The sequence below is a fragment of the Allgaiera indica genome (genome assembly GCF_900106675.1).
In the GTDB taxonomy this organism is placed as follows: Bacteria; Pseudomonadota; Alphaproteobacteria; order Rhodobacterales; family Rhodobacteraceae; genus Acidimangrovimonas; species Acidimangrovimonas indica.
In genome coordinates this window covers 1-56089 of sequence record NZ_FNOB01000002.1, presented here as the reverse complement: position 1 = coordinate 56089, position 56089 = coordinate 1, and the positions used below count along the sequence as shown (strand labels likewise).

The window sequence follows — 56089 nt, the reverse complement described above, 5'->3', positions numbered from 1 at the left end:
CACAGCTCCGGCCCCGGCGGCAGCCCCAGCCGGGCGGGGCGGCGCAGGATCAGCCGAGCCGACCCGGCCGCCACGGTGATCAACAGATCCGCGCCCAGATATTCATGCGAGACCAGGCGCGCGGGCAGGCCGGTCTCGGCGATCTCGATATCCTCGGGGCGCAGGCCCGCGGAGGTGCCGGGCGGGGCCGCGATCCCCAGCGCCTCGGCCGGCACCAGGTTCATCGGCGGGCTGCCGATGAAGCGCGCGGCGAAGGGCGTCGCGGGGCGGGAATAGATCTGTTCGGGGGTGCCCGATTGCTCGATCCGGCCGGCGTTGAGCAGGATGATCCGGTCGGCCATGGTCATCGCCTCGACCTGATCATGGGTGACATAGATCAGCGTCAGCCCCAGGCGGCGCTGCAGCGCGCGGATCTCGGCCCGCATCTCGGCGCGCAGCTTGGCGTCGAGGTTCGACAGCGGCTCGTCCATCAGCAGGACGGGGCGGCCCGAGATCACCGCCCGCGCCAGCGCCACCCGCTGCTGCTGCCCGCCCGACAGCTGCGCGGGCTTGCGCCGCAGCAGCGCGTCAAGGCCCATCATCCGCGCGACCTCGTCCAGCCTTTGCCGTTGTTCGGCCCTCGGGACGCGGCGCACGTTCAGCCCGAAGGTGATGTTGCCGGCCACGTCGAGATGCGGAAAGAGCGCGTAGTTCTGGAACACCATCGCGATGTCGCGCTGGGACGAGGGCAGCGCGGTGATGTCGCGGCCGCCCAAGGTGATGCGCCCGCCCGTGGGCGTCTCGAAGCCCGCGATCATGCGCAAAAGCGTGGACTTGCCGCAGCCCGACGGCCCTAGCAACACGGTGAATTCCCCGCCGCGGATCTCGCAGCCAAGCGTTTCGATGGCGCGCTGGGTGCCATAATCCTTGCTCAGGTCATGCAGGATCAACCCGGGGGCATCCGGAAGCGATTGCGCCGCGACGCAGGTGGATTTGGCTCGTTTCATGAAAAGCGCATTTACCCGCGCTCCATGTCGCGAGGATCAATCTCTTGCAACACTTTGATGAATGCAGCCGTCCCCGGGGACGAACCCCACCGGGTGCCGGGCCCGGCTTGCCATCGTGCCGACCGCGCCAGGCCGCCTCCGCTCCGGTCGCGTGCCGCGACGCGTGCCAGCCTGAACATGACAGCGAAGTGCGGCGCCGAAGCCGCCCGGGCCCCGCCACACGGCCGCGAAGGTCGCGCGCGGACCTCGGGGCGCAAAGCGTTTCGTCCCGGCTGCAGCTAGTGTCGCGCGTTCGGCCCCCACGTTGTCATGGATCGGCACGGATCTCCGCATTTCGTGATCGCATGTCTTCGGACAATGTCTTTTTCGTGGTTGGGCATGCCACCATGCGCTGTCGCCTATCCGCCATCGTTGCCCGCCTGTTCGGGCTGCTTGCCGGCGCGGCCTTGGGCCAGACGGCGCCATCGGCGGCAGACATCCAGAAGGCGTGGCAGGAGCAAAGCGGTCGTGGAGATGCCGCGCGGATCGGCGATTTGCGCCGTCTGCCACCAGGGCCGCGCCTCGGGCACTACCGTCGAGGCGGCGCTAGACGGGCCGGCCGACGATCAGGTCTCTGCCGGCCTGTCGTTCATCAACATCCATTACGCGGCGGCGGTCGCGACGCAGCTTGGCGATGTGGCAGGGGGGGTACGAATTTCCCGGCCAAAGCTATGCAGGCCGCTTCAGACATGCCGAAGGATTTGACCGCTGTGTCAGCTGTCATGGCGCGCATCAGACACGGGTCGCGCTGAAGGAATGTACGGGTTGTCACCGGGGCGTGGCCGATTTCCGCGCCATCCGCACGACCCCGCTGGATATTCTTGGCAAGGGCGACACCCGCGCCGGGATCGCGGTCGTGATCGACGACCTGCGGGTGCGCCTTGGCGCGGAGATCATGGCCTATGCCTCCAAGGTCACCGGCAGGCCGATCGTCTGTTCGGCCACGGCCTACCCGTATTTCTTCAACTATCTCAACGCAAACGGCGTGGTTGATGAAAGCGAAATGGCATTCCCGAACCGGTATCGAAGCTGGACGCCGCGCCTGATGAGGGCCTCGTATAACTACCAATTCACCGGCAAGGACCCTGGCGCTTTTGCGCATAATTGCCGCTACGCGATCGAGCTGCTGATCGACAGCCTGAAGGACCTTGCCAGGGCCGCCCCCGTGGAGGTGACCGGCCTGGTCCGGCCTTGACGGGGCAATGCCGCGCGGCGTTGGCGCGTGCGGTTCAGGGGAAAGGAGTTCCGTGGAGGTCAGGTTTCGCAAGGGTCGCGATTTCGACCTGGGGCCGCCGCCCGTCGGCGGGTCGGCCGCCGTGTGCCGCGCGCGGGTGACGGGGCTGATGGCCCAAGACTACCCCGGCGTCACCTTTGATCTGCGGGTCGGCGAGGACGACAGCGTTCAGCGCGGCCAGGTCCTCTGTGTCGATCGTCGGCGTCCCGAGATCGCTTTCGTCGCAAGCGTGGCCGGGCGGGTCAGCCGGATCAGCTATGGCGCGCGCCGCCGGGTCGAGACGATCCAGGTCGCCGCCGCGGGAAATGACGCCACCCCGTTCGCCGTTGAACCGGTGTGGGGTGACGATGAAGCGCTGCGCGCCCTTCTTCTGAGAAGCGGGGCCTGGGCGGCGTTTCGCACCCGTCCGTTCGGGCGCATCCCCGATCCGTCAGCCCGGCCGTCGGCGATTTTCGTGACCGCCACCGACAGCAGGCCGCTTGCCCCGGATCCGGCCCATGTCCTGGCGCCGCAGCTGGACGATTTCCGGCGCGGGGTGGCGGTCTTGCCGCGGTTGACGGAAGGGCCGGTCTTCATCTGCCAGGCGCCGGCCCGGCCCTGGTGGCGCCGGCCGGAAGGCTTCGTGTCGCGCGGTTTTCCGGCCCGCATCCGGCGGGGCTGGCGGGCACCCATATCCATCATCTCTGGCCGGTCTCGGCCCGCCGACCGGTCTGGCAGATCGGCTATCAGGACGTCGCGGCGATCGGCGGCCTGCTGGCGACCGGCGCAATCCCCACGCTGCGGACGCTTTCGGTGGCGGGGCCCGGCCTTGGCGGGCCGACGCGGCTGTTCCGGGCCCCGCTTGGCGTCGAACTTGCGGACCTTATGGCCGCCGCGAACACTGCCGCGAACAGCAACGCAAACACCGCCGCGACGCGGCTGGTTTCGGGGTCCGTCCTGGCGGGTCGTGCGGCGCGGTTTCTCGGGCGTCATGATCTGCAGGTGACGGTCCCGAACCGGCACGGGCAAGCCCCGCAACCGCGCTCGGCGCTGGGCTGGATTCTGGACAGGCTGCCGCGCGCCGAGACCGGCGTGACCCAGCCGTCCGAGGCTTTCGAACAGGTCTTTCCGTTCGATATTCTGCCGGTGCCCCTGATGCGCGCGCTTGCCGCCGGGGACATTGAGACCGCCGAGCGCCTGGGCGGTCTGGAAATGCTGGAAGAGGATCTGGCGCTGCTGAGTTGGCGCTGTCCGTCGGGCTGCGATTACGGCGAATTGCTGCGGCAGTTTCTCGATATTCTGCATGAGGAGAGCGCGGCATGAACCGCTCCAGCCCCCTGCTGCCGCGCCCGTAAGATGCCAACCGGCTGACCGCCGTGAGCGCGGCCGCGATTTCCGCGCCGCTGATCGCCGCGATTGCCGAACGCGGGTGGCCGCTGCTGATCGCGCTGGTGCTTGCCCTTGGCCTTGCGGTCCTGCGGCAGGTGGCCTTCGCGCGGCCACGGGGCCGGCCGGCGGGGTGGGACGGCGCGGTGACGGCGGTGGTTTTCGTGACCTTGATGCCGGCCAGGGTATCGCTTTCGCAGTTGGGGCTTGCGATGTCCTTCAGGCTGGTGATGGGCGATCTGGTCTTCGGCGGACGCGGCCGGGGTTTCCTGAGCCCGGCCGCCGTCGGCCTGGCGTTCCTGCTGTACTCGTTTCCAACCAGTGACACGGCCGCCGGATTCGGCATGGGGACGGCCCTTGCCGCCGTGGCGGGCGGCGCGCTGTTGCTGGGCGCGCGCATCCTGTCCTGGCGGGTCGTCGCCGGCTGTTGCGCCGCGACGATCGCGCTACGCCTGGCCTGGCCGATGCCCGGCGACTGGCCCGTCTGGCCGGGTGCGACGCTGATCGTGGGGCTGATGTTCTTGATCGGCAACCCGGTTGCCGCCGCCTGCACCGATGCCGGACGCTGGGCTTACGGCCTTCTTGCCGGCGCATTGGTCGTCGTGCTCGGACATCAGGGTCATGCCGAGTTGCCGGCCGTCGTCTTTCCCGCCCTGCTGGCCACCATCTTTGCGCAGTCCGAGACGCCGGGTTTGGGCGCGCGCATCGCCGACCCCGCCTGGCAGGTCCTGTGGGCCGGCCGGCGCGCGGTGACGCCATCGGGAAAGATCGTCATCAGCGTGGTGCGGGGCAATGCCACCGGCCCGTCCGAAGTTGACGGGATTTCCGGCGCCACCCGGTCCGGAATCGGGGTCGCGCGCATGGTCCGGTTCTGGCTGGGCCCCGAGGGCTTTGGCCCGTTCCTGGCCAGGCTACGGTCGGGAGAGATCCGGTGAGCGAAAGCAAGCTTCATCACCTGACGGCGCCGCTGATCGACGATAATCCAGTCACCTTGCAGATCCTCGGGATCTGTTCGGCGCGTGCCGTGACCACCTCGATGGCCACCGCGCTGACGATGAGCCTTGCGTTGACGGTGGTGCTGACGGCGGCGAGCGCGGCGATCAGCCTGATCCGCCGCCATCTGCCCGGCTCGATCCGGCTGGTCGTGCAGATCACCATCATCGCCTCGCTCGTGATCGTGGCCGATCAGGTCCTGCGCGCCTACGCCTTCGCGATGAGTCAGGGGTTGTCGGTCTTCGTCGGGCTGATCGTGACCAATTGCATCGTGCTTGGCCGCGCCGAGGCCTTCGCGAGGCGCAATCCGGTCTGGCCGAGCGTTCTGGACGGCCTGGGCAACGGGCTGGGCTATGGCCTTGTGCTGATGATCGTGGCGGCGATCCGCGAAGGCCTGGGGTCGGGGTCGCTGTTTGGCCTGCGGGTGCTGCCGCCGGCGTCCGAAGGCGGCTGGGTGCAGCCGCTTGGGTTCATGCTGCTGGCGCCAAGCGCATTCTTCATCATCGGCGTCATGATCCGGGCGATCCGGATCAGGCACCCCGACCAGGTCGAGGCCGATGAATTTCCGGTTCGCGATCGGGCGGAAGCGGGGCGGTCGGGCGCGGCGCGGCCATGAGCGATCTGTTCTTGCGATCCGTGTTCCATGAGAACCTCGCGCTGTCGTTCTTTCTGGGCATGTGCACCTTCCTTGCGGTGTCCAGACGCGTCGATACCGCGGTCGGGCTTGGCCTGGCGATGATCGTGGTCCAGGGCATCACGGTTCCGATCAACCACCTGATCTTCAACGGCCTTCTGGTCGAAGGGGCCTGGGGCTGGGCGGGATTGCCCGAGGTGGATCTGCGCTATCTGAAACTGATCTGCTTCATCGGTGTGATCGCGGCCATGGTGCAGATCCTTGAAATGGCGCTTGATCGCCATGCGCCGCGCCTGCACCGCGCGCTGGGGATATATCTGGCGCTGATCACCGTGAACTGCGCCGTTCTGGGCGGCAGCCTGTTCGTGGTCGACCCCGCCGTTACGACCTGGCCCAAAGCGTCGTCTACGGGCTTGGCAGCGGCGCCGGCTGGGCGCTGGCGATCGTCGCCTTCGCGGCGATCCGCGAACGCCTGCGCTATGCCGATGTCCCCGAGGGCCTGCGCGGCCTGGGGATCGCGTTCATCGTGACCGGCCTGATGTCGTTGGGGTTCGCCGGGGTGGGCCAGCCATGACCAAGATCCTCCTGGGCCGCGTGGTCTTCGTCGTCCTGGTGCTGGCGCTGTCCGCCCTGGTCCTGAGGGCGGGGACGATCCTGCTGCCCTCGGGGCCGCTGCCGACCGAAGCTGCCATCCTGTCACGGGCCGAGCTTGCTTCCGGCCTGCGGCTTGCCTGCCAGACCAGGCTGCGAGCCGATCTGTCGATCACGCTTCCCGACAGCGTGCTGAGCGCCCGATCCTGGAATTGCACGGTGGTTTCAAGCCGCACCATCGCCCCGATCATCCGCGAAATCGTGCTGGCGCCGAGCGGCGACGCGCCGTTCTCCTTCACGCCCGGCGCCTTCCTGACCATCGAGGCCCCGGCCTATGCGCTGAACTTCGCGGATTACGAGATCGCCCCCGAACATCGCGCGGCCTGGGACCGGCAGGGTCTTGGCGCGCTGCGGGCACGGGGCGGCGGGGGTATCTCGCGCGCGTATTCGATCGCCAATCGGGCGGTCGAGGACGCCGGCCGCATCGTCCTTCTGGTGCGGCTGGCGCTGCCGCCTCCCGACCGCCCGGAGGCCGCCCCGGGGATCGTCTCGTCGTGGCTGTTCGGTCTGTGCGCGGGCGAAGGGCTGCGCCTTGCCGGGCCTTTCGGCAGTTTCGCCGCGCAAGACAGCGCGCGCGAGATGGTGTTCATCGGCGGAGGCGTCGGCATGGCACCCCTGCGCGCGATCATCCCCGATCAGCTGGAACGCGGAAAGACGACCCGGAAGATGAGCCTCTGGTACGGTGCGCGCAGCCGCGTGGATCTGTTCTACGAGGCAGAGTTCGAGCGGCTTCAGGCGACATACCCCAATTTCCGCTGGACCGCCCCGCTTTCCGATCCGGCGCCGGGCGACGATTGGCAGGGCGAAACCGGCTTCATCCACGAGGTCGCGTTGCGGGGCGGGCTGGCGTCGCATCCCGCCCCGCATGATTGCGAATACTACCTGTGCGGCCCGCCGATGATGATCAAGGCGGTGCTGGCGATGCTCGACGATCTGGGCGTCGGGCGCGACCGGATCTTCAACGACGATTTCGGAGGCTAGGCCATGACCCTGACACGGCGCGGATTTCTGGCAGGCTCGGGGGCCTTGCTTGCCGCACCGGCGCTGCGGGCGGCGGCGGATCTGTTGCAGATCGAAGGGCCGGCCTTTGGCGCGGGCTGGCGCGTGCGGCTTGGCGCGGGCGCCGACCGGACCCCGGCGCGGGCACGATCGTGCGCGCGATCGCCGGGGTCATCGAAACGACAGATGCCGCGATGTCCCCGTTTCGCAAATGGTCCGAGATCTCGGTTTTCAACCGCAGCCGGACCACGGATTGGCTGCCGCTTTCCTCCGTGGTCCTGCGCGCGATCGCCAAGGCGCAAAGCGTCGCTGCGCGGACGCGGGGTGCCTTCGATCCGACGCTGGGCGGATTGGTCGGGCGCTATGGTTTCGGCCCGATCACGGGCGCGCCGGCAGGGGCGTTTCGGGATCTGGAACTTCGCGCGGACGGCGCGCGCAAGGCGCATCCGCGGCAGACGCTGGACCTGTGCGGCATTGCCAAGGGTCAGGCGCTGAACCGATGCGCCGACGCGCTGCGCTCGATCGGGCTGGAGGCCTTCTTCATAGAGATGGGCGGCGAGGTCCTGGCACGCGGCACCAGGCCGGACGGATCGCCCTGGCGCGCGGCGGTGGAACGCCCGCTGCCCGGTCGGGCCGAGCCGCAACGGGTGGTGGCGCTGCGCGACGAGGCTTTGGCGACATCGGGCGATCTGATCAACAGCTATGTGCTGGCCGGGCACCGCTACGGCCACATCACCGACCCGCAGCGCATGGCGCCGGCCGACAGCGCGCTGGCCTCGGTATCGGTCTTTGCGCGACGGGCGATCACGGCGGATGCGCTGGCGACCGCGCTTTTCGCGCTGGGCCCCAAGCGCGGCCCGGCCCTGGCCGAGCACGCCGGAATGGATGCGCTGTTCCTGTCGCGCGACGGGGCGGGTCTGCGCGAAGTGATGACCGGTCGCTTCCGCGACCGGATCATATGGGGGTGAGGCGGCGATGGCGGTATTCATGTTAACCTTCGCATTGGTGCTTCTGGCCGTGGCCGGGCTTTCCGTGGGGGCGATCCTTGGCCGCGCGCCGATCAAGGGGTCTTGCGGGGGATTGTCCTGCATTCCGGGCGCGGATTGCGCCGCCTGCCCGAAACGCGACCGCAACGAGGGCTCGACCTGACCGACCGGCCACGCATCGCGGATTACATGGCGCGATCTGGTCCGGCTGGGGGCGCGGATGGAGATCCTCCATGCCATGCGGATCCTGCTGGAGCACCGGATGTCCGGGGCGCCCGTGGTCGATGCCGACGGTCGCCTCGTTGGGGTTCTGTCCAAGAAGGATTGCCTGCGCGCCGCCTTGCAGGGCGCCTATCATCAGGAATGGGGCGGCCAGGTCGCGACCTTCATGAGCACGGATCCCGAGACCCTCGATGCCGATCTAGATCTGGTCATCGCCGCCGAACGCGTCCTTGCCAGCCTGTATCGCCGGTTTCCGGTGCTGCGCGACGGCGCGGTTGTCGGACAGATCAGCCGCGCCGATATCCTGCGCGCGCTGCTGGAAAACTGGTCCCCCCCGACCGCGCCGCGGCGCGCGCGCGAACGCCCCCCGGCTTCGCATCCGCCGGGCATGGCGCGATCGCAGCAAGGGACGCTCATCGCCCCCTTCGCCGTCCTGCCCGGCGGGCCTGCTCACGGCGCGCGCGGTTTGCCCGCCCCGGACCGTCATCCTTAAGCCACGCGGCGTCCGTCCGGGCCGAAATGGTGAAGATGCATGGGGCGGGCAAGCAGGGGAAGGCGATCCCCCGGGCGCACGCCGTTGCCTGCGGGCAGGCGGATCGTAAGCTCTACCCCCTCGGCGGTCGTGGCCTGGACGAAGGTATCCGCGCCATGCAGCTCGATCCGCCGGGCGGTGGCCTCGACGCCGGCGCCGGGGGCAAGTTCCAGATGCTCGGGGCGGATGCCAAGCGTTTCGCCGCACGCGGGCGTTGTGGCGGCGAGCGCCCCCGCCGTGGCGCGCGGGATCAGGTTCATCGGCGGCGCGCCGATGAAACGGGCGACGAAGGTCGAGGCGGGGCAGCGGTAGATCTCTTCGGGCGGGCCGATCTGTTCCACCCGACCGGCGTTCAGCACCACCAGGATGTCGCCCATCGTCATCGCCTCGATCTGGTCGTGCGTGACATAGAGCGCGGTGGCGCCCAGGCGACCATGCAGGGCCTTGATCTCGGCGCGCATCTCGGCGCGCAGCTGCGCGTCGAGATTGGAAAGCGGTTCGTCGAACAGAAACACCTGCGGGTCGCGCACGATGGCGCGGCCCATCGCGACGCGCTGGCGCTGGCCGCCCGACAATTGGCGCGGCTTGCGGTCAAGCAGCGACTCGAGCCGAAGGATGCGGGCGGTGTCGGCCACGCGGGCGGTGATCTCGGCGCGCGGGGTGCCGCGGATCTCCATCCCGAAGGCGATGTTGCGCGCCACGCTGAGATGCGGCAGCAGCGCGTAGTACTGGAACACCATCGCCGCGCTGCGCGCCTTCGGCGGCTGCCGCGTCACGTCGCGCCCGCCGATCAGGATGTGACCGGCATCGGCCATCTCCAGGCCCGCCACCAGCCGCAGCAGCGTCGATTTTCCGCAGCCCGAGGGGCCGACGACGACGCAAAAGCCGCCATCGGGCACCGCCAGGTCCAGCGATTGCAGCACCGGCATGTCGCCAAAGGATTTCCGCACGCCGTCAAGGGTCAGGTCCGCCATTCGCGCCTCCATCATGGGGCGCTCATAGAGGATGAAGGCGACATTCGAATGACGGTTTGCCGACGCCACCGTCACCCGCCTGTCGGAAAAGCTTCACCAGATCTCGGCGTTTCTGTCACGGACGGCTGCTAGGCGATGTTGGTCAGGGGCGCGCCCGGATCGATCAGGGTCCGGGCCGGCGCCTTGAGGGGGACCGATGACCGACGTTCTGACGACGCATGACACGATCGTGCCGGTGCGGCGGCCCAAGGCCCGCGCGGCGCGCGGCAGGCTGTTTCCCGCGCTGGCGCTGCTGGCGCCATCGCTGGTTTTCCTGCTGCTCTTCACCTACTGGCCGATGCTGCAGTCGGTGATCCAGTCGCTGAGCATCCAAAGCTTTGGCTCGACGCAGACCACCTTTGGCCTTGGCAATTTCCAGCGCCTCTTCGCCGATCCGGCGTTCCGGCAGGCGGCGCTCAACAATGCCGTCTACGCGGCGGGCACGATCGTGCCGGCGGTGGCGCTGGCACTGGCGCTGGCGGTGGGGTTGCAGGAAGCCACCGGGCTGAACACCCTGTTGCGCGGGGTGGTGTTCTTTCCGGTGCTGATCCCGCTGGTGGCGGCGGCGGCGCTGTTCAGCTTCGTCTTCCTGCCCGGGGTCGGGCTGCTGGACTATTACCTCGCGAAGCTGGGCGCGTCGCAGACCAACTGGCTGGGGGATCCTTCGATCGCGCTGTGGTCGCTGATCGGGCTGACGGTGTGGAAGAACGCGGGCTATTACATGCTGTTCTTCCTGGCCGGGCTGCAGGCGATCCCCGAAGACCTGTACGAGGCCGCGCGGATGGAAGGCGCGGGGCCGCTGGCGCGGTTCCGGCGGATCACGCTGCCGCTTCTGGGGCCGACGCTGGCCTTCGTCTTCGTCATCGCGCTGATCAATTCGGTCACCCAGATCGACCATGTCGTGCTGCTGACCCAGGGCGGGCCGTCGAACAGCACCAATCTGCTGCTCTACTACATCTATCAGCAGGCGCATCAGAACTACGATTACGGGCTGGCCGCCGCCGCCACGGTGGTGACGCTGGCGATGCTGCTGGCGCTGTCGGTGATCTCGTTGAAATCGCTGGAACGGGGCGCGCATTATGAAAGCTGATCCGCTGCAAGAGGGCCGCTATCTGGCCATCGCGCTGTTGGGCGGCGTGGCGCTGGTGTGGTCGACGCCGCTGTTGTGGATGATCATCGCGGCCTTCCGGCCCGACAGCGGCGACGCGCTGAACATGGCCGCGCTCTGGCCCGATTTCCGCCCGACGCTGGCGAATTTCCGCGACGCGCTGCAAAGCGCCGATTTCGCGCGGCTTTACCTGAACACGGTGATCGTCTGCGTCGGCATTCTGGCGGTGCAGCTGGTCACCGTCACGCTGGCCGGCTTTGCCTTCGCGCGGCTGAAATTCCCGGGGCAGGGGGTGCTGTTCTACGCCTTCCTGTTGCAGCTTATGATCGTGCCCGTGGTGCTGATCGTGCCGAACCTCGTCACCATCACCCATCTTGGCCTTTACGACACGCTGCCCGGCGTCATGGCGCCCTATTTCGCCTCGGCCTTCGGCACCTTCCTGATGCGCCAGTGCTTCCGCACCATCCCACGCGACTTCGAAGAGGCCGCGCTGGTCGAGGGCGCGAACTGGCGCCAGGTGATCTGGCGGGTGCTGATCCCGCTGGCCCGGCCCGGCATGGTGGCCTTCGCCATCGTCTCGGTCAGTGCCCATTGGAACGAATTCCTGTGGCCGCTGATGGTGATCTCGAAGCCGTCGCACCAGACGCTGACGGTGGGGCTGGCAAGCTTCACCCAGGGCGCCGAGGGCGGCAGCCAATGGGGCGTGATCGCCGCCGGCACCTTCCTGGTCGCCGCGCCGCTGATGATCGCCTTCGCGCTGTTCCAGCGCCAGTTCGTGAATTCCTTCCTTTTCTCAGGCGTCAAATAGGAGCGACGACATGATCCATTGGAAATCCCTGGCCGCGGCGGGCGCGCTTGCGCTGGGCGTCGGGCAGATGGCCCAGGCGGCCGCGACCAATATCGAGCTGTATTTCCCGGTGCCCGTGCAGGGCAAGCTGGCCAACAAGATGAAGTCGCTGATGGAGGCCTTCAACAAGGCCCATCCCGACATCGATGCGACCGCAGTCTACACCGGCAGCTATGACGAGACCAACCTCAAGACCCGCGCCGCGATCCGCGCCGGCAACCCGCCGGCTGCGGTCATCATGTCGGCGAACTTCATCCTCGAATACCAGATCAACAATGAAATCCAGCCGCTTGATCCGATGATCAAGGCCGACGGCATGACCGACGCGCGTTTCATGAACCAGTTCTGGCCGGCGCTGCACGGCAATGCCCAGTTCGCGGGCCATGTCTGGGCGGTACCGTTCCAGAACTCGACGCCGCTGCTGTACCTCAACGTCAAGGCGTTCAAGGAGGCCGGGCTGAACCCCGACAACCCGCCGCAGACCTGGGCCGAATGGGCCGCCGATGCGAAGAAGCTGACCAAGCGCGACGGCAACAGCGTCAGCCGCTACGGCCTGATGATGCCGGGCAATTACGACTATCTGGGCTGGATCGTCTCGGCGCTGGATATGTCGAACGGCGGCCAATACTACAACACCGATTTCGGCGGCGAGGTCTATTACGATCAGCCCTCGATGCTGGGTGCGGTGCGCTTCATGCACAACCTGGTGTTCAAGGACAAGGTGATGCCCCAGGGCGTGACCAACGCCAAGGACGTCTCGACCTCTTTCTTCGCCGGCAAGGCGGCGATGGTGGTGCTGTCGACCGGGGCGCTGTCCTTCGTGCGCGACAACATGAAGGACAATTTCCGCGTCGCCTTCCTGCCGGGGCACCTGCGTCACGCGGTGGCGATCGGCGGGGCCTCGTTGATGATGCCGAAAGGGTTGAGCCCGGCCAAGCAAGAGGCCGCCTGGACCCTGATCAAATGGCTGACCAGCCCCAAGGTCGCGGGCGAATGGAGCCGCTTCACAGGCTATTTCGCGCCCAACAAGGGGGCCTATGACCTGCCCGAGATGAAGGATTTCATGGCCCAGCACCCCAATGCGCAGGTGGCGCTGAAGCAGTTGGCCTATGCCCATCCGTGGTTTGCGACCTACAACACCGTGGCCGTGCGCAAGGCGCTGGAGGATCAGGTGCAGGCGGTGCTGTCGGGCAATGAAACGCCCGAAAAGGCGGTGAAGGCCGCGCAGGCCAAGGCCGATCAGCTGATGGCGCCCTATGTCGCGCAGACCGCGCTGAAGCTGCCGAACTGAGGCTTGAACCAAAACCTTCGGCCCGCCCCCGATCCGGGGCGGGCCGTTTTCTTCCGGAGTTTGCCATGATCATCGCCCAGATCACCGACCTGCACCTGCGCCCCGCCGGGAAGCCGGCCTATCGCGTCTCGGAAACCAACACCCTGGCCGCCCGCGCGGTCGAGGCGTTGCGCGCGCTCGATCCCCCGCCCGACCTTGTGGTCATTTCCGGCGACCTGACCGATTGCGGCCTGCCCGAGGAATATGAAGAGCTGACCCGACTGCTGGCCCGCCTGCCGATCCCCTGCGCGCTGATCCCCGGCAATCATGACCGGCGCGAGGCGCTGCTTGCCGCCTTTCCCGAGGCCCCCGATGGCGACGGCTTCATCGGCTTCACCCGTGATCTGGGGCCGCTGCGGATCATCGGCCTCGACACCGTCGTGCCCGGCGCCTCGCACGGGGCGCTTTGCGACACCCGGCTTGACGCGCTAGAGGCCGCTCTGTCGGCACGGCCCGACGCGCCGACGTTGATCTTCATGCACCATCCGCCCTTCGATTGCGGCATCCGCCACATGGACCGCATCGCCCTGCGCGACGGGCGCGAGCGCCTGGCCCAGATCGTCGCGGCCAACCCCCAGGTGGCGCGGATCTGCTGCGGTCACCATCACCGTCCGGTTCAGGCGCTGTTCGCCGGCACGCTGGCGCAGATCGCGCCCTCGGTCGCGCATCAGGTGCAGTTCGACCTGACCGAGGAAAGCCCCGCGCTTTTCGCGATGGAGCCACCCGCCTTTCTGGTGCACGCGCTGGTCGAGGGCCAGATCGTCAGCCATCAGGTCTATGTCGAGCGGTACGAGGGACCCTATCCATTCGTTCTGGATGCCGATTATCCGGGCAAGGCCTGACGGTCGGTCCTGAACCGCCCCCAGGCGCGGGGCCACGCGGGGGCGGGGCCCGGCGCCGGGGCAGGGCCACCATGCGCAGCTGCCGCCGGGGCCAAGGGTTGTTTGCCCTGATGTCGGTTGAGAGCAGGCCACCGCGCCCGCCATGACCATTATCTATCCCTAGGCGGGGCTTGCCGCACCCCTGGGGCATGCCATCGAATCGGCCGTCGAATCCCCCGAAGGAGCCCCCGGCCCATGTCCGCCGCGTCCCCGCCGCCAACGTGTTTTCGCAATCCTTCTTGCATGGAACCCGGGCCGATCTGAAACCCGGAGACCTGATCCTCATCGGCCACCGATCCAACTTCACCGGGGCAGGGCCGCTGTCGTGGGTGTGTTGCACGGGCACCCTGGACGCCGCGATCTGGGGCGCCGAGCTGGCCGTCGGCAATCGCCGGGAACGGATCAATGTTGTCGAGCCGACCGGGCCGATCGTGGACCAACCGAATGTGACGGACGGGAAAATCCCAGGTAATCCAACTCTGTCCTTCCGGTCTCGCGATCCGCTGCGTGTCATTGCCGAGGTCGTGCATTGGTGCGGGTACAGGCCCGGGCGGCTGCGCCAGATGAAGGACAACGTCGCCCGCTTGAAGGCGGCAGGCGGCAATATCATCGACTGACCCGTCCGGATACGCCCCGTCCCGGGCTTGATCGGCATGGCGCGGGCTTTGCGTCATCCGTTCGCCCCGCGGCAAGGTTCGGATGCCCGCCCGCCCCCGCGCGACCAGCCGGGGGCGAGACCCCGAAAGCCGAAGCGATCGGCCCGCGGGCCTGACCCCGGACAGATCATGAATTCGTGTTGTGGTTGTGGGCGAATTCCACCGCTGATGCTGTAGAATGAAGGCGGGCGTGTTCGATGCCCCCTTCGGTGGGCTTGCCCGATATGAGTGTTCAAGGTCGCGGAAACCGCCCTGGGCGGCTTCCAGGTCCGAATTTCCAAGACTTGTGCCTCAAGTACGAGTGAACCCGGCGCGCCGGGCGATGGCGCGCCGGGGCCTTGCAACGCCGCGGTCCGGTGGCGGATATCCGTACCGGGGCCCGCGCGGGGCGTTCAGCCCGCGCGGGCGGCGCGTTTGCGCTCGTGCGGATCGAGATGGCGCTTGCGCAGGCGGATCGCCTTGGGCGTCACCTCGACCAGCTCGTCATCGTCGATATAGGCGATCGCCTCTTCCAGGCTCATCCGCGTGGCGGGGGTCAGGCGCACGGCTTCATCCGTGCCCGAGGCGCGCACGTTGGTCAGCTTCTTGCCCTTCAGCGGGTTCACCTCAAGGTCATTGTCGCGGCTGTGCTCGCCGATGACCATGCCCTCGTAGATCGGTTCCTGCGGGCCAATGAACAGCTTGCCGCGTTCCTCGAGGTTCCACAGCGCATAGGCCACCGAGGTGCCGTTCTCCATCGAGATCAGCACGCCCTGGCGGCGGCCCTGGATCGGGCCCTTGTGCGGCGCCCAGCCGTGGAAGATGCGGTTCAGAACGCCCGAGCCGCGGGTGTCGGTCAGGAATTCGCCGTGATAGCCGATCAGCCCGCGCGACGGTACATGCGCCACGATCCGGGTCTTGCCGACACCGGCGGGGCGCATGTCGACCATGTCGCCCTTGCGCGGGCCGGTCAGCTTTTCGATCACCGCGCCGGTGAACTCGTCGTCGACGTCGATGGTGACCTCTTCGATCGGCTCCAGCCGCTCGCCGTTTTCCTCGCGCATGATGACGCGGGGGCGGGAGATCGACAATTCGAACCCCTCGCGGCGCATGTTCTCGATCAGCACGCCCATCTGCAATTCGCCGCGGCCCGAAACCTCGAAGGCCTCGCCGCCGGGGGTGTCGGCGATCTTGATCGCCACGTTCTGTTCGGCCTCTTTCATCAGGCGCTCGCGGATCACGCGCGACTGCACCTTGGATCCGTCGCGGCCCGCCAGCGGGCTGTCGTTGATGCCGAAGGTCACGGTGATGGTGGGCGGGTCGATCGGCTGAGCGGGGATCGCCTCGTCGACCTCCAGCGCGCACAGGGTGTCGGCCACGGTGGCCTTGGCCATGCCTGCGATGGTGACGATGTCGCCGGCTTCGGCCATCTCGATCGGCTGCTGGCCAAGGCCGCGAAAGGCCAGGATCTTCGAGACCCGGAACTGTTCGATCCGCTCGCCCTTGCGCGAAAGCGCCTTGATCGTCTCGCCCGCCTTCAGCGTGCCGGATTCGACCCGGCCCGTCAGGATCCGCCCGAGGAACGGATCGGCCGACAGCGTAGTCGCCAGCATCCGGAAGGGCTCATCGCGCTGCGCCAGCTGCTTCGGCGCGGGGACGTGGTGCCGGACCAGTTCGAACAGAGCCGTCAGATCCTTTCGCGGCCCGTCCAGTTCGGTATCGGCCCAGCCGGCCCGGCCCGAGGCGTAGAGATGCGGAAAGTCCAGCTGCGCGTCGTCGGCGCCGAGATTGGCGAACAGATCGAACACCTCGTCCAGCGCGCGGTCGGGTTCGGCATCGGGCTTGTCGACCTTGTTGAGCACCACGATCGGACGCAGCCCCAGCGCCAGCGCCTTCGCGGTGACGAACTTGGTCTGCGGCATCGGGCCCTCGGCCGCGTCGACCAGCAGTACCACGCCATCGACCATCGACAGGATGCGCTCGACCTCACCGCCGAAATCGGCGTGGCCGGGGGTGTCGACGATGTTGATGCGGTGGCCCTGCCATTCGACCGAGGTCGCCTTGGCGAGGATGGTGATGCCGCGCTCGCGTTCGATATCGTTCGAATCCATCGCGCGCTCGGCCACCGCCTGGTTTTCGCGGTAGGTGCCCGATTGTTTCAGAAGCTCGTCCACCAGCGTCGTCTTGCCGTGGTCGACATGCGCGATGATCGCGATATTGCGAAGGTCCATAGATCCGTCCTGAATGCTGCGCCGCCGCGATACAGGCAAAAGCGCCGCTTGGCCAGAGGGCATCACTGCGTCTTTGCGCCCCGTGCCCGCGGCTGTGGCCCGGCGGCCTTGACACGGCCGCGTCGGGGCGCCCTTCATCGGCCGGTGAAACAGGAGGTGGCCCCATGGCGGAGACATTCGACGCGGAACTGCAAGATCGGCTGATGCGCTACGCGGCGGTCGAGACGCAAAGCGACGCCGACAGCCCCGGCGCGCCCTCGACCGAGGTGCAGCTCGACCTGCTGCGGATGCTGGAGCGCGAGTTGACGGCGATCGGCGCGGCCGAGGTGGAGTTGACCGATTACGGCGTTGTGCTGGCCACCATTCCCGGTACCGCGCCGGGGCCGACGATCGGCCTTCTGGCCCATGTCGACACCGCGCCGCAATTCACCGCCCGCGGTGTGCGTCCGCGTGTCATCCAGGGCTGGAACGGTGACGATATCACCTTCCCCGACGCCCCCGATCTGGTGCTGTCGCCCACCGATTTCCCCTATCTGGCGCAGAAGACGGGGCATGACATCATCACCGCCTCGGGCACCACGCTGCTGGGTGCCGACGACAAGGCCGGGGTCGCGATCATCATGACCGCCGCGCGCCATCTGATCCAGACCCCCGAAATCCCGCACGGCCCGATCCGCATCGCCTTCACCCCCGACGAAGAGATCGGCCGCGGCGTCGGCAAGGATCTGCCGCGCGACCTGAAGGCCGATTTCGCCTATACGTTCGATGGCGGCGCGGTCGGCGAGATCGAATACGAGACATTCTCGGCCGATGCGGCCGAGGTGACTATCGAGGGCGTGTCGATCCATCCGGGCTATGCCACGGGCAAGCTGGTGAACGCGATCCACCTTGCATCGAAAATCGTCCAGACCCTGCCGCAGGCGACGCTGACGCCGGAAACCACCGCGGGGCGCGCGGGCTTCCTGCATGCGACCGAGATGTTCGGCGATGCCGCCCGGATGACCCTGCGCCTCATCCTGCGCGATTTCGAACGCGCCGGGCTGGAGGCCAAGGGTCGGCTTCTGCGCGAAGTCTGCGCGGCGGTGCAGTCGACCGAACCGCGCGCCAAGATCACCTGCGAGATTCGTCCCCAGTACCGCAACATGCGCTATTGGCTGGAGCATGACATGACCCCGGTGACCCTGGCGCAGGGGGCCGCGCGCGAGATCGGGGTCGAGCCCGTCTCGAAGCCGATCCGTGGCGGCACCGACGGCTCTCGGCTGACCGAATTCGGCGTGCCCTGTCCGAATCTCTTCACCGGAATGCAGAACATCCACGGCCCGCTGGAATGGATCTCGGTCCAGGACATGGCGCGCGCCAGAGACCTGGCTCTGGCACTGGTGCGGCGCGCGGTGGGCTGAAGTCGCGGCGGGGGTTTCACACCCCCGCACCCCCGTGGAGTATTTTCGCCAAGATGAAGCAGCGACAGGGCCCGGTCTTGCCCTTCATCTTGGTCCAAATACTCCGGGGGTGCGGGGGCAGAGCCCCCGCGAAATTGAAAAAGGCGGGGATCATCCCCGCCTTTCCCGTTCGTGCCATCTTCGTCGGCTCAGGCCAGTGCCTTGTTCAGGTATTCATCGACCTTTTCCAGATAACCCATCGTGGTCAGCCACTTCTGGTCCGGCCCCACCAGCAGCGCCAGGTCCTTGGTCATGAAGCCGTCCTCGACGGTCTGGACGCAGACCTTTTCCAGCGTCTCGGCGAAGTTCAGCAGTGCCGCGTTGTCGTCGAGCTTGGCACGGTGCTTCAGCCCCCCGGTCCAGGCGAAGATCGATGCGATCGAGTTGGTCGAGGTCTCCTTGCCCAGCTGGTGCTGGCGGTAGTGGCGGGTGACGGTGCCGTGGGCGGCTTCGGCCTCGACGGTCTTGCCGTCCGGCGTCATCAGCACCGAGGTCATCAGCCCGAGCGAGCCGAAGCCCTGTGCCACGGTATCGGATTGCACGTCGCCGTCGTAGTTCTTGCACGCCCAGACATAGCCGCCCGACCATTTCAGCGCGCTTGCCACCATGTCGTCGATCAGCCGGTGCTCGTAATGGATGCCGGCGGCCTTGAACTTGTCGGCGAATTCTTCCTCGTAGACCTTCTGGAACAGGTCCTTGAAGCGGCCGTCATAGGCCTTGAGGATGGTGTTCTTGGTCGACAGGTACACCGGCCAACCCTTGACCAGGCCGTAATTCATGCTGGCGCGGGCGAAGTCGATGATCGACTGGTCGAGGTTGTACATCCCCATCGCGACACCGGACGAGGGCGCGTCGAAGACCTCGCGCTCGATCACCGTGCCGTCCTCGCCGACGAATTTCATCGTCAGCTTGCCCTTGCCGGGGAACAGGAAGTCGGTGGCGCGGTACTGGTCGCCGAAGGCGTGGCGGCCGACGACGATCGGCTGGGTCCAGCCCGGCACCAGGCGCGGCACGTTGCGGCAGATGATCGGCTCGCGGAAGATCACCCCGCCCAGGATATTGCGAATCGTGCCGTTGGGGCTGCGATACATGCGCTTGAGGCCGAATTCCTCGACCCGGGCCTCGTCGGGGGTGATGGTGGCGCATTTCACGCCGACGCCGTATTGCTTGATCGCCTCGGCCGCGTCCACGGTGATCTGGTCATCGGTCGCGTCGCGGGATTCGATGCCCAGATCGTAATATTTCAGATCGATGTCGAGATAGGGCAGGATCAACTTCTTCTTGATGAAGTCCCAGATGATCCGGGTCATCTCGTCGCCGTCAAGCTCGACGACCGGGTTGGCTACCTTGATCTTGGACATGGGGCCCTCTTGTTTGTGGATTCGCTTGCGCCGGGTCATAGCCTATTCCCCGCTTGAGGGGAAGGCGGTATGCGGTGGTATACCGTAATGGGCGCCGGTTCCCGACCCGGCCGCCGATCCAGGCGCGATTCGGCCCGCGATCAGGCGTCCGGGAAGAAGGCGCGCAGGCGGGTCTGCAGCCAGTCCCAGATTGCCGGGGCGCCGCGGGCGACCTTGTGGCCGACGCGCGATTGCAGCTGCGGCCAGGTGACCTGATATTCGGTCCAGCTGCCGCCGCCGGAGGCCAGGTTCATCAGCACCGGCTGCACCCGGTCGAGGGATTTGGCAAATACCGCGTCGGGGGTCTCGTTGGCTTCGAATTCGCGCCACAGCGCCAGCAGCGCCGCGCCCTGGTCGCCGGGCAGCAGGCCGAAGATGCGGCACGCGGCGGCGTCCTCGGCGGCCTGAACCTCGGCCGAGCCATGGGCGGCACCCTGCGCGGCATGGATCGGCACGTCGCCGACGTCGATCTCGACCAGATCGTGGATCAGCAGCATCCGGATCACCCGGTCGATGCGCACGCCGGGGCCCGCCTGATCGGCGAGCGCCAGCGCGTAAAGCGCCAGATGCCAGGAATGTTCGGCGGAATTCTCGCGCCGCGAGCCGTCGGAAATTGGCGTCGCGCGGGTGATGCGCTTCAGCCGGTCGGCCTCGTCCAGAAAGGCGAACTGGGCCTCCAGCCGGGTGCTCATTCGCGCGTGGACGCCTTGGCCAGTTCGGCCTCGATGAACTGGCGCGCGCGGCGTTCGGCCAGCCGCAGCCGCATCGAGGTGTTGAAGGCTTCTTCCAGCGTGGTCGAGGACGTGCCGATCACCTTGGCCACCTTTTCGTGGAAGCGGTCGTCGCCGGTGGCCTCGATCGCCTTGACCGCCTCGGCGGACAGCGCCTCGGCGATGTCGTCGATCAGCGCCATCGTCAGCGCGTCCCCTCGGTCAGGCGGCGCTTCACATAGGTGGTGACATGGTCGATCATCGGCTTCATGTGGGCTTCTTCGTCCTTGAAGAAGTGGTCCGCGCCCTCGATCTCGGTATGGGTGATGGTGATGCCCTTCTGCTCATGCAGCTTGGATACCAGCGTGCGGGTATCCTTTGGCGGCGCCACCCGGTCGTTCAGGCCGTTGATGATCAGGCCCGAAGCCGGGCAGGGGGCGAGGAAGGTGAAATCGTACATGTTCGCGGGCGGCGCGACCGAGATGAAGCCGGTGATCTCTGGTCGGCGCATGAGCAGTTGCATCCCGATCCAGGCGCCGAAGGAAAAACCCGCCACCCAGCAATGCTTGGCGTTCTGGTTCATCGACTGCAGATAATCGAGCGCCGAGGCGGCATCGGACAATTCGCCCACGCCCTGATCATATTCGCCCTGGCTGCGCCCGACGCCGCGGAAGTTGAATCGCAGCACGGTGAAGCCCATGTTGTAAAAGGCGTAATGGAGGTTGTAGACGACCTTGTTGTTCATCGTGCCGCCGAATTGCGGGTGCGGATGCAGCACGATGGCGATCGGGGCGTCTTTTTCCTTCTGGGGATGGTAGCGACCTTCGAGCCGGCCTTCGGGTCCGGGAAAAATCACTTCGGGCATGGGAGCAGCCTGCTTTCCTTACGCCGGGGCCGGGGCTTTCTTGACGCAATCCCGCGGTGACCCTAATAACCGTTGCACCCTGCGACCGGGGCCGAAGGGGTGGAACCCGAGTTAAGGTTGCGGGCGCCGTTCGTCAATGTCTTTGGCAGGGGAAGGCCGATGAAACTCTCGACCAAGGGGCGCTACGCGATGGTGGCGCTTGCGGATCTGGCGATCGCGAAGCCGGACGAGCTTGTCTCGCTGGCCGCGATCTCGAAGCGTCAGGACATATCGCTGCCCTATCTGGAGCAGCTTTTCGTCAAGCTGCGCCGCGCGGGTCTGGTAGAATCGGTGCGCGGGCCCGGCGGTGGCTATCGGCTGTCGCGGCCGGCCGCCGAGATCCGGGTGAGCGAGGTTCTGGAGGCCGTGGACGAGACGGTAAGCGCGATGCAGGCGGGCGCGGGGGCCTCGGGGGGGCTTTCGGGGACGCGGGCGCAATCGCTGACCAACCGGCTGTGGGAGGGGCTTTCGGCGCATGTCTATGTGTTCCTGCACCAGACCCGGCTGTCGGATGTGATCCGCAACGAGATGCGGCCCTGTCCGGCGGTGCCGGCGCTGTTCTCGGTGGTGGACGAGGATTGATCGGGCGAGGCCGGGGGGCCAGCCCCCCGGAGCCCCCCGGAGTATTTTCGCCAAGATGAAGGGATCAGGTTTGGCTTCGCGCGTCTATCTGGACTGGAACGCGACCACGCCGCTGCGGCCCGAGGCCAGGGCGGCGATGGCGGCGGCGATGGATGTGGTCGGCAACCCCTCTTCCGTGCATGCCGAGGGGCGTGCGGCCAAGGCGCTGGTCGAGCGCGCGCGGGCGCAGGTGGCCGCCGCGCTGGGAGCCGAGGGGGCGGATATCATCTTTACCTCCAGCGCGACGGAGGCGGCGGCTTTGGCGTTGGCGGGGCGCGGGATCGCCTGCGCGGGCATCGAGCATGACGCGGTGCGCGCCTGGTGCGCCGAGGATCTGGCGGTGGATGCTGAGGGCCGGGTAACGGTGCCAGAGCCCGGGCGCGCCACGCTGCAGATCGCCAATTCCGAGACCGGCGTGGTGCAGGATCTGCCGCAGGGGTTGGCGGTGTCGGACCTGACCCAGGGCTTCGGCAAGCTGCCGCTGGCCTTCAACTGGCTGGGGATCGAGATGGGGCTGGTGTCGGCGCACAAGCTGGGCGGACCCAAGGGGGTGGGCGCGCTGGTGGTGAAGCGCGGCCTTGACGTGGCCGCCCAGCTGCGCGGCGGCGGGCAGGAGATGGGGCGCCGGGCCGGGACCGAGAACATCATCGGCATCGCCGGTTTTGGCGCCGCGGCCGACGCGGCCGCGAAGGACCTTGCGAACGGCGTCTGGGACGAAGTCTCACAAATTAGAAAAATTCTAGAAGAGGTGATTGCCTCTGACGCAAAGACGACTATTATTGTCGGGAAATCTGGGCTACGTCTTCCCAATACCGCCTGCCTGGTGACGCCGGGTTGGAAGGGTGAGACCCAGGTGATGCAGATGGATCTGGCCGGCTTCGCCATATCGGCGGGTTCGGCCTGTTCCTCGGGCAAGGTGCGGGCCAGCCAGGTGCTGCGCGCCATGGGGCTGGAGGAGGGCGCGGCCGCGAGCGCCATCCGAGTCTCGCTCGGGCCCGGGGTGACCGAGGAAGAGGTGCTGCGCTTTGCCGAGGCGTGGCTGGCCCAGAACCGGAAGTTCCGGGCGCGGGCAGGTTGAGGTTCGGGGCCTGAAGCCCCCTGAAGGAATGGAAAAGGAATGAGCGTTTTGGACGAGACCCAGACCGAGGTGCGCGAGGGCGTAGACCGCGAGACGGTGGAAGCCGTCCAGGCAATGGCCGGCAAATACAAGCATGGCTGGGAAACCGAGATCGAGATGGATTTCGCCCCCAAGGGGCTGAACGAGGACATCGTGCGTCTGATCTCGGCCAAGAACGAAGAGCCGGAATGGATGACCGATTGGCGCCTTCAGGCCTTCCGGCGCTGGCAGCAGATGGAAGAGCCCGACTGGGCGATGCTGAAGATCCCGATGATCGACTATCAGGACCAGTATTACTACGCCAAACCCAAGAGCATGCAGGTCAAGCCCAAGAGCCTGGACGAAGTCGATCCCAAGCTGCTGGCGACTTACGAAAAGCTGGGCATCCCGCTGAAGGAGCAGATGATCCTGGCCGGCGTCGAGGGCGCCGACCAGATCCCCGCCGAAGGCCGCAAGGTGGCGGTGGATGCGGTGTTCGATTCGGTTTCGGTCGGCACCACATTCAAGGAAGAGCTGAAGAAGGCCGGCGTGATCTTCATGTCGATTTCGGAGGCGGTGCGCGAACATCCCGATCTGGTGAGGAAATACCTCGGCTCGGTCGTGCCGCAGTCGGACAATTACTTTGCCACGCTCAACAGCGCGGTCTTCTCGGACGGCTCTTTCGTCTACATCCCCGAGGGCGTGCGCTGCCCGATGGAGCTGTCGACCTATTTCCGCATCAACGCCGAGAATACCGGCCAGTTCGAGCGCACCCTGATCATCGCCGAAAAGGGCAGCTATGTCAGCTATCTGGAAGGCTGCACCGCGCCCAAGCGCGATATCGCGCAGCTGCATGCCGCGGTGGTAGAGATCGTGGTGCAGGAAGATGCCGAGGTGAAATACTCGACCGTCCAGAACTGGTATCCGGGCGACGAGGAAGGCCGCGGCGGGATCTACAACTTCGTCACCAAGCGCGCCGATTGCCGTGGCGACCGGGCCAAGGTGATGTGGACCCAGGTGGAAACCGGATCGGCGATCACCTGGAAATATCCCAGCTGCATCCTGCGCGGCGATGAAAGCCAGGGAGAGTTCTACTCGATCGCCATCGCCAACAACATGCAGCAGGCCGATACCGGCACCAAGATGATCCATCTTGGCAAGAACACGCGCTCTCGCATTGTTTCCAAAGGGATTTCGGCTGGAAAGGCCCAGAACACCTACCGTGGTCTGGTGTCGATGCACCCGAAGGCCAAGAACGGGCGCAACTACACCCAGTGCGACAGCCTGCTGATCGGCGACAAATGCGGGGCGCATACGGTGCCCTATATCGAGGTAAAGAACAACTCGAGCCGCGTCGAGCATGAGGCGACGACCTCGAAGGTCGACGACGATCAGCTGTTCTACTGCCGCTCGCGCGGGATGGACGAGGAAGAGGCGGTGGCGCTGGTCGTCAACGGCTTCTGCAAAGAGGTGCTGCAGGCGCTGCCGATGGAATTCGCGATGGAGGCGCAAAGCCTGGTCGCGATCTCGCTGGAGGGGTCCGTCGGGTGAGGGCCGCGTTCTACAAGCTTGGTTTCATTGCGGCTTTCGTTTCTCTCGCGATGATCGGGCTGAAGCAGGCCGGTTGGCTGGATCTGCAGAGTATGCGCTTCTACGCGGTGATGCTGGTGATCGGTCTGATCTGCGGGGCGCTGGTGCGGGGGCTGTTCGGGCGCGTCGAGCGCTAGGCCCGGGCGGCGCCCAAGGTGCCGGAAACAACTTGCCGATGGTGGGCGCCCTGCGTGCCGCTGTCATGATGGAATGAGGAAAAGATGCTGAAGATCAACAACCTGCACGTCAAGCTTGAAGAAGAGGACAAGCAGATCCTGAAAGGGGTCGATCTGGAGGTCGAGCCCGGCAAGGTGCATGCGATCATGGGGCCGAACGGGTCGGGCAAGTCGACGCTGTCCTATGTGCTTTCGGGCCGCGACGGCTACGAGGTGACCGACGGCAGCGCCACGCTCGACGGCGTGGACCTGCTGGAGATGGAGCCAGAGGAGCGCGCCGCCGCGGGGCTGTTCCTGGCGTTCCAGTATCCGGTGGAAATTCCGGGCGTCGGCAACATGACCTTCCTGCGCACCGCGGTGAATGCCCAGCGCAAGGCGCGCGGCCAGGAAGAGATGAGCGCGGGCGAGTTCCTCAAGGTGATCCGCGAGAAGGCCAAGACCCTGAAGATCGACGCAGAGATGCTGAAGCGGCCGGTCAACGTGGGCTTCTCGGGCGGCGAGAAGAAGCGCAACGAGATCCTGCAGATGGCCATGCTGGAACCCAAGATGTGCATCCTGGACGAGACCGACAGCGGCCTGGACGTGGATGCGATGAAACTGGTGGCCGAGGGTGTGAACGCGCTGCGCGCGCCCGATCGCGGTTTCCTGGTCATCACGCATTATCAACGGCTTCTGGACCATATCAAACCCGACGTCGTGCATATCATGGCCGATGGCCGGATCATCAAGACCGGCGGGCCGGAGCTGGCGCTGGAGGTCGAGAACAACGGCTATGCCGGCATCCTGGCGGAGGCGGTCTGATGGCGCAGCCGCAAGCGACGCAGAAGCAAGAGGCGCTGGCGGCGCGGCTGGCCGCGCTGCGCCTGCCGGCCTCGGGCGGCTGGCTTTCGCTGGCGCGCGGTCTGGCCGAGACCCGGCTGAAGGACATGGGCCTGCCGGGGCGGCGTGACGAATACTGGCGCTGGACCAATCCCGCGGCGCTGGTCGCGCCCGAACCGGCCCCCGCCCAGCCCTTCGACGCGCAGGACGAGGCGCCGGCCTTCGACGCCATCGACCGGGTGAAGCTGGTCTTTACCGACGGCGTGTTCGATGCCGAGGCCTCGGACGATCCGGCCCTGGCCGGGGTCGAGGTCACTCGGCTGGCCCAGGCCGGTGCGCACGATGTGCATTGGGCGCATGAGGTCTATGGCGTGCTGGAGGCCGCCGGTCAGAAACCGGTCGAACGTCCGCTGGCGGCGCTCAATTCCGCCTATGCGACGGAGGGGGTGTTGATTCGGGCGACGGCGAAGGCAGCGAAGCCCATTCATCTGATTTATAACCATGAATCAGATAGTTCCGATGTGATCTTGCATCATTGCGTGAAGATCGAGGAGGGCGCCGAATTGACCCTTCTGGAAAGCGGTCCTGCGGCGGCGCGGAGCAACATGGTGCTGGAGGTTCTGGTCGCCGATGGCGCCGGTTTCCACCATGTCCGCACCCAGGGCCGCGATCATGACCGTCAGGCCGCGACCCATCTGTTCGCCCGTCTGGGCGACGGCAGCCGGTTCAAGAGCTTCACCCTGACGGCCAACGGCGTGATGACCCGCAACGAGGCGGTGGTGGAACTGCTGGGCGACGACGCGGTGGCGCATCTGGCCGGTGCGGCGATGGGGGATGGCGATTTCCATCAGGACGACACGGTGTTCGTGACCCACGACGCCGAGCGCTGCGAAAGCCGCCAGGTGTTCAAGAAGGTGCTGCGCAACGGCGCCGTCGGGGTGTTCCAGGGCAAGATCCTGGTCAAGCCCGGCGCGCAGAAGACCGACGGCTATCAGATCAGCCAGTCGCTGCTTCTGGACGAGGACAGCCAGTTCCTGGCCAAGCCCGAGCTGGAGATCTACGCCGACGACGTGAGCTGTTCGCACGGCTCGACCTCGGGCGCGATCGACGACACGGCGCTGTTCTACCTGCGCTCGCGCGGGGTGCCGGAACGGGCGGCGCAATCGCTTCTGGTGCTGGCCTTCCTGGCCGAAGCGCTGGAAGAGATCGAGGACGAGGCCATCGCAGAGGACATCCGCGGCCGGCTGGAAGGCTGGCTGAACCGCCGGATGGGCTGACCGGACGGGCAGGGGGCGGGCCGCCGTGTCGATCGTGTCGGACATCGCTGAAAGCTACCGCGCGCCGGGCCGGGTTCTGGCGCGCAAGCTGGCGGCGGGGGTGCGCGAGGATCGGGCATTGGCACAGCTGATGCTGGCCTGTTTCCTGATCTTCGTCAGCGAATGGCCTGTGCTTGCGCGGGCCGCGCATCTGGACAATTCGGTCAGCTTCGACCAGCGGCTGGGCGGTGCGCTGATGGCCACGCTTTTCATCCTGCCGCCGCTGGCTTATGGGGGGGCTGCGATTGCCCATCTGGCGGCGCGGGCGCTGGGGGGACGCGGCGGCTGGTACGGGGCGCGGCTGGCGCTGTTCTGGTCGATGCTGGCGATCAGCCCGTTGATGCTGCTGAACGGGCTGGTTGCGGGGATCATTGGGCCGGGGGTGGCGGCAAGGGCCCTGGGCTGGGTGGTCGCGGCGGCCTTCGCCTGGCTTTGGCTGGGCGGGCTTTGGGTGGTGGAACGCGGAACGGAAGGACGAACGGCGCGATGAGCCTGACCTTTTCGGATTTCTGGGTGTTGTTGCGCGATTCCGTGCTGCGCCCGCGCGCGGTCATGCGGCGTTTCCTGGACGCGCCGGTTTCGCCGGGCTGGCTGTGGCAGGCGCTGATCTTGCTGGCGATCGTCGCGGGCATGCTGGCCTGGGGGGAATTCGTCACCGGGCCCCGCGGCAGCCTGCCTTTCGATCCCGCGCAGCTTCCCGGGCCCGCGGTCATGGCTGCGATGCAGTTCGGGCTGCTTGCGGTGCTGGTGCCGGTGACCCATCTGGCGGGGCGGCTGTTTGGCGGGCAGGGTACGCCGATCGGCGCGCTGAAGCTGGTGGTCTGGTGGCAGGCCCTGACCATGGTGCTGCAGACGGCCGAGTTGCTGCTGATCCTGGCGTTCCCCTTCCTGGGGCTGCTGGCGGTCATCGCCACCTTCGCGGCGATTTTCTGGACCCTGAGCAATGGCGTCGCCGAACTGCACGGCTTCAGGTCGCTGGGCTTGGTACTTCTGGGCATCATCGGCACCGGGGTGGTGCTGATCCTGTTTGCCTCCTTCATCCTGTCGGCGTTCGGCGTCGCCCCAATGGGAGCTGTGTGATGTACGATCTGGCCAAGATCCGATCCGATTTCCCGATCCTCGCGCGCGAGGTGAACGGCAAGCCGCTGGTCTATCTCGACAACGGCGCCTCGGCGCAAAAGCCGAAGGCCGTGATCGACGCGGTGACCCAGGGCTATGCGCTGGAATATGCCAACGTTCACAGGGGGCTGCATTATCTGTCGAATCTGGCGACCGACAAGTACGAGGCCGTGCGCGGCACCATCGCGCGCTTCCTGAACGCAGCCCACGAGGAAGAGATCGTCTTTGCCTCGGGCTCGACCGAGGCGATCAATCTGGTGTCTTACGGCTGGGCCGCGCCGCGGCTGCAGCCGGGCGACGAGATCGTGCTGTCGGTGATGGAGCATCACGCCAACATCGTGCCCTGGCATTTCCTGCGCGAACGCCAGGGGGTGGTGCTGAAATGGGTCGATGTCGATGTGAACGGCGATCTTGACCCGCAGGCGGTGCTGGACGCGATCGGGCCGAAGACCCGGCTGATCGCGATCACCCACATGTCGAACGTGCTGGGCACCAAGGTCGATATCAAGACGATCTGCGCGGGCGCCCGGGCAAAGGGCGTTCCGGTGCTGGTCGACGGCAGCCAGGGCGCGGTACACGGCCCCGTCGACGTGCAGGATCTGGGCTGCGATTTCTACGCCATCACCGGGCACAAGCTGTATGGTCCCTCGGGCTCTGGCGCGATCTACATCCGGGCCGAGCGTCAGGCCGAGATGCGCCCCTTCCTGGGCGGCGGCGACATGATCCGCGAGGTCACGAAGGATGCCGTCAGCTACGCCGACCCGCCGATGAAGTTCGAGGCCGGAACGCCCGCGATCGTGCAGCAGATCGGGCTGGGGGTGGCGCTGGAATATCTGATGGATCTGGGGATGGAGAACGTCGCGGCGCATGAACGCGATCTGCGCGATTATGCGCGCGCGCGCCTCGACGGGCTGAACTGGCTGAACGTGCAGGGAAATTCGGCGACCAAGGGGGCGATCTTCTCGTTCACGCTGGACGGGGCGGCACATGCGCATGACATCTCGACCGTGCTTGACAAGAAGGGGGTGGCGGTGCGCGCCGGCCACCATTGCGCCCAGCCGTTGATGGAGCATCTGGGCGTGACGGCGACCTGCCGCGCCTCCTTCGGCCTTTACAACACCCGCCAGGAGGTCGATGCGCTGATCGAGGCGCTGGAGCTGTGCCACGAGTTGTTCGGCTAGCAGGCTGAAGCCACGCCCTGCGTCCTTGGCGCGGGCCGGGCGGCAAGGGGCGCCTCAGCCGCGCGGATCGGCCAGGTGCGCCGCCCGCGCGCGACGCGCATCGGGCAGGGCCAGCGCGGTCAGCACCAGCGCGATCAGCAAGAACAGCCCCCCACCGATCCAGCCATAGATCAGCACGCCGCCGATGCCTCCGACCAGAAAGGCCACAATCGTCGCCAGATGCAGGATCAGCCGGTCGCGCACCACGCCGCGGCCGGACTGGCTGCGCGCATTGCCCAGCAAGATCGCCAGTTCCACCCCGATATCGGTGGCGGTGCCGGTGACATGCGTGGTGCGCACCCGCGCGTCCGAAATCCGCGTTGTCGCCGCGTTCTGCAGCCCCATCACGAAGGCCACCCCCACCAGCACCAGCGGATCGGACCGGATCGCCGGCAGGCCGATGTCGGCCAGCGCGATCAGCGCCAGCAGCCCGGCTTCGGCCAGGATCGAATAGGCGTAGATGCCGCTGATCCCCCGCCTGCGGCCGACCTCGATCAGCAGCGCCGAGGCGAAGGCGCCCGAGATGAAGGCGATGACCAGGCTGACCGCCCAGAAGGCCAGCCGCAGATCGCCCAGCGCCAGATGGTCCGACAACGCCGAGACATTGCCGGTCATGTTACCCGAGAACAGCCCCAGCGACCGGAACCCCGCCGCGTTGATCGCCCCGGCCAGCAGCGACAGCGAGGCGGCAAGGCGCAGATCGACAGAGACGGTACGGGCTGTGCCGGTATGGATCAGCATGGGCGGCTCCGGTCTGGTGCGGGGGGCTTGGCGCGTCAGCATCAGGGTTAGGCCTGCGCCGCGCGCAATGCAATCGCGACGCGGGTGCGTGGATTTATCCGTTGCGGCCTTGCGGCTGTGCCGCTATAGACGCGCGCAGGCAACCATGGCCGGGCCGGCCGGGCCGGTGCGCCGCGTCGGCGGATGTCGCGGGGCAGGCGATGATGGAGGAGGGTGGAAGAGGCCAGGAGAACGAGGATTCGCGAGGCCTTCGTTCTTGCTTTTATACTCGCACGCAGTTTACGGAAGCGCTGTGCAAACAGTCGCGACCCGGTAAGCACCCGTAGCTCAGCTGGATAGAGCGCTGCCCTCCGAAGGCAGAGGCCATAGGTTCGAATCCTATCGGGTGCGCCATAATCTTTCTCTAAAATCATCAGCTTACCATAGCGCTTTGGGATCTGGCGCTTTGCGCTTATCCTGTTTGGGACAGATTTGGGACAACGGGGCGGGTTGAGACATGGCCTCAATCACCAAGCGCGGAGACGGTCAGTGGCAGGTGAAGATTCGCCGCAAGGGCTGGCCTGCGCAGTCCGCAACCTTCGCCACCAAGAAACGTGCACAGGATTGGGCACACCGTACCGAGAGCGAGATGGCTGCCGGTCACTTCGTTGATCATTCCGCCGGTCAGCGTACGACTCTCGGAGAGCTCGTTAGTCTCTATCTGAAGGATGTCACGGAGAAGCGGCCAGGTGAGCAGTCGCGCATAGCAGAGCGTTCACGGCTGGAGCGGTTCTTGCGTGAGGAGGCGGCGCTCTGCGCCCACGCCGTTGCCAACCTGACACCGGAACAGTTCGAGGCTTATCGTGACCGGCGCTTGGCGCAGACCAATCGCATGGGCAAGCTGATCGCGCCTGGCACGGTCAAACGCGAGCTCACGCTGCTCAAGCGCGTCATCGACTATCGCAAGCGGCGGCTCGGTCTGCTGGTCAATCCGGTCAATACCGAGGACGTGCCACGGCCTGTCGTTAATGACGAGAGGGACGTTCGGCTCACCGCCGAGGAAATCGCAAAGCTGCTCGATGCCTGCGGGGATGCCCGTAATCCGTGGCTGCGACCGCTGGTCGAGCTGGGCTTTGAAACCGGCGGGCGGCGCGGCAGTCTGCTCGGGCTACTCTGGCAGGACGTTGATCTTCCTGGCAGGGCTGTGACTTTTCGTGGGGTGAAGAACAGCCGCAATCCGGAGAAGGTGATTGATCACTCCGTGCCGTTGTCGCCCCGTGCCATCGAGATACTGCAGCAGCTTCCGCGCAGTGTTGATGGCAGGGTTTTTCCCCTCACGCCTAATGCATTCCGGCAGGCGTTTGGTCGTGCCCGCAAGAAGGCGGGGCTGGAGCACTTCCGGTTTCATGATACGCGCCATGAGCGCGTGTCGAGCCTCTTCGAGGCAGGCTGGTCGGATACGGCGGTGATGGCGATGTCAGGGCATCGTGATCCGAAATCCCTCAAACGCTATGCGAACCTTCGTCCCGACCATCTCGCCGATGAGCTTGCGAAGCTGGGTAAAGGGAAGAAGAAATAGCTGACACCGGACAGGCCGCGCTCTTTGGCGGCGCGCCTAGTCCGTCGGGCCTTCGCGGTGGCGTTCTATGAAGCGCTCAAGGTCTTTCACGGCGAAGAATGTCCTGCTGCCGATTTTGGTGACCACCGGCCCCCGGCCTTTATAGACCAGATCACGGAGCGCGCCGCGTGACATCGAGAGCGCAGAAGCTGCCGCTGGATAATCAAGCAACAGCTTGAGCGGGGGAGCCTCGGCATTGGCGCTGATATGGCGGGCGTGGTGGGTCATGACCTGCAGGCTATGGCAGGTGAGCCGCACGATCCTGCGCACAGGCTGGTCATTCAGGTGGCGAGTAAACCCGACGGCCTGTGACGGTCGTCGGGTCGAAGTTACAGACGAGGACCGGCGCTCATGCGCGTTGCGATCGTCCGGCTGATGGTCTCAAGGCTCGCCAGCGCGTCAGTGCGTTCTTGCGAACCCGCATCGCTGCGGACCAGGTCCTGCTGCACACTGGCAAACAGCGCACGCAGTTCCGGCAGGGATTTTCCCTGAAGGGCGGCTTGGGTGAAGATGTTTCTCATCACTCTCTCCTTCGTTCGGAGGCCGTGCCCATCACGGCCTTTCTTGCCGTCCCCGCATCACCATCAGCACGGAAAGGCGCTGATGGGTTGGCCGCATGGACAGGGGAGAGAGTGGTGATGAAAGGGAAAGCCCGCGCCGCTTTACTCGGGAATCACAAGACGGAACTGTCGCTGAATTTTGGTGGTAGTGGCTGGAAGTTGGCTGTCAGCAAGGATTTGCGGAGTTTGCAAATTTGACCCGAGGCGAATTATGGCGATACAATAAAACTATAGGATGTGTACCTATAATTTTTTTATTGATTTTGAGTTGTGACTGCCATGAAGACCGGAAAAGGCTCGTTTGAGCCAAGCGGATTGCTTATTGCCTATAAGCAGCTTGGGACCATCAGTATCGAAGAGCTCGCACATGCGATCGTTGAAGACCTTGGAGCCCTGAAAGACATCTATAACGTCCGGTACGTCACGGCACCGCGATTAAAGATATTTGTCACCAATGAGTATGGCGAAGAGTTAATCGTCCGCCGCCCGGGAGGGGGGCGGATTTTTTACATGGACACCCACCACTTCCGTCCGGCCTGCAAAGATTACGAACTGTAGAAGCAGATCGTCACAGGATGGGGCGGAGTGGCGAGGTCCTGAAAGGAGTATCATCATGAAACCACCGACCTATATCGGAATCCCTGAGGCCAAACAGGTTCTGTCGGATATGGGCATTGAGCTCAATGACCGGCAGATGAAACGTGCAGCCGAGAAGGACGCAACCGGCAAGCGCAAGCTGCCCTTCTTTGTCGATCCCATCGATGGAAAGCTGAAGATCGAAAAGGGCTCGCTGGTCCGAATTTACCGTGAAGCGCAAATAGACGCGGAAAACAGTGCAAAATACTGATGCGATCACCTTTTGTTCTTGTTTATTGATCGCGATTTGTTCTATTTTGGGTGATAATGTCAGATATAAGAAAGCGGGTCGGCGCGAAAGGTGCGAATTACCAAGTACGCTACCCATCAAAATCCACGAAATCAGGTTACGCGTATAAATCGTTCAAGACGCTGAAGGAGGCGCGCGCCTTTGTCGAAACTGGCGCTGCGCTTGATCACGGCTCCCGAAATGTCTCTTCCATCACCACCGTTGACGATGCCACGGATCAATGGCTGCGCATCTGCGAGAAGGAAGGCTTGAACGGGCGAGAGCCGGTCACTGCCTACACCTGCAAGAACTATGTGTACCGTGCCAGCTTCATCCAGCAATATGACTGGCAGAAGGACCTTCAGGCCCTGACTACGCCCGACGTGGTTGCCTTTCGGTCCTGGCTGCTCTCGCAGGACATCAGTCGCGACCTTGCGGGCAAGGTGTTGTCGACGTTCCACTCGATCATGAAGGAAATGTCTATCAGGGGGCATGTCCCCCACAACGTCGCGACCGGCGTTTGCATCCGTTCCGATGCGCGTTACCAGGAGCCGGTCGTGATCCCGAGCAAGCGCGATGTGATCGCGTTGCTGCAAGCTGCTGATGCGCTTGCCAATCTCAAGAACCAGACAATTACCAAGCCCTGGCAACGGTACAGACCTATGCTCTACCTTGCCGCGGATTCAGGGATGCGACCGCAAGAATATCTCGCCCTGGCGACGAGCGCGATCGATGACGGCGGGGTCAGGGTCGAGCGTGCTGTTGATGGCAGCGGGCACAAGATCAGCGTTACCAAGACAGCGGCGGGGCGACGGTACATCGAGCTTAGTTCTGATGTCGTGGGCATGGTGCGCCACTACGGTGACAACCACGGCATCAAGAACTCGTTTGACCTGGTCTTTCCGGCTGCGAACGGCAAATGGATGTGTCGCCGTAACTGGCAAAGGCGCGGTTTCAATGTAGCCTGTGAGAAGGCCGGGTTGATGGAAACAGTGACTGTCGACGGTGAAACTTATGACCGCCCAAAATTCCGCCCCTACGATTTACGGCACTTCTTCGCTTCCATGTTGATCGAGAAGAAAGTGAACCTGAAGAAAATCCAGACACTGATGGGGCATACGAATATCGAGACGACGTTAAACGTCTATGGGCATTTGCTTGAAGATGAAGATGCTCCAAAACAGGAAACGGGCTTGCTGGGGAGTTTGCTCGAAAACTCTTGTGGCAAATCTGTGGCGAGTCCTTTGTAACCCGCAGAAATCTGCGGCTTTTAAAAAGCATGGGGTGCAAGGGGTCGGAGGTTCAAATCCTCTCGTTCCGACCATTTAAAAATCAATGACTTAGTAAATAATTCTGGTAAGAAACCTCGTAAAATAGAGTCTTTTGCCACATTTTTTCGATCTTCGCTGACCCGCAGAAATCCGCCCTTTCCTGAATCGATCTGAAATTCCTTGTGGCAAGTTTGTGGCGAGGTCGCCCAGCTTCCGTTGTGGGAAGATGGGCGTTAGGGTCTACCCAAATGTGTATCCGTTGGATACACTCTCGCCATGAAAGATGTAGGGCTACGCATCAGGGTTCAACGGCATCTCCGGGACGCATTCCTGGAGGCTTGTCGTGCCGACGACAGACCCGCCGCGCAGGTGCTTCGCGAGTTCATGCGCGAGTACGTCCGGGAGCGTAGTCAGGCGGATAGCACAGACAATGATGCTGCGACAGACGGTGCGCCCCACCGAGGCGACCAAGAATCGCGGCGCGGCTCGTTAAGAAAGCCTATCAATGAGTGAGACAGCAACGATAGCACAGGCCGAAATTCGAGAAGAGGTGGGCAGACGTTACGCAGGCAAGATCGGCGGCGCTGCCCAAAAGCAGATGGCAAAGTCAAAGTACAAGGCTGACATAGCAGGCGGCTCGCTGAAGCTGCAGGAGAGCAGAATCATTGCTGATCTGCTCCTCAAAGATATGTCTGCGGAAGACTGGCGGCAGGCCATCGAGGAAGACAACGTCCTGCAGAAACGTTCGCCAGGTACTGCAGCGCGGCAGGCATCATTGCTGCGCGCCAGGCTGATGACCATGAGCCCTGAACTTTGGGAGCTGGTTCGCGATGGCTCAAAAGAAACCGCCACCCACGCCCTCCTTGCAGCCGCCGTCAAGCACAGTGCGATCCTTGCGGAGTTTCTGGATCGTGTGGTTCGCGAGCGTTTCAGGACGTTCAAGCATGACCTGCCGCGCAAGCTTTGGGACGAGTTTGTGCTTCACCTACGGGATGAAGACCCGGAAATGCCGGTATGGAACGACTCAACAACCCGCAAGCTCGGTGACAGCGTATTCCAGATACTCAAGGAGGCTGGCTTCATCGCGGACACGAAGAACTACCTCCTTCAGCCGGTTCAGATCGCCCCAGCCGTGCTCACCTATCTTAGAGAGACCGGACAGAAAGATGTCGTCCAGTGCTTGCAGGTGACGCTGTGACTGACCTCGATGAGCGCCTTAACAAAATCCTGGACCGCATCACCTCGGAAGACTTCCTTTCAGGGCGGAATCTCTCGGGTGAGATTCCGTTCTTCGCGTTTGATTACGATCCCAAGTCAGAGCTCGTGGTGCGCGAGCATATTGGTTTCGTGCTCTCTCAGCTCAACAAGCGCAGGCCAGACCTGCGCGTTGCCCATGTAAATCTCTGGGCCTTGCTGGTCGATCACCTCAAGGAGCGCGGCCTCTTTGACAAGGCCATCGAAATGCAGCGTGAAAAGGGGGACGATGCGACGCTTCGTGCGCTTCGTGCTCCGCTGGATTCAGGTAGGGTCGCCAAGGCCATGATCGCGGCGGCTTCGCCAGCCGATCACGACCTGATCATTGTCTCCGGTGTGGGTGCGGCATACCCGCTACTGCGGACACATAATCTGCTCAACAACCTGCACTCGATGATGGGCAGTACGCCGCTCGTGCTGTTCTATCCGGGAAAATACGATGGGCAGAGCCTGAAACTATTCGGCCTTCTGAAAGACAATCCCTACTACAGGGCTTTCAGGTTGGTCGACTAAGGGAGCAATAAATGAAGATCAAAGAACTATTTGAGCGTCCGATTGACCGTTCCATTAATGGTGTCATCAAGGCCGAGCAGTTTGATGCCGAGTCTGTTTGGCAGGAACTTGAAGAGTATGTGGTTACCAAGGAACTGGACGTTCATATCCGGAAGTTCTTTGAGGCATATTTGAACGCGATTACCAGTTCCCGCGACCCTGATGTCGCCAGCAACGTGGGTGTGTGGGTTTCCGGGTTTTTCGGCTCTGGTAAGTCGCACTTCATCAAAATTCTTTCCTACCTTCTGGAGAACCGCGAAGTCACGAAAGGCGGTCAGACCAAGAAGGCCATCGACTTCTTCGAAGACAAGATTCAGGATGCGCTGCTCGCAGCGGATATCAAGCGTGCGGTCGCGAGCAATGTCGATGTGATCCTGTTCAACATCGATAGCAAGGCAAGTAACGCCGACGGTCGCGATGTCATCCTTCGTGTCTTCCTTAAGGTGCTTAACGAACGGCTTGGTTATTGCGGCGACCATCCTCACATCGCGCACATGGAGCGCCATCTTGAGAAGCGCGGCAAATTCGATGCCTTCCAAGATACGTTGAAGGCCGACCACGGCATCGTTTGGAAGCATGAGCGCGATGCGTACCAGTTCCATTCGGACGCTCTTGCCGATGCCCTGTCGAAGACGCTTGGCGAGGACATCAAGGACTCTGATGCGTGGCTCACCCGTTTCGAGCAGGACTTTTCCCTTTCTGTCGAGAGCTTCGCCAAATGGGTGAAGGAGTACCTCGATGCGAAAGGATCGGATCACCGGATTATCTTCCTTGTCGATGAAATCGGTCAGTTCATCGGTCAAGACACCCATCTGATGCTGAACTTGCAAACGATCACCGAGAATCTCGGGACAGCGTGCAACGGTCGCGCCTGGGTCGTCGTGACTTCGCAGGAAGACATGGACACCGTTCTCGGTGATCTCCGCGCAAGCAAATCTAACGACTTCTCAAAGATTCAGGGCCGTTTCCGGACGCGCTTGTCGCTCTCAGGCGCGAACGCCGACGAAGTGATCCAGAAGCGTCTCCTTGCCAAAGTCGAAGATGCCAAGAAAGAGCTTGGCAAAGTCTACGACGAGAAGGCCGATATCCTGAAGAACCAGCTAAGCTTCAAAAATGTCGGTATGACCTTCAAGCCTTATGCGGACCGCGACGACTTCGTCGATGTCTACCCCTTCGCGCCTTATCAGTTCCAGCTTGTCCAGAAAGTCTTCGAAAGCAGCCGTAAATACGGCGCGACCGGCCTGCACCTGGCGAAAGGCGAGCGGTCGATGCTCGACGCTTTCCAGACTGGCGCGCTCGACGTTGCCGATGATGATATCGGTGTGCTCGTGCCGTTGTATCGCTTCTACCCGGCGATCGAGAGCTTCCTCGAAGGAGTCGTGCGCCGTGCGATCGAAGGGGTCAAAAGCAACCCGAGCCTGCAGACTTTCGACGCGCAGGTCCTGAAGACGTTGTTCCTCATCCGGTATGTCGACGAAATTTCGGGGAATATCGACAACCTGGTCACGCTGTTCATCGACCGCATTGATGCAGACCGACTGGCGCTTCGCGGTGAGATCGAAGCCAGCCTTCTCCGCCTTGAGAAGGAGACGCTCGTCAACCGGAATGGCGAGGACTACTTCTTCCTCACCAACGAAGAGCGCGACATCAGCCGCGAGATTAAGGACGTTGACCTCGGCTCCGGCGAAGAAACCAAGTTGCTTGGCGAACTGATCTTCGACGAAATACTGGGTAGTCTCCGCAAATATCGCTATCCGGAAAACAACAAGGACTTTGGCGTATCGCGTCTCTGCGACCTGCATCCCTATGGCAGCCGGAGCGAAGGCGACCTGGTAATCTCGGTCCTGACCCCGCTGTCCGATGAATACAGTGATTTCCATGACGCGCGCTGCATCACGCAGAGCACGATGGATGACGGTCAGGTGTTGGTCCGTCTCGAAGACGACAAAGCACTTGCGAGAGAGCTGCGCACCTATCTCCAGACTGACAAATACATCAAGCGCAAGAACGATGGCACCGCCACGCCAACGACCCTGAAAATTCTTCGGGAGCGTCAGGAGGAGAACCGCGAACGCAAGGAGCGGCTCAAGGTCATCCTCGAACGTCAGATGAAGGAAGCGAAATACTACGCCGCAGGGCAACAACGACCTGCTCCTTCCGGTTCGGTAGGGGCGGCTGTCGAAGAAGCGCTCGGTTATCTGGTGAAAAACAGCTTCCCGAAGCTCAGCTACCTCAAGAACCCTGTCTCGAACGCGCAAGCTGAAATCCGTTCTGTTCTCGCCGCACCGACGCAGGACGGGCTGAGCCTTGATGGCAGCAGTGTCGCGAACGCCGAAGCCTTGAAGGAGGTCGTGAACTACGTCTCTCTCATGGCGGCAAAGTCGCATTCCGTCGTTCTCTACAACCTTGTTGAGGATCGTTTTGGGCGGCGACCCTTCGGCTGGAATGACTGGGAGACGGTCCTTCTTGTTGTCCGTCTTGTCATGATGGGCGAAATCAGCCTCGTCATTGATGGGGACAATACGCTCACGCCGGATGCCATCTATCCCGTGATCGACGGTCCGAACAAATGGCGGCGCATCACCGTTGTCAAACGGCAGACCGTTGACCGTGAGAGCCTGCAGAAGGCCCGTTCCATCGCGAAGGATGTTTTCCAGGCCATCGCGCCGGACGGCGAGGATGCCCTTACCCAGCATGTCCGGAAACATCTCGCTGGTTGGCAATCAGACCTCAACAGCTGGAAGCCGCTTGCCGACACAGGCAACTATCCGGGATCGTCAGCCATCGCGGATGCCCAGGGCGTTGTCGCAAAGGCGCTGAACATTCAGGACAGTTACCAGTTTCTCGGTCACTTCATCGAGTTCAAGAATGAGTTCCTCGAACTCGCCGATGATGTCGCGGAGCTGCGCACCTTTTATGAAAACCAGAAGCCCGCTTGGGAGAAGCTGCGAAAGGCCAAGCTGCGGTTCGACTTCAACCGTCTTGAACTCTTGAAGGATGACGACGCGGCACAGGGCTTGAAGCGCATCGATGACATCCTGACGGCGGACTCGCCTTACGGGATGATCAAGGAAGCTGACACGCTGATCAACCGCGTGGGCGAGATCAACAAGGCCCTCGTAAAGAAGCGCTGTACTCATGCGCTGCAGAAGATCGACGAGCACATTGCACGGGTGAAAGCCGAGCTTGATGAAGTCGGGGCTGCGCCGGAGCTGCGCAACCAGTGTCTTTACGCGATCCAGAAGATCAGAGCCGATGTCGAAACCGAAGATAGTATCGCGCACATCTTCGAGAAGCAGAAAGCCGCGCAGGACGCAGCGGATGATGCGTTCGCCGTCATCGAAAAGGCGGCGAGGAAAGTCGTACCTGTTACGCCGACCGGCACTCCGGCAGGGGGCACTGCCCAGCCGCAACCGGCCACGACGACCGATCCTGTCGTTACGAAAACGCCAGCCCGCAAGCGGCGCATCGTAGAGCCCAGCCGGTTCGCGAAGACGACTTATCTTGAGACCAAAGACGACATCGATGCTTTCCTCGAAACGCTCCGCAAGGAGCTCGAAGAAGCCATCGCTAACAATGAGCGCGTCGAAATACGCTAAGGAACACGACCCAAATGACGATCAATAGAAGCGCTCTCAAGACTTACGCTCCGAAAGCTCGCAAGGACTTCATTGCGGCGATGGTTGCCCGTGCCGCAAAGTTCGGGATCACAAAGAAGCAGACGCTTGAGGCGCGGGAACAGGGCGATCTGATCATCATAGGGTCGGAAGCCTTCCCCAGAAAGATAGCGGAGCCTCGGCGGAAGCTGATCTCCCGTATCAAACTGCACGGCTTTGACCAGGCGATGGAGGAGGTAGCCTACACGTGGTTCAACCGCCTCCTCGCCATTCGCTATATGGAGCTGCACGGTTATCTTGATCACGGTTACCGCGTTCTTAGCCACCCGTCCGACAAAGCGATCCCGGAAATCCTTGAGCATGCAGAGCACCTCGATTTTCCTGGTCTGAACAAGGGAAAGGTCGTCGACCTGAAGCTTGACGGCACAAAGGATGCCGAGCTCTACCGGATGCTTCTGATCGCGCAGTGCAATGCCCTTCACCGGGCGATGCCGTTCTTGTTCGAGCGCATCGACGATGAAACCGAACTCCTGCTTCCAGACAACTTGCTCCATTCGGACTCGTTGATCCGCAAGCTCGTCACCTCGATTGACGAGGCTGATTGGCAAGAGATCGAGATTATTGGCTGGCTCTACCAGTTCTACATCTCGGAAAAGAAAGACGAGGTGATGGGCAAAGTCGTGAAGTCGGAGGATATTCCGGCGGCGACGCAGCTGTTCACCCCCAACTGGATCGTGAAGTACATGGTCCAGAATGCTCTGGGTGCACAATGGATAGCTACCTATCCCGAGAGCCCCTTGAAGGCGGAGATGGACTATTACATCGAGCCTGCCGATCAACCCGATGAGGTGAGGCAACAGCTTGCCGACATCACCCCGCAGGAGCTGAATCCCGAAGAGCTGACCCTTATGGACCCGGCATGTGGCTCGGGACACATCCTCGTTGAAGCCTACGACCTGTTTAAGGCGATTTATCTGGAACGCGGTTACCGGCTTCGCGATATTCCTCGCCTGATCCTGGAAAAAAACATCTACGGCCTCGATATCGATGATCGCGCGGCGCAAATGGCAGGATTTGCCCTGTTGATGAAGGCACGCGCAGATGATCGGCGAATTCTGTCCTCGGACACTCCGCCTGTCCTGAATGTCATGTCTATTCAAGACAGCAAAGGGCTCGATGCGGATGAAATGGCGCGAACACTGGTTCAAGATGGACGCTATGAACTTGTGCCAAGCGATGATCTTTTGCCGGAAACAGTTAAGCAGCCGATGCTTTCGGGCGCACCAGTTGCAGATGACCTTCAGGGCGTGAAGGAAGTCGTTGAGATATTTGATCGGGCAAAAACTTACGGTACTTTGATTAAGGTTCCGCAGTCTGTAACCGAGTTCCTTCCAAAAGTTGAGGCAATTGTTGATCCCTCGTCTGATGGTGGGATGTTTGTGGATAATGCCAAGGCGAAAGTCAGGCTTTTTCTAAAGCAGGCGAAACTGCTTTCGGCAAAATACAATTGCGTAGTTGCGAATCCTCCGTATATGGGAATGGCGGCGGCAAATAGCGATTTGAAGAAATTTCTTTCAGAAGAATACAATTCTGGAAAGATTGACCTGTATTCTGCATTCATCTTGAGGTGCCATGCGCTTACCTCGGGTCGCTTCTCCATGGTTGTTCAGCACAGCTGGATGTTTTTGTCGCGGTTTGAGGGATTGAGGGACTGGTTTCTCTCGAATGCCTCATTGAGCAATGCTATTCACCTAGGGCCTCGTGCCTTCGAAGCTATTAGTGGTGAGGTTGTGCAGTCTGTAGCGTTTTCGGCTGCTGTCGCGCCGTGTGATGGATACCTAGCAAACTACTTTGATGCGACTCGAGGGAATTCTGAAGATAAACGTCAGGGATTCTTGGCGCGACGGCTGCCGCAGTTCAGAATTTCTCAAGGTGAATACAGAGATATTCCGAGATCTAATTTTGTGTATTGGATTGGCGAAAGAACCTCGTCGATCTTCCGAAGCTGCCGCTCCCTAGAATCTTTTGCGAAACCGCGCCACGGCATGGTGACGAGCGATAACGATAGATTCCTCCGCCTTTGGTGGGAGGTCGACTTTTCCAATGCAAATCTAAAATGCCATGACCGGGAGGAGTCTGTCTCATCTGGTGCCAAGTGGTTCCCATATAACAAGGGTGGTGGGAACAGAAAGTGGTTCGGACACAATGAGTATTTTGTGAATTGGGAGAATGATGGAGCTGAAATTATTCAGCTTGCCGCTGACAAGTATGGCTCTCCAAGTCGGCAGATTCAAAATACACAATATTACTTCAAGGATGGAATTACGTGGTCTTCGCTAAGTTCAGAGAATATTTCGATGCGTTCAAATGGCCCCGGATTCCTTTTTGACTCAAAGGGGAATTCGATGTTCTTTGACGAGGGGGTTGATCAACGAGTTTATCTAGCGCTTTGTAACAGCTCTGTTGCGGCACACTTCATGCACATGTTGGCTCCCACGTTGGATTTCAATGCTGGCGCAGTGGCTAAACTGCCAGTGCCTGATGAAGTTGAGAATGGCGTTCCGGCGGAGGTAATTTCGTCAGTTGATCAACTGCGCAGCACTTCGCGCGCTGACTGGGATACCTTCGAGACCTCGTGGGGCTTTAAAGGCATAGATTATCTTCATCCGAGACTAAAGGATGATCGCATCTCGGTGAGTATAAGAAACTTTTTGGAGTATTGGGCTCTTCAATCTGATTCGTCTCGCGAGCTTGAGGAAGCTATCAACGAAGCGTTCATAAAGCTCTATAAAATATCGGGAGAAGTGTCTGACCAGGTAACTTTGCGCGAGGTGAGCCTCGCGCGGAACACTAGTTATTCCTACGATAGTGGAGGGAAACCCGAGGAAATAGATGGCCGCGTGATCGGCGATATCGTACGTGAGTTCGTGTCATTTGCTTGTGGCTGTATGATGGGGAGATACAGCATTGCGGAACCTGGACTTATTTATGCCGGTTCCGGAAATGAAGGGTTTGATCCTTCTCGCTATGGCGCATTCCTGGCCGATGATGATGGCATTGTGCCGGTCACGGAGAGCGAGTGGTTCGATGATGATGCAGCGGTAAGGTTCGAGGAATTCCTTAGAGTTACCTGGTCGCCGGAGATGCTTCCCGAGAATTTGCGCTTCGTTGCCGAGAGCCTCGCTGCGAACGGGGGCAATGATCCGCAGAAGACGATCAGGAACTATTTCTCGAAGAGTTTCTTCAAAGACCATCAGAAAACCTACAAGAAGCGTCCGATCTACTGGTTGTTCTCCAGCGGCAAGCTCAAGGCGTTCGAGTGTCTCGTGTACCTCCATCGCTATAATGAGAGCACGTTGTCGCGGATGCGGATGGAGTATGTGACACCGCTGCAAAGCCGCATGGCGGCGCGTATCGATCAGCTTGCTGACGACATCGCGGCTGCCTCCTCTTCGGCTGCCCGCAACAAGGCGCAGAAGGAGAGGGACTTGATGGTCAAGCAGCTCGAAGAGTTGCGAGTCTTCGACGAAGAGCTCCGTCATTTCGCTGACCAGCGTATCACGCTCGATCTCGATGAGGGTGTGAAGGTCAACTACGCCAAGTTCGGCAACCTCCTCGCGGATCGCAAGGCGATCACTGGGGAGAAATAATGGATAGCGCGCAGATCACAGCAAACCTCGGTCGGCTCTTCGCCAAAGGCGCGCGGATCGTGCTTTGGCGCGATGCCGACGGCGAGTTCGAGGAAATGCTGGAAACGCTGAAGATTGACGGCGTTGACCTGCGTCACCTCGGCTCGACACCGGCTCTGGCCCTGAAAACAGAAATCGAGTTGGAGAAGCCGGACGGGTCATTCCTTCTGTACGAAAAGGGCGAGCTTCCCGATCCGGAGAGCGATTGGTTGCTGGACATTCGCTTCTACGCCGAGCTCTTCGCTGCTGACCGGTCGACCCTGATCCTGCGCGAGCTTGGGCTACTGGAACAGAGCCTGCGTGATCATATCGCCGCGCGAGGCAAGTTCTTCGCCAGTAAGGAGCGGCTGGGCCGCGCTGCCCGCTTCATCGAGGTCGGTGATAATGCCGACGCGATTGACCGCGCGCTGATGACGACAATTCTCCGCGCCGACCAGCCCGATATATTCTCTATCGTGCGCCACCTTCTTCATACGCTCGATTCCCATGACCTCGAAGCCGCGCCGACGGCGTGGCAGGAGTTCGAGAAGTACGGGCTGGTCGAAAGCTTCTGGTCTCAAATGCGATCCGTTTTCGGATACGATGACGAAAGTCCGACTCTGAAGGCGCTTGCGATGCGCCTCCTGGTCACAGACCTGGGACGGGCTGTTGATGGCGGTGTGCCCAAAGCCCTCGTCAACTTGGTGTTGCCAAAGAAGGGGGCTGCGAACGCGGTCGTCTGCATCGGGCAGTGGCGCGACAGCGCCAGTCTGCACACTAGCTATGATGCCTTGTCCGGCGCTATCGCTGAGCTCATCAAACTATCTGATCACCTTGGCGGATTGGAAATCGAAGAGCTACGGGAAGCGCGCACCTTCCTGGCGGTCGAGAAATTCATCGCAAGCAGCCTCCGTGACAGGATCGTCGACACTGCCGACACGCTTAACATCGATACCGTTCGCGACATCGTGGCGCGTCGTCAGAACGGTTACTGGGCAAACGCCAAACTGCCATCGTCTCCCGATGCGCCCCGGTCGGCACTGTCGGGGGTCTATGACGCGCTGTTATCAGCTGCCGGTTTCTTTGATCTTCGTAACCAGCATCTCAAGGGATTTGCTTCACTCGATGCCAAGACCCTGTACGACAGCTATACGGCGGAACTGTTCCGCTTCGACCAGCTCTACCGGAAGTTCTGCGAGGCCGCAGATTTGGCGGAAGCCGCAGGCTGGGACATCCTCAAATCGCTTCGCTCCAAGATCGAAGACGTTTACGGAAACTGGTTCCTGGCAGGGCTTGCGCAGCGTTGGGGCGAGCAGCTTGACGGCGGTGGGCTTCTCAAGAGCTGGAGCGTTCACCAGGTCCATCCGCAGCATGAGTTCTTTGAACGCAATGTTGCGCCACGCTTGAAGGAAGCTGAAGATCGCCGGGTGTTTGTGATTGTCAGTGACGCATTCCGCTATGAAGCGGCGCAGGAACTGACCGGCGAACTAAACGGGCGTTACCGGTTCACGGCAACCATCAAGTCCCAGCTAGGTGTGCTGCCGTCCTATACGGGGCTCGGGATGGCGAGCCTTCTGCCCCACACCTCGTTGGCATATAGTGACAATGGAAACGTGTTGGTCGACGGAAAATCCTCAGTCGGCCTGGTCAACCGTCAGAAGATTCTGACGACTGTCGGTGGCACCGCCATTCTCGCCGACGATTTCATGGCAATGAGCAAGCTCGAAGGGCGCGAGTTCATCAAGCCACATCGCGTCATCTACATCTACTACAACCAGATCGACCAGACTGCTGATACAGGAAACGAAGACAAGACGTTCCAGGCCGTCCGTACCACCATCGACGAGCTTGGGAATCTGGTGTCGCGTATCATCAACAATCTGAATGGAAACTACATTCTCGTCACGGCGGATCATGGCTTCCTTTATCAGGAAGGCGCACCCACCGAGACGGACAAGAATCCGATCGCTGACAAGCCAGCGGGGACTGTGATCTCCAAGAAGCGCTATCTGCTGGGCAAGAACCTTCCTGACCACGCCGGTGCTTATCACGGGACGACGGCAGTTACTGCTGAAGCAAGCGGCGATATGGAATTCTGGGTGCCGCGCGGCACAAACCGCTTCCACTTCATTGGCGGCTCGCGCTTTGTGCATGGCGGTGCAATGCCTCAAGAGGTCATCGTTCCCATCATTCAAGTGACACAGCTCAAGGGCAAGAGCGCCGCGAAGACGCGCACACGGCACGTCGGCATCAGCGTGCTCGGCAACAACTTCAAGATTACCACGAGCAGATATCGTTTCAGGCTGATCCAGACCGAGGCGACATCAGAGCGGATCAAGCCGCTGCAAGCAAAGATCGCAATTTGCGATGGGGATGAGCCGGTGACGAACGTTGAGACATTGTCGTTCGAGAGCAGCTCTGCCGACATGAATGAATGGCGACAGGAGGTGTGGCTGACTCTCGCAAGCCAGACCTTCGAAAAGAAGAAACTCTACAACCTGATCGTCCGCAACGCCGAGACCGGTGTCGAGGAAGCGCGGATGGACGTAACCATAGACCTGGCATTCGATAATGACTTCTGAAAACGCAACGATAGGAGAAAATCTTGATGAACAGCTAAACCGGCAATTTGCCGGAAAAGTCGTTCGCAAGGACTTGACGAAACTTCTCAAGGAGGGCGCGAACGTACCCGTTTACGTCCTTGAGTATCTGCTGGGCATGTATTGTGCCTCGGATGACGACGAGATCATCGAAGAAGGTCTGAAGACGGTAAAGACCGTTCTGGCGGAAAACTATGTCAGGCCGGACGAGGCGGAAAAGATCAAATCCAAGATCAAGGAACGCGGTAGTTTCAAGGTCATCGACAAGGTCACGGTTCGCCTCAATGAGAAGCGTGATACCTACGAGGCGTTGCTCTCTAATCTGGGGATCAAGGACGCTGAAGTTTCAGCCAGCGATGTGAAACGCTACGAGAAGCTGCTGGTTGGTGGAATCTGGTCGATCATCACGGTGCACTACTACCATGAGGAAGGGCAGAAGGGCTCGCCGTTCTCGATTGGCGATCTAAAGCCCATCCAGATGCCGAACATGGACATGGAAGAATTCTTCGAAGCGCGCAAAGCGTTCTCCGAAGACGACTGGATCAATGTTCTGCTGCGTTCGACGGGAATGGAGCCGACCGTTCTTGAGCCGCGTGTGCGCTGGCATCTTCTCGCCAGGATGATCCCCTTTGTTGAGAACAACTACAATTGCTGTGAGCTCGGACCGCGCGGGACCGGCAAAAGCCACATCTATAAGGAATGCAGCCCGAATAGCATCCTGATTTCCGGGGGGCAAACTACCGTCGCCAACCTCTTCTACAACATGGGCAGGCGGCAGGTCGGGCTTGTCGGAATGTGGGATTTGGTGGCGTTCGACGAGGTCGCGGGTATTTCCTTCAAAGACAAGGACGGTGTCCAGATCATGAAGGACTACATGGCATCGGGTTCGTTCGCCCGAGGCCGTGATAGCATTCAGGCATCAGCGAGTATGGTGTTTGTCGGCAATATCAACCAGCCGGTCGATACGCTTGTGAAGACAAGCCACCTCCTTGCGCCGTTCCCCGAGGCCATGATCGACTCGGCATTCTTTGATCGTTTCCATGCCTATATTCCAGGCTGGGAAGTACCGAAAATGCGACCGGAATATTTCACAAACCGCTATGGTCTGATCACTGACTATCTTGCCGAGTTCATGCGGGAGATGCGCAAGCGTACCTTTGCGGATGCGATAGATCGCCACTTCAAGCTCGGCAACAATCTCAACCAGCGTGACACGATCGCGGTAAGGCGGACGGTTTCGGGGTTGCTCAAACTTCTGTACCCGCACGGAGAGTTCGACAAGGAAGCCGTGCGGCGTTGCCTTGAGTATGCGCTGGAACTTCGTCGCCGCGTCAAGGAGCAGCTGAAGAAGATCGGCGGCATGGAATTCTATGACGTTCACTTCTCCTACATCGACAACGAAAGCCGTGAAGAGCATTTCGTTTCTGTGCCGGAGCAAGGCGGCGGCAACCTGATCCCCGAAGGGCCTCTGAAACCAGGTGTTCTGCATACCATCGCGACCGGCAGTTCGGGGCATCTGGGGTTGTATCGCCTGGAAACGCAAACCACGGCGGGCAACGGAAAGCTTACGACTTCCGGTCTGGGATCGAATGCAGCTGCAAAAGAAGCGCTGCGCGTCGCGTTTGACTATTTCAAAGCTAACATCTCCCGCGTCAGCGGGTCGATGAAGGCCGGTGACCACGACTTCCATGTTCATTCGGTTGAGCTTCAGAACACCGGACCAACGCGGACGATGACGCTCGCGGGCTTCATCGCTTTCTGTTCTGGGATCATGCAAAAGCCCCTGCAAGGTCAGCTTGTTGTGCTCGGTGACATGAGCCTGGGCGGCAGCATCATTCCCGTGGAAAACTTGGCTGAATGCCTGCAGGTCGCTTTCGATAGCGGCGCGAAGCGGATTTTGCTGCCGATGGCGAGTGTGGGCGATATTCCGACCATACCAGGTGAGCTTTTTGCGAAGTTCCAGACCTCGTTCTATAGCGATCCGGTGGACGCAGCGTTCAAGGCGCTTGGGGTCGAATAGCCTCCAGTTAGTTGCGGCGATCTGGCTGTCCTGATCGCCGTTCGGACTGACTATGCGACCACGTCGCCAAAGATATCTGCGTATATACCCTCGATCCGCCCGACTTCTTCCTCGGTCAGGGCGCTGAATTCGCGCTCGCGGGCGCGGTTTGAAAGGCGACCGTTGTTTTGCTCCAGAAAGCGGAACAATAGATCGACCGTGCTCTCGCGCATTTCAACGAGGGACTCCACCTGACCCCGAAAGGCATCGTAGTTGCGCAGGAAGGCGGTCTCCGACGGCAGGTCTTCTTCGATTGTCTTCTGAACGCAGGCATAGAGAAACTCCGCATGCGGGGTTGCGTCGAAGAACCTGTAGAAATCAGCCGTATCGTTCAGCACCCGCACATTGAACTTGTCCGTCGGCTCCCATTCGATCAGCGGCAGCAGCCGTGCCGAGTAACTTTCGAGCACGGTCCTGTAGTCGTCGATGCGCTCAAGAATCGCTGCCGAAACAGGGAAGACCACTCCTGGCGGGTTGAATCCGCGTTCCGCAAGAACATGGTGGATCAGGTAGCGGTGTAGCCTGCCGTTTCCGTCCTCGAAGGGGTGAATATAGACGAACCCGAATGCAAGGATCGCTGCCGCCACCACAGGATCGGCATGCCGGGCTGCGCCCTGGTCGAAGGCGACCATGCCGTCCGTCAGCGAGGGCAAGTCTTCGTGCCGCGCGCTGATATGGTCGGGAAGCGGCATGCGTGTTTCGCGGTCGTGCTCGCCGACAAAGCCGCCTTCATCGCGGAATCCAAGCCTGATAAAGCGCGCATCGCCAATGACGATCCGCTGCAGGCGCAACAATTCGTCCCGATCAAGCGGCTGCCGACCGGCTTCTCCGATAGCGCGGCCCCAGCGTTGAATCCGGTCCTGCGGCGGGCGTTCACCTTCGATGGCGTAGCTTGAGCGCGAGTCTTTCAACAGCAGGAAGGCAGCTGTCCGCGCAAGCAGGTCGCGCGGGACATCGGCAACGACCGCGCGGGCGCGTTCCGGCAGGTCCATCGCTATGAACTCTTCCAGTCTGGGCGTTCGATAGACCAGCGGGCAGAACTCTCTCGTGCCAGGCATATTGTTTTTCACGCGATAGCGGGGGGCGTTCTCTCCCTCTGTCGCGAATTGCTGCTCCGGATCGATGACCGGCACATAGCGACCACCTTCCGCATCCGGCAGGTCAAGACGCTCTCCGGTCAGCCACTCATACAGAAACCAGATACGACGAGCATAGTTGCCCGTCGGCTTGTTCCTGACGATCTCTTCGATGGCTTCGGGGCCAGTGGCTTCGAACAGTCTTTTCAGGACTGCCAGATCAAGCCCTTCATATTTCAGGGCGAAGGTCAGGTGACCATCTAAGTCCGGACTTGGAGCATGGCGCGGTGTCATGATACGCCAGGCATCATCTTCGACGATCCGGTGATGGCTTCCCGTTGCGGAAAGTCTGCGCGGCAGCGGGACTGCCAGATCATAGGTGTCGATCAACGCGCCGTAGCCTGCCAGCGTTGCGGTCTCCGGAAGGCGACGCTCCTGAAAAATGTTCCGAGGCCCTGAAAACTGTCTCTGCTGCCCGGCTGGCATGAACTTTGTCCCTTCGTCGTGAATTTTGTTCCGGAAACTGCCTTTCCATGAATTTTGATTTTACCACATGAAAAACGTATCTGAATAGTAAAATCTTGTGAAAAATGATCCTGCGGCGCTCTGTGGCTGTCAGAGCGGTCCTTCCGCCTCCGTCCTGCGAGGGTTGACGCTTTGTCTGGCCGAACGCGCCGTCCGGTCAACGGGCTGCCCGCGCCAGCCTGCGCCTTTGGCTCCGGCCCGGGTGGCCCGTGTCCCCGCTATGGCGGGTGACCGTCCGGCTTAAGCCTTCGGCCTTCTTCTTTCGCGTCCTCAAGGACTTACAGCGAAAGGAGAACATCATGACGACCCAAGACACACAGCGGCAAGACATTTACAGCCGTATCACTGATCAGATCATCGCTCATCTGGAGAAAGGCGTGAAACCCTGGACGCAGCCCTGGAACGCCGCCCACGCCGCCGGACCAGTCACCAGGCCGCTCCGCTTCAACGGTGAGCCCTACAGCGGCATCAACATCCTCACGCTCTGGGCTTCGGCGATGGAACGCAGCTTTGCCGCCCCGATCTGGATGACCTTCCGTCAGGCCCGCGAGCTTGGCGGGCATGTTCGCAAAGGCGAAAAGGGCTCTCCCGTCGTCTATGCCAACAGCATCCAGCGCACCCAACTCGACGAAAAGTCCGGCGAAGATGTCGATGTCACCATTCCCTTCATGAAAGGCTACACCGTCTTCAACGTCGACCAGATTGAAGACTTGCCTGCGCACTACTACGCCGTCGCCGATGGCGCGGTAAATCCCGACGAGCGTGATGCCCGTGCCGAGGCGTTCTTCTCTGCCCTTGGCGCGCGCATTCTCAACGGCGGCAATGCCGCCTTCTACCGTCCGGCTTCGGATCATATCCAGATGCCGATGTTCGAAGCCTTCTTCGACGCGCAGGGCTACTACGCCACGCTTGCGCATGAATGCATCCACTGGACCCGTCACCCCTCGCGGCTGGACCGCAGCTTCGAGCAACAGCGCTTTGGCGATGTCGGCTATGCCAAGGAAGAACTCGTCGCCGAGCTGGGCGCGGCTTTCCTGTCCGCCGATCTCGGGCTCAAGCTCGAAGACCGCCAGGACCACGCTGCCTATATCGGCTCATGGCTGCAGGTGCTGCGTGATGACAAGCGCGCCATCTTCGCCGCTGCCGCCCATGCCCAGCGTGCTGCCGATTACTTGCACAAGCTCCAGCCGGTCGAACTTCTGGACGCTGCCGAGTGAGGCAGAAACACCGATCGCCGCATCAGCGCGGCGGTCGGTGATTTCATTGGTCCTACGCGGATTTCCCGATCCTGATGAGATGCTTCATGAAGGAAGAGGTGATCTCGAATATGAACTCGATCTCCTCTTCAATCACACCGTCATTATGCTTGACGTAGCTGTTCTGGTACTTGGCGTAATAGTCCAGGAGCTTCACAAACATATTCGAAAGCTCTTTCGACCCGCCATTGTCGGTGATGAACTTGCCGAGCGCTGAAAGCTGGTTTTCCAGGGACTTGTCGTTGCCCAGAATGGATTTCAGCAGGGATTCAAGGGACAGTCGCAGGTCGTCCAGCAGATTGCGCAGAAACACGCCGCCGTCATATTTCTGGAGGGCGCTGTTGTACGATGCCAGCGCACCGGGGTGCTGGTCGAGCCAATGCTTGGTTTCTTCGATCAGGGTTTCGTTGATATCCGCGCCGACGGCCTCTCCGGCGAACTGCTGATAGCGCGTCACAAGGCGAATTTTCAGGTCATCGCGCTTCTTGTTCCCGGTCGGGGCGAAGGAGCGATGGTCGCAAAGCTCTTTGATGATCCTGTATTGTTGCGGACCCGAGAATGCCTGAAGATTCTCGAACAGTGCCGTGCGCTTGTTCGGAGCGTCGAACGGATAGGTCTGGTGCGGGATGTTCACGTCATATTCGACGGCATAGGCTGCCGTCTCCTTGACAATATTGCTGCCGCTCAAGCCTGAATTCGTGTCCGCCAGGATGTCGGTGGCGTACTGCACGAAAGTCGCCGGGATTTTCTCGTCAAACATGATCTGTCTTGCTGCTCTTACGCCGAAACTACACTTCTTCAGATTCTTCTATCCTACTGCGATTGCGGACAAAACCATTTCCGGCATCTGCACTCCAGCAGCGCTTTCAGGTCAGCGCCGTCGCGCTTGAACCGGTCCGGTACATCGAGGCTGACCATTGGCGTGTCGCTGAGCTCGTCTGCGAAGCGGTCACGCACCTGGTCGGCGTAGCCTTCTTCCATCGTCAGGATCAGATCGGCCCACGTCACCAGCGCGGCTGTCAGCGGCCTGATCGCGTCGCTGCCGACACCGGCGGACATCGTTTCGATGCCGGGGCGGTCGGCAAAGTGCCGCTCCGCCGTCGGGCTTCTGATCAGATTGCTGGAGCAGATGAACAGGACGCGCATGCCTGATCATCGCTGATCCATGCCCGTGCGGGAAGGGCGGCGATGGATGGGGCGATACTGATGTCGCTACCTTTGCCGGGTTTCCTCAATCTCTGACGCTATGTCTGACCGAACGCGCCGTCCGGTCAACGGGCTGCCCGCACCACCCTTGCCGCCTGCGGCCTGAAGCCTTGGCGTAAGGCCGTGTTGCCCGTGTGACCGACCGGCTCACCCGTTCGGTCTTTCGTCTCCGCGTCTTGAGGAAAACCCCGAACAAAGGAGACGAACATGAAACTCTTGACCCAATCCATCCGCGACCAGCTTCTGCGCAATGGTCATCTGCGATACACCGCCGAAGAAGCAGGCGAGGACGAGCCCGACTTTCTGCCCGTCGTCAAACTCTTCACGCCTGATGCCGGTTGCACCTGGTTGCTGACCGAACTCGATCCGGAAGACAACGATATCGCCTTCGGCCTCTGTGACCTCGGCATTGGCTTCCCCGAACTGGGCAGGGTGCGGATTTCAGAGCTCGAAGAAGTGAAAGGCTGTCTCGGCCTGCCGGTCGAGCGCGACCTGCATTTTCGCCCCAAACACACCATCGCGGTCTATGCCCGCGCCGCATGGAATGCTGCCGGTATCACCGAGCGACCTGATGCGCTTCAAGCCGCCGTCGAGACTTTCCACGTGGAAGGTGCGCGATGAGACATTGCGAATATTTCCGGGTCGACTGGCGCGGCATTCTCATCGAAATCCGCTATTGCCCCAACTGGATCGATATGTCCAAGGCGTATGGCTACCAGCTCGCCCATCTCGAAGTCGAAAGCATCGAGCCCGCGAGGGCTGTGTTGCCGATCACCGAGACAGGTTATCGCTCGCACTTCATATCCGACACTGAAATCCAAACCGCCGGTGGACCGGTTGCCTATTTACTCGAAGCCATCGAGCAGGCTGCCAATCATCCTTCTTGGAAACGGCAAGAAGATTCAACGCGTCAATATTCACTGTTCTGAATGAAGGGCGCGTCAGCGCCCTTTTTCGTTGTGCCGCCGGTTAGTTCCGGTTCATGCCGTGCTCGCCGCGCGTCAACAATATCCGCTTCCAAAAGGTCTCGCGCGCGATAATGGTTTCGTCGGGCACTCGGACCGCACGATGCTCCAGAAGCGCGAAGCGGAAATTGGTGCGGCAGTATTCCAGACCCTGCTGCTCAACCAGCCCACGCAACTCCACGTTTCCGCCGTGTCCGGTTTCGGTGTAGGCGCGCCAACGAGACCAGAGCCCCTGATCACCATAGGCGGAGCCAACATAGCGGCGACCAGTGCAAACATCCGTGATCAGATAAATGCCTTTGACGTTTTCCAGTGCCGCGCGCCAGTCGAGGCGGTCATTGCGGATCAGGGTTTCAAGTTCTTCGAAGGCGAGGTCAATGTCTTCATAGCCTGGGAAGCTTCGACCCGAATATGGCTCTCGCAGAATCTCCAGGACTTCGAAGCCATCATAGTGCCGCTCCATCGTCGGACGGGTGGTCCTTTCCCGATACGGATATCGTAACTTCAGGCGACCGGAAAAACCGGTTCCCTGATCTGTCAGTTCCACCTCATAGCGATCAGGGTGACGGTGCAGCACCCGAAAGACCCCGCCAAACATCCAGCAATCGGTTTCATGGTAGAACTGGATCAACGAGAAGATGAGCGGCCTGTTGAAGTCGTCGCGACCGGGCCGGTACTCTTGCCAAGCCTGCCACTCCCGATGGCTGCGCGCCCAAACTTCCAGCGGCTGCGAGTGCCCGTTCCAACGTGCGAAGTGAATCTTGTAGTCACGCTGGTTCTCGATTGGCCATATGTCTCGTAGCAGGATCGGCATTTAAGTCCTTCTGAATCCTATTTCTTCGGCGGCGCAGGAGCGCCAGGACATTCTGCCAATTCCGGCGGCGCTAAGCCAGAACAACAGGCGCGGCACGATCCGGTCCTGTGGACAAAAGGCTGCGCTGAGCTTCCTCACAATCAGCTCTCTCCCTTCGCGTCGGCGAATACATGAATTGCGCCAGGGCGGTGAGCCCGCTGCGAGCGACAGTAGGCGGGGCATCAGCACCGTTGGTCGCGCCGTGTCCAGGTCTTCGCGCACGCGTTCTTCTCTGCAGTGATAGACGGGCGATGTCAGGGTCTATCGGGCAGGCGGCAGGGTGCGCGTCACTGATGTCGCTGTTTCCCCTTTCGCTGCTGTTCCCCTCGAAGGTCACGCCAAACCTGACGGGGCGCGCCGTCCGGTCAATGGCTGCCCGCACCACCCTCCCGCCTGCGGCCTGAAGCCTTGGCGAAAGGCCGTGTTGTCCATTGACCGGTCGGCTTTGCCGCCCCGCCGGACGGAAGGCGTATCGAGGAAAACATCAACCGAAAAGGAGAATACCAATGACGACTCGTAACAAAAACACCCGCCGCACCGAAGCCCGCGAAACCCAACCGCCGAGCCTGATCGCCTACCATGTCAGCGAACGCGGCGAGAAGAAATTCTGGACACGGATCGGCGCAGCCTGGGATCACGAAGATGCCCGTGGCCTGACACTCTAGCTCGAATTGCTCCCCGCCAGTGGCGGTCGCATTGTTCTTCGCGAACCCCGCGATGAAGATGTCGAGCTGATCGAAGAGGAGGGCGCGTAAGCGCCCTTCAAAATGACAGGGACGCGGAATGCCGCGTCCCTGTCAGCCGTTCACCGGCTTAGCCTTCGGCGGGCGACCGCGCCGCCGTTTCGGTTTGTCGATCTTCACGTTCAGCCCTTGCTCTTTCGCAAGGCGCTGAATCTGTTCGATCGCATCCCGCTTGCGCCTGACCGCGCGCTCTTCGAGCAGCGCGGTCACCTCGCTCACCAGAGCCTGCAGCTCGGCATCGGACTTGTCTTGCAGGCGGGGCGCTCGCTCTTGCGGCGCGCCCGCGCCGGTTTCGATTACGAAGTTTGTCGTCATCCTTACTTCCTCCTTCAGAAGGGTATGCCGTCATCGTCATCGCGCGGCGGCGGGTTCTCCGGGTAGTAGGGCATCGGGATATCCAGGCCCCTGATGGCGTGAAGCTGCGGATCGATCATCCGCGCCGCCGCATCGCGCTGCCCCTGTAGCGACAGGCTGATCATCGCCAGCAGCCTGCCGACCGACAGGTCTTCGCCGTCTGACACAAAGCCGAACTGCGCATGTTGCGCGAGGACATCTGTGGCGGCGCACAGCGCGCTGACCGCCTGACGCTCGGCACTGCCCTGGATGTCCCCGAACAGCAATACCTCGGGCTTGATGCCATGTAGCTGCGCGATCTTCCGGAGATGGGTCCGGGCACAGCCTTTTCCGGCAACCAGATTCAAAGCATCAACAACAAGCTCCTCGATGTTCGGGAAAGTCCCAGTCTGCTCGGCGGCATCGGCAAGCCACTCATAGGTGGACTGATGGATTGCAACGGTAATTTCGATCCGTTTCTCGTCCTGAATACGCGGCAACGGGTGGGTAAAGGGATAGAGGGCACGAAGCCGGGCTTGGCTAAGCTGTTTCATTTTCAGTTCCTTTCTTCGTCATCGGTTTCGGGTTGATCATCTTCGGCAGGGAAATCATCGACGTGCCAAACACTCCCGCCGGGGTCTTCGATGAATTGCTCACGCCGCTCGCGCTCGCGTTCGATCTCTCGTTCATTGGGTTTGCGGGGATTGGTCATCGTTCTTCCTTTCAGGGTTTTGGTGGTGGCAGTAGAAGTTGTCTTGCTTTCGCATTCGGCAGGCGCTTGAGCGCGTCCTGTCCGCCCGCCGCCAGAAGCGCCGCGCCGCTGCAGAGGTCTGCCAGCGGCAGTTCGTCACCAAGTCTGATCGACCGCCCGCTTGTGGCTTTGGCAATGGTGTTGAAGGCGGAGACCACTACAGGGTCATCGCCTTCGCGGAAGCAGAAGACGCGCGTCCCGCGATCACGCAGGGTCCAGGACGGCAGCAGGGCGACGTTCTCGCTTTCCTCGAACGCATCGCCGACCATGATCAGCGCGTCGGTCTTCCTGCTATCGGCAGCGAAGGTTTCGAGCGCCGGTATGAATTGCGTCAGGCCGCGTTTGCAGCGCACCGCCGCCATCTTTTTTGCGACCTTCTGCGCATCGCTCTGTGAGCTACCCCCCGAAATTCGGACACTGACATAAGCTACGATTTGCAGTCTGCTGATCTTCGACGAGAAGGAGATCAGAGATGTCGAAACGCAAGCAGTACGCGCCTGA

The 56089-nt window shown here is 62.1% G+C and carries 54 protein-coding genes, 1 tRNA gene and 3 pseudogenes (1 of these 58 cut by a window edge); 40 read left to right on the top strand and 18 right to left on the bottom strand.

All coding sequences use genetic code 11. The features are described 5' to 3' along the window. A protein-coding gene (locus BLV97_RS01930) for an ABC transporter ATP-binding protein (protein ID WP_081824956.1) crosses the window boundary here: on the bottom strand, positions 1-986 show its 5' portion. The gene continues 139 nt to the left of window position 1, outside the view; 986 of the gene's 1125 nt are visible here — the first part of the coding sequence; its start codon is at positions 984-986; its stop codon lies beyond the left edge, outside the window. Positions 987-1803: 817 nt separating this feature from the next. Here BLV97_RS01930 and BLV97_RS01925 point away from each other — a divergent pair. The 10 genes and pseudogenes from BLV97_RS01925 (at position 1804) to BLV97_RS01885 (ending at position 8602) form a co-directional block, all read left to right on the top strand. Next, positions 1804-2220, top strand: coding sequence for a hypothetical protein (locus BLV97_RS01925; RefSeq protein WP_051645926.1), 417 nt, complete (start codon positions 1804-1806; stop codon positions 2218-2220). Positions 2221-2227: 7 nt separating this feature from the next. Then, positions 2228-2839: pseudogene (locus BLV97_RS21915) on the top strand (hypothetical protein); the annotation flags it as partial. A 20-nt stretch (positions 2840-2859) separates the two neighbouring features. Beyond that, complete coding sequence (locus tag BLV97_RS21730) at positions 2860-3561, top strand: hypothetical protein (RefSeq protein WP_035840165.1); 702 nt, start codon at positions 2860-2862, stop codon at positions 3559-3561. Between the two features lie 53 nt (positions 3562-3614). Further along, positions 3615-4559, top strand: a complete 945-nt coding sequence (locus BLV97_RS01910; RefSeq protein ID WP_035840163.1) for an RnfABCDGE type electron transport complex subunit D — start codon at positions 3615-3617, stop codon at positions 4557-4559. Further along, positions 4556-5233, top strand: coding sequence for an NADH:ubiquinone reductase (Na(+)-transporting) subunit D (locus BLV97_RS01905; protein WP_035840161.1), 678 nt, complete (start codon positions 4556-4558; stop codon positions 5231-5233). Before BLV97_RS01910 ends, BLV97_RS01905 begins: the two co-directional genes overlap by 4 nt. Beyond that, positions 5230-5825 (top strand): annotated as a pseudogene (gene nqrE / locus BLV97_RS01900) (NADH:ubiquinone reductase (Na(+)-transporting) subunit E). Before BLV97_RS01905 ends, nqrE begins: the two are co-directional and overlap by 4 nt. Further along, positions 5822-6883, top strand: coding sequence for an NADH:ubiquinone reductase (Na(+)-transporting) subunit F (gene nqrF, locus BLV97_RS01895; RefSeq protein WP_035840159.1), 1062 nt, complete (start codon positions 5822-5824; stop codon positions 6881-6883). Before nqrE ends, nqrF begins: the two are co-directional and overlap by 4 nt. Then, positions 6787-7869, top strand: a complete 1083-nt coding sequence (locus BLV97_RS01890) for an FAD:protein FMN transferase (protein ID WP_321196529.1) — start codon at positions 6787-6789, stop codon at positions 7867-7869. Before nqrF ends, BLV97_RS01890 begins: the two co-directional genes overlap by 97 nt. Positions 7870-7876: 7 nt before the next feature. Further along, positions 7877-8050, top strand: a complete 174-nt coding sequence (nqrM, locus tag BLV97_RS20655; RefSeq protein ID WP_143037481.1) for a (Na+)-NQR maturation NqrM — start codon at positions 7877-7879, stop codon at positions 8048-8050. Between the two features lie 57 nt (positions 8051-8107). After that, entirely contained in the window at positions 8108-8602 is a 495-nt protein-coding gene (locus BLV97_RS01885; protein WP_092163929.1) for a CBS domain-containing protein, read from the top strand. Here the strand turns inward: BLV97_RS01885 and BLV97_RS01880 are convergent. Next, positions 8599-9615 (bottom strand): ABC transporter ATP-binding protein, encoded by a 1017-nt coding sequence (locus BLV97_RS01880; protein WP_035840265.1) that lies wholly within the window; start codon positions 9613-9615, stop codon positions 8599-8601. The genes BLV97_RS01885 and BLV97_RS01880 overlap by 4 nt on opposite strands. 196 nt (positions 9616-9811) lie before the next feature. Between BLV97_RS01880 and BLV97_RS01875 the strand changes: the two genes are divergently transcribed. The 5 genes from BLV97_RS01875 to arr all read left to right on the top strand — a co-directional run bounded on the left by BLV97_RS01875 (position 9812) and on the right by arr (position 14437). Then, positions 9812-10744, top strand: a complete 933-nt coding sequence (locus tag BLV97_RS01875) for a carbohydrate ABC transporter permease (RefSeq protein ID WP_081824954.1) — start codon at positions 9812-9814, stop codon at positions 10742-10744. Continuing rightward, positions 10734-11570: a carbohydrate ABC transporter permease gene (locus BLV97_RS01870; protein WP_051645924.1), complete on the top strand. Its 837-nt coding sequence runs from the start codon at positions 10734-10736 to the stop codon at positions 11568-11570. The genes BLV97_RS01875 and BLV97_RS01870 overlap by 11 nt, the downstream gene beginning before the upstream one ends. 10 nt (positions 11571-11580) lie before the next feature. Then, the gene (locus BLV97_RS01865) at positions 11581-12900 is read left to right on the top strand and encodes an ABC transporter substrate-binding protein (protein ID WP_035840157.1); all 1320 of its coding nucleotides are present in this window, start codon (positions 11581-11583) and stop codon (positions 12898-12900) included. Positions 12901-12965: 65 nt separating this feature from the next. After that, the gene (locus BLV97_RS01860; RefSeq protein ID WP_035840149.1) at positions 12966-13781 is read left to right on the top strand and encodes a phosphodiesterase; all 816 of its coding nucleotides are present in this window, start codon (positions 12966-12968) and stop codon (positions 13779-13781) included. 260 nt (positions 13782-14041) lie between these two features. Further along, positions 14042-14437, top strand: coding sequence for an NAD(+)--rifampin ADP-ribosyltransferase (arr, locus tag BLV97_RS01855; protein WP_035840260.1), 396 nt, complete (start codon positions 14042-14044; stop codon positions 14435-14437). 431 nt (positions 14438-14868) lie between these two features. Here the strand turns inward: arr and typA are convergent, their stop codons facing one another. Continuing rightward, on the bottom strand, positions 14869-16686 hold the full coding sequence (gene typA, locus BLV97_RS01850; protein WP_035840146.1) for a translational GTPase TypA: 1818 nt from the start codon (positions 16684-16686) through the stop codon (positions 14869-14871). A 164-nt stretch (positions 16687-16850) separates the two neighbouring features. Here typA and pepT point away from each other — a divergent pair, with 164 nt between their 5' ends. After that, positions 16851-18086, top strand: a complete 1236-nt coding sequence (gene pepT, locus BLV97_RS01845; protein WP_035840143.1) for a peptidase T — start codon at positions 16851-16853, stop codon at positions 18084-18086. Between the two features lie 188 nt (positions 18087-18274). Here the strand turns inward: pepT and BLV97_RS01840 are convergent, their stop codons facing one another. The 4 genes from BLV97_RS01840 to BLV97_RS01825 all read right to left on the bottom strand — a co-directional run bounded on the left by BLV97_RS01840 (position 18275) and on the right by BLV97_RS01825 (position 21100). After that, a complete protein-coding gene (locus BLV97_RS01840) occupies positions 18275-19486 on the bottom strand; it encodes an NADP-dependent isocitrate dehydrogenase (RefSeq protein WP_035840140.1) in 1212 nt (403 codons plus the stop codon). A gap of 140 nt (positions 19487-19626) precedes the next feature. Continuing rightward, complete coding sequence (locus BLV97_RS01835) at positions 19627-20217, bottom strand: HD domain-containing protein (RefSeq protein WP_035840138.1); 591 nt, start codon at positions 20215-20217, stop codon at positions 19627-19629. After that, positions 20214-20438 (bottom strand): hypothetical protein, encoded by a 225-nt coding sequence (locus BLV97_RS01830; protein ID WP_035840136.1) that lies wholly within the window; start codon positions 20436-20438, stop codon positions 20214-20216. Before BLV97_RS01830 ends, BLV97_RS01835 begins: the two co-directional genes overlap by 4 nt. 2 nt (positions 20439-20440) lie before the next feature. Further along, the gene (locus BLV97_RS01825; protein ID WP_035840133.1) at positions 20441-21100 is read right to left on the bottom strand and encodes an alpha/beta hydrolase; all 660 of its coding nucleotides are present in this window, start codon (positions 21098-21100) and stop codon (positions 20441-20443) included. A gap of 159 nt (positions 21101-21259) precedes the next feature. Here BLV97_RS01825 and iscR point away from each other — a divergent pair, with 159 nt between their 5' ends. The 9 genes from iscR to BLV97_RS01780 all read left to right on the top strand — a co-directional run bounded on the left by iscR (position 21260) and on the right by BLV97_RS01780 (position 29057). Then, on the top strand, positions 21260-21721 hold the full coding sequence (iscR, locus tag BLV97_RS01820; RefSeq protein WP_035840130.1) for a Fe-S cluster assembly transcriptional regulator IscR: 462 nt from the start codon (positions 21260-21262) through the stop codon (positions 21719-21721). 55 nt (positions 21722-21776) lie between these two features. Beyond that, a complete protein-coding gene (locus BLV97_RS01815; RefSeq protein ID WP_035840127.1) occupies positions 21777-22838 on the top strand; it encodes a cysteine desulfurase family protein in 1062 nt (353 codons plus the stop codon). Between the two features lie 39 nt (positions 22839-22877). Then, positions 22878-24407 carry a Fe-S cluster assembly protein SufB gene (gene sufB / locus BLV97_RS01810; protein ID WP_035840124.1) on the top strand — a complete coding sequence of 510 codons (1530 nt, stop codon included), beginning with the start codon at positions 22878-22880 and terminating at the stop codon, positions 24405-24407. Continuing rightward, positions 24404-24583 carry a hypothetical protein gene (locus BLV97_RS01805; protein WP_035840122.1) on the top strand — a complete coding sequence of 60 codons (180 nt, stop codon included), beginning with the start codon at positions 24404-24406 and terminating at the stop codon, positions 24581-24583. Before sufB ends, BLV97_RS01805 begins: the two co-directional genes overlap by 4 nt. A gap of 84 nt (positions 24584-24667) precedes the next feature. After that, on the top strand, positions 24668-25423 hold the full coding sequence (gene sufC, locus BLV97_RS01800; protein WP_035840119.1) for a Fe-S cluster assembly ATPase SufC: 756 nt from the start codon (positions 24668-24670) through the stop codon (positions 25421-25423). Then, positions 25423-26718 (top strand): Fe-S cluster assembly protein SufD, encoded by a 1296-nt coding sequence (sufD, locus tag BLV97_RS01795; protein ID WP_035840109.1) that lies wholly within the window; start codon positions 25423-25425, stop codon positions 26716-26718. The genes sufC and sufD overlap by 1 nt, the downstream gene beginning before the upstream one ends. Positions 26719-26743: 25 nt before the next feature. After that, positions 26744-27247: a YIP1 family protein gene (locus tag BLV97_RS01790; protein WP_035840107.1), complete on the top strand. Its 504-nt coding sequence runs from the start codon at positions 26744-26746 to the stop codon at positions 27245-27247. Further along, positions 27244-27837 carry a Yip1 family protein gene (locus tag BLV97_RS01785; RefSeq protein WP_035840104.1) on the top strand — a complete coding sequence of 198 codons (594 nt, stop codon included), beginning with the start codon at positions 27244-27246 and terminating at the stop codon, positions 27835-27837. Before BLV97_RS01790 ends, BLV97_RS01785 begins: the two co-directional genes overlap by 4 nt. Further along, positions 27837-29057, top strand: a complete 1221-nt coding sequence (locus tag BLV97_RS01780) for a cysteine desulfurase (protein WP_035840099.1) — start codon at positions 27837-27839, stop codon at positions 29055-29057. Before BLV97_RS01785 ends, BLV97_RS01780 begins: the two co-directional genes overlap by 1 nt. 54 nt (positions 29058-29111) lie before the next feature. On the opposite strand, the gene BLV97_RS01775 is transcribed toward BLV97_RS01780, so the two are convergent. Continuing rightward, positions 29112-29837, bottom strand: coding sequence for a YoaK family protein (locus BLV97_RS01775; RefSeq protein WP_035840096.1), 726 nt, complete (start codon positions 29835-29837; stop codon positions 29112-29114). 316 nt (positions 29838-30153) lie between these two features. On the opposite strand from BLV97_RS01775, the gene BLV97_RS01770 reads away from it, so the two are divergent. Beyond that, positions 30154-30230, top strand: a tRNA-Arg gene (locus BLV97_RS01770). Between the two features lie 103 nt (positions 30231-30333). Then, positions 30334-31395, top strand: coding sequence for a tyrosine-type recombinase/integrase (locus BLV97_RS01765; RefSeq protein ID WP_035840094.1), 1062 nt, complete (start codon positions 30334-30336; stop codon positions 31393-31395). Positions 31396-31431: 36 nt separating this feature from the next. Here BLV97_RS01765 and BLV97_RS01760 read toward each other — a convergent pair whose 3' ends face one another. Beyond that, on the bottom strand, positions 31432-31704 hold the full coding sequence (locus tag BLV97_RS01760) for a helix-turn-helix domain-containing protein (protein WP_035840088.1): 273 nt from the start codon (positions 31702-31704) through the stop codon (positions 31432-31434). A 59-nt stretch (positions 31705-31763) separates the two neighbouring features. Next, entirely contained in the window at positions 31764-31955 is a 192-nt protein-coding gene (locus tag BLV97_RS01755; protein ID WP_035840087.1) for a hypothetical protein, read from the bottom strand. A gap of 318 nt (positions 31956-32273) precedes the next feature. Here BLV97_RS01755 and BLV97_RS01750 point away from each other — a divergent pair, with 318 nt between their 5' ends. From BLV97_RS01750 to brxL, 9 genes are all read left to right on the top strand, one after another. After that, on the top strand, positions 32274-32552 hold the full coding sequence (locus tag BLV97_RS01750; RefSeq protein ID WP_143037480.1) for a hypothetical protein: 279 nt from the start codon (positions 32274-32276) through the stop codon (positions 32550-32552). A 55-nt stretch (positions 32553-32607) separates the two neighbouring features. Continuing rightward, complete coding sequence (locus tag BLV97_RS01745; protein WP_035840076.1) at positions 32608-32841, top strand: hypothetical protein; 234 nt, start codon at positions 32608-32610, stop codon at positions 32839-32841. 56 nt (positions 32842-32897) lie between these two features. Further along, positions 32898-34109 carry a tyrosine-type recombinase/integrase gene (locus BLV97_RS01740; protein ID WP_035840072.1) on the top strand — a complete coding sequence of 404 codons (1212 nt, stop codon included), beginning with the start codon at positions 32898-32900 and terminating at the stop codon, positions 34107-34109. 526 nt (positions 34110-34635) lie between these two features. Further along, positions 34636-35328 (top strand): DUF1819 family protein, encoded by a 693-nt coding sequence (locus BLV97_RS01730; protein WP_210184753.1) that lies wholly within the window; start codon positions 34636-34638, stop codon positions 35326-35328. Beyond that, positions 35325-35897 carry a DUF1788 domain-containing protein gene (locus BLV97_RS01725; protein ID WP_035840069.1) on the top strand — a complete coding sequence of 191 codons (573 nt, stop codon included), beginning with the start codon at positions 35325-35327 and terminating at the stop codon, positions 35895-35897. Before BLV97_RS01730 ends, BLV97_RS01725 begins: the two co-directional genes overlap by 4 nt. 11 nt (positions 35898-35908) lie before the next feature. After that, the gene (gene brxC, locus BLV97_RS01720; RefSeq protein ID WP_035840066.1) at positions 35909-39535 is read left to right on the top strand and encodes a BREX system P-loop protein BrxC; all 3627 of its coding nucleotides are present in this window, start codon (positions 35909-35911) and stop codon (positions 39533-39535) included. Positions 39536-39549: 14 nt separating this feature from the next. Then, positions 39550-43203, top strand: a complete 3654-nt coding sequence (gene pglX, locus BLV97_RS01715; protein ID WP_051645923.1) for a BREX-1 system adenine-specific DNA-methyltransferase PglX — start codon at positions 39550-39552, stop codon at positions 43201-43203. Beyond that, positions 43203-45803, top strand: a complete 2601-nt coding sequence (gene pglZ / locus BLV97_RS01710; RefSeq protein WP_035840063.1) for a BREX-1 system phosphatase PglZ type A — start codon at positions 43203-43205, stop codon at positions 45801-45803. Before pglX ends, pglZ begins: the two co-directional genes overlap by 1 nt. Next, positions 45793-47841 carry a protease Lon-related BREX system protein BrxL gene (gene brxL / locus BLV97_RS01705; protein ID WP_176992624.1) on the top strand — a complete coding sequence of 683 codons (2049 nt, stop codon included), beginning with the start codon at positions 45793-45795 and terminating at the stop codon, positions 47839-47841. Before pglZ ends, brxL begins: the two co-directional genes overlap by 11 nt. Positions 47842-47891: 50 nt before the next feature. Here the strand turns inward: brxL and BLV97_RS01700 are convergent, their stop codons facing one another. Continuing rightward, positions 47892-49346 (bottom strand): Fic family protein, encoded by a 1455-nt coding sequence (locus tag BLV97_RS01700; protein WP_244520942.1) that lies wholly within the window; start codon positions 49344-49346, stop codon positions 47892-47894. Positions 49347-49780: 434 nt separating this feature from the next. Here BLV97_RS01700 and BLV97_RS01695 point away from each other — a divergent pair, with 434 nt between their 5' ends. Beyond that, positions 49781-50698: an ArdC family protein gene (locus tag BLV97_RS01695; protein WP_035840059.1), complete on the top strand. Its 918-nt coding sequence runs from the start codon at positions 49781-49783 to the stop codon at positions 50696-50698. A gap of 52 nt (positions 50699-50750) precedes the next feature. Here the strand turns inward: BLV97_RS01695 and BLV97_RS01690 are convergent, their stop codons facing one another. Continuing rightward, complete coding sequence (locus BLV97_RS01690; protein ID WP_035840057.1) at positions 50751-51497, bottom strand: hypothetical protein; 747 nt, start codon at positions 51495-51497, stop codon at positions 50751-50753. Between the two features lie 53 nt (positions 51498-51550). Continuing rightward, positions 51551-51883, bottom strand: coding sequence for a hypothetical protein (locus BLV97_RS01685; protein WP_035840055.1), 333 nt, complete (start codon positions 51881-51883; stop codon positions 51551-51553). A gap of 267 nt (positions 51884-52150) precedes the next feature. Between BLV97_RS01685 and BLV97_RS01680 the strand changes: the two genes are divergently transcribed. Together BLV97_RS01680 and BLV97_RS01675 are read left to right on the top strand one after the other, a co-directional pair. After that, on the top strand, positions 52151-52564 hold the full coding sequence (locus BLV97_RS01680) for a DUF2958 domain-containing protein (RefSeq protein WP_143037479.1): 414 nt from the start codon (positions 52151-52153) through the stop codon (positions 52562-52564). Further along, positions 52561-52872 carry a hypothetical protein gene (locus tag BLV97_RS01675; RefSeq protein ID WP_035840052.1) on the top strand — a complete coding sequence of 104 codons (312 nt, stop codon included), beginning with the start codon at positions 52561-52563 and terminating at the stop codon, positions 52870-52872. The genes BLV97_RS01680 and BLV97_RS01675 overlap by 4 nt, the downstream gene beginning before the upstream one ends. A 40-nt stretch (positions 52873-52912) precedes the next feature. Here BLV97_RS01675 and BLV97_RS01670 read toward each other — a convergent pair whose 3' ends face one another. Further along, on the bottom strand, positions 52913-53722 hold the full coding sequence (locus BLV97_RS01670; RefSeq protein ID WP_035840045.1) for a GIY-YIG nuclease family protein: 810 nt from the start codon (positions 53720-53722) through the stop codon (positions 52913-52915). A gap of 545 nt (positions 53723-54267) precedes the next feature. On the opposite strand from BLV97_RS01670, the gene BLV97_RS21390 reads away from it, so the two are divergent. After that, positions 54268-54426, top strand: a complete 159-nt coding sequence (locus BLV97_RS21390; RefSeq protein WP_210184752.1) for a hypothetical protein — start codon at positions 54268-54270, stop codon at positions 54424-54426. 132 nt (positions 54427-54558) lie between these two features. Here the strand turns inward: BLV97_RS21390 and BLV97_RS01660 are convergent, their stop codons facing one another. The 4 genes and pseudogenes from BLV97_RS01660 to BLV97_RS21105 all read right to left on the bottom strand — a co-directional run. Further along, on the bottom strand, positions 54559-54819 hold the full coding sequence (locus tag BLV97_RS01660) for a hypothetical protein (protein ID WP_035840042.1): 261 nt from the start codon (positions 54817-54819) through the stop codon (positions 54559-54561). A 14-nt stretch (positions 54820-54833) separates the two neighbouring features. Beyond that, positions 54834-55391: a hypothetical protein gene (locus BLV97_RS01655; RefSeq protein WP_035840035.1), complete on the bottom strand. Its 558-nt coding sequence runs from the start codon at positions 55389-55391 to the stop codon at positions 54834-54836. Between the two features lie 2 nt (positions 55392-55393). Then, positions 55394-55549, bottom strand: a complete 156-nt coding sequence (locus BLV97_RS21110; RefSeq protein ID WP_160169160.1) for a hypothetical protein — start codon at positions 55547-55549, stop codon at positions 55394-55396. Between the two features lie 11 nt (positions 55550-55560). Next, positions 55561-56089 (bottom strand): annotated as a pseudogene (locus tag BLV97_RS21105) (hypothetical protein); the annotation flags it as partial.

Excerpts from the sequence above, each read along its gene's own strand:
- BLV97_RS01730 (WP_210184753.1), top strand. The coding sequence starts at position 34,636 with ATGAGTGAGACAGCAACGATAGCACAGGCCGAAATTCGAGAAGAGGTG.
- BLV97_RS01680 (WP_143037479.1), top strand. The coding sequence starts at position 52,151 with ATGAAACTCTTGACCCAATCCATCCGCGACCAGCTTCTGCGCAATGGT.
- BLV97_RS01660 (WP_035840042.1), bottom strand. The coding sequence starts at position 54,819 with ATGACGACAAACTTCGTAATCGAAACCGGCGCGGGCGCGCCGCAAGAG.
- BLV97_RS01785 (WP_035840104.1), top strand. The coding sequence starts at position 27,244 with ATGAGCCTGACCTTTTCGGATTTCTGGGTGTTGTTGCGCGATTCCGTG.
- nqrF (WP_035840159.1), top strand. The coding sequence starts at position 5,822 with ATGACCAAGATCCTCCTGGGCCGCGTGGTCTTCGTCGTCCTGGTGCTG.
- BLV97_RS01840 (WP_035840140.1), bottom strand. The coding sequence starts at position 19,486 with ATGTCCAAGATCAAGGTAGCCAACCCGGTCGTCGAGCTTGACGGCGAC.
- BLV97_RS01885 (WP_092163929.1), top strand. The coding sequence starts at position 8,108 with ATGGAGATCCTCCATGCCATGCGGATCCTGCTGGAGCACCGGATGTCC.
- BLV97_RS01865 (WP_035840157.1), top strand. The coding sequence starts at position 11,581 with ATGATCCATTGGAAATCCCTGGCCGCGGCGGGCGCGCTTGCGCTGGGC.
- typA (WP_035840146.1), bottom strand. The coding sequence starts at position 16,686 with ATGGACCTTCGCAATATCGCGATCATCGCGCATGTCGACCACGGCAAG.
- BLV97_RS01825 (WP_035840133.1), bottom strand. The coding sequence starts at position 21,100 with ATGCCCGAAGTGATTTTTCCCGGACCCGAAGGCCGGCTCGAAGGTCGC.
- BLV97_RS01740 (WP_035840072.1), top strand. The coding sequence starts at position 32,898 with ATGTCAGATATAAGAAAGCGGGTCGGCGCGAAAGGTGCGAATTACCAA.
- iscR (WP_035840130.1), top strand. The coding sequence starts at position 21,260 with ATGAAACTCTCGACCAAGGGGCGCTACGCGATGGTGGCGCTTGCGGAT.
- brxC (WP_035840066.1), top strand. The coding sequence starts at position 35,909 with ATGAAGATCAAAGAACTATTTGAGCGTCCGATTGACCGTTCCATTAAT.
- BLV97_RS01690 (WP_035840057.1), bottom strand. The coding sequence starts at position 51,497 with ATGTTTGACGAGAAAATCCCGGCGACTTTCGTGCAGTACGCCACCGAC.
- BLV97_RS21390 (WP_210184752.1), top strand. The coding sequence starts at position 54,268 with ATGACGACTCGTAACAAAAACACCCGCCGCACCGAAGCCCGCGAAACC.
- pglX (WP_051645923.1), top strand. The coding sequence starts at position 39,550 with ATGACGATCAATAGAAGCGCTCTCAAGACTTACGCTCCGAAAGCTCGC.
- pglZ (WP_035840063.1), top strand. The coding sequence starts at position 43,203 with ATGGATAGCGCGCAGATCACAGCAAACCTCGGTCGGCTCTTCGCCAAA.
- BLV97_RS01655 (WP_035840035.1), bottom strand. The coding sequence starts at position 55,391 with ATGAAACAGCTTAGCCAAGCCCGGCTTCGTGCCCTCTATCCCTTTACC.
- nqrM (WP_143037481.1), top strand. The coding sequence starts at position 7,877 with ATGGCGGTATTCATGTTAACCTTCGCATTGGTGCTTCTGGCCGTGGCC.
- BLV97_RS01670 (WP_035840045.1), bottom strand. The coding sequence starts at position 53,722 with ATGCCGATCCTGCTACGAGACATATGGCCAATCGAGAACCAGCGTGAC.
- pepT (WP_035840143.1), top strand. The coding sequence starts at position 16,851 with ATGGCGGAGACATTCGACGCGGAACTGCAAGATCGGCTGATGCGCTAC.
- BLV97_RS01780 (WP_035840099.1), top strand. The coding sequence starts at position 27,837 with ATGTACGATCTGGCCAAGATCCGATCCGATTTCCCGATCCTCGCGCGC.
- BLV97_RS01835 (WP_035840138.1), bottom strand. The coding sequence starts at position 20,217 with ATGAGCACCCGGCTGGAGGCCCAGTTCGCCTTTCTGGACGAGGCCGAC.
- BLV97_RS01765 (WP_035840094.1), top strand. The coding sequence starts at position 30,334 with ATGGCCTCAATCACCAAGCGCGGAGACGGTCAGTGGCAGGTGAAGATT.
- BLV97_RS01675 (WP_035840052.1), top strand. The coding sequence starts at position 52,561 with ATGAGACATTGCGAATATTTCCGGGTCGACTGGCGCGGCATTCTCATC.
- BLV97_RS01860 (WP_035840149.1), top strand. The coding sequence starts at position 12,966 with ATGATCATCGCCCAGATCACCGACCTGCACCTGCGCCCCGCCGGGAAG.
- sufC (WP_035840119.1), top strand. The coding sequence starts at position 24,668 with ATGCTGAAGATCAACAACCTGCACGTCAAGCTTGAAGAAGAGGACAAG.
- BLV97_RS01745 (WP_035840076.1), top strand. The coding sequence starts at position 32,608 with ATGAAACCACCGACCTATATCGGAATCCCTGAGGCCAAACAGGTTCTG.
- sufB (WP_035840124.1), top strand. The coding sequence starts at position 22,878 with ATGAGCGTTTTGGACGAGACCCAGACCGAGGTGCGCGAGGGCGTAGAC.
- BLV97_RS01695 (WP_035840059.1), top strand. The coding sequence starts at position 49,781 with ATGACGACCCAAGACACACAGCGGCAAGACATTTACAGCCGTATCACT.
- BLV97_RS01875 (WP_081824954.1), top strand. The coding sequence starts at position 9,812 with ATGACCGACGTTCTGACGACGCATGACACGATCGTGCCGGTGCGGCGG.
- BLV97_RS21110 (WP_160169160.1), bottom strand. The coding sequence starts at position 55,549 with ATGACCAATCCCCGCAAACCCAATGAACGAGAGATCGAACGCGAGCGC.
- BLV97_RS01685 (WP_035840055.1), bottom strand. The coding sequence starts at position 51,883 with ATGCGCGTCCTGTTCATCTGCTCCAGCAATCTGATCAGAAGCCCGACG.
- BLV97_RS01750 (WP_143037480.1), top strand. The coding sequence starts at position 32,274 with ATGAAGACCGGAAAAGGCTCGTTTGAGCCAAGCGGATTGCTTATTGCC.
- BLV97_RS01870 (WP_051645924.1), top strand. The coding sequence starts at position 10,734 with ATGAAAGCTGATCCGCTGCAAGAGGGCCGCTATCTGGCCATCGCGCTG.
- BLV97_RS01755 (WP_035840087.1), bottom strand. The coding sequence starts at position 31,955 with ATGAGAAACATCTTCACCCAAGCCGCCCTTCAGGGAAAATCCCTGCCG.
- BLV97_RS01815 (WP_035840127.1), top strand. The coding sequence starts at position 21,777 with ATGAAGGGATCAGGTTTGGCTTCGCGCGTCTATCTGGACTGGAACGCG.
- BLV97_RS01775 (WP_035840096.1), bottom strand. The coding sequence starts at position 29,837 with ATGCTGATCCATACCGGCACAGCCCGTACCGTCTCTGTCGATCTGCGC.
- sufD (WP_035840109.1), top strand. The coding sequence starts at position 25,423 with ATGGCGCAGCCGCAAGCGACGCAGAAGCAAGAGGCGCTGGCGGCGCGG.
- brxL (WP_176992624.1), top strand. The coding sequence starts at position 45,793 with ATGACTTCTGAAAACGCAACGATAGGAGAAAATCTTGATGAACAGCTA.
- BLV97_RS01830 (WP_035840136.1), bottom strand. The coding sequence starts at position 20,438 with ATGGCGCTGATCGACGACATCGCCGAGGCGCTGTCCGCCGAGGCGGTC.
- BLV97_RS01880 (WP_035840265.1), bottom strand. The coding sequence starts at position 9,615 with ATGGCGGACCTGACCCTTGACGGCGTGCGGAAATCCTTTGGCGACATG.